Source organism: Paraburkholderia caballeronis, from assembly GCF_900104845.1.
GTDB classification, from domain to species: Bacteria; Pseudomonadota; Gammaproteobacteria; order Burkholderiales; family Burkholderiaceae; genus Paraburkholderia; species Paraburkholderia caballeronis.
Map to the genome: position 1 here is coordinate 2,114,692 of NZ_FNSR01000001.1, position 55,427 is coordinate 2,170,118.

Consider the following 55,427-nt stretch of genomic DNA (forward strand, 5'->3'; position numbering starts at 1 on the left):
CGCCGCTCACCCGCGTCTCGACCAGCCGCCGCCGGTTCGGCGCGAGAAAATACGCGTCGAACAGTTCGTCGAAACGCCGCCACTCCTCCGCGCGCGAGCACAGCAGCGCGCGCAGGCTCCAGCGCAGCACGTCGCTGTCCAGTTGCCCCATCCTTTGCGCGACCTCCATCGACGCGGCCACGTCCGCGCTCGTCACGCGAAACTCGTTCGCGCGCAGCCAGCCGGCGAAACCCGCATAACGCTGCGTGAGCGCGTCCGCGAGCGCCGAACGCGGCGGACGCGGCGGACGATGCGGCGCGCAGTCGATCGCGGTCAGCATGACGCCACCAGCTTTTCGACGACGGGGCGCGTGAGTTCCGCCTGGTCCTCGCGTGTCTTCACGAGCGCGGCGAGCGAATCCATCACGCGGTCCACGCCGTCTTCGTCGCCGCTGTCGAGCGCGCCGACGCCGAGCCGCAGCAGCGCGGCGACCCAGTCGAGCGTTTCCGCGAGCCCTGGCTTTCTGCGCAGATCCCGCTGCCGCACCGCCTGCACGAATTCGACGATCTGCCGCGCGAGTTTTTCCGGCACGTCCGGCGCATGGGTCTGCACGATCAGCAGTTCGCGCTCGAAGCTCGGGTAATCGACGTACTGATACAGGCAGCGGCGGCGCAGCGCGTCGGAGATCTCGCGCGTGCCGTTCGACGTGAGGATCACATACGGAATCTCGGTCGCGCGGATCACGCCGAGTTCCGGAATCGACAACTGGAAGTCCGACAGCAGTTCGAGCAGATACGCTTCGAACGCTTCGTCGGTGCGGTCGATCTCGTCGATCAGCAGCACCGGCGCGGGCGTCGTCGTGATCGCGTCGAGCAGCGGACGCTTCAGCAGATAACGCTCGGAAAAGATGTCCTGCTCCTTGTCCGCGAGCGGCCGCGCGTCCTGCTCGAACAGCTTGATCGCGAGAAGCTGGTGCGGATAGTTCCACTCGTACAGCGCGGTGTGCGCGTCGAGTCCCTCGTAGCATTGCAGCCGGATCAGCCGCGTGTCGAGCAGCCGCGCGAGCGCCTTCGCGACCTCGGTCTTGCCGACGCCCGCCTCGCCCTCGATCAGCAAGGGACGGCGCATGTCGAGCGTCAGCAGCAGCGCGGCCGCGAAGCTGCGCTCGGCGATGAAGCCGTGCGCCGCGAGCCGCTGCTGCAACGCGACGACGTCGGGCATCCGGTCGGTCGTCATGGCGGCTCCGTTAGTCGTCCGTCGCGATCGTCACGCGGTCTTGCGCGAGAACAGCCCGCGCAGCCAGTCGCGGAACACCGCCCACGCGAACGCGAAGCCGTTCAGCTCCGCGTTTTTCGGCGGGGCCTGCATCGGAACAAGCGCGGGGCCAGCGGTCGCGGTGGCCGGATCGTCGCCGCCTTCGGTCTGCGCGGATGCCGCGGGCGATGCGGCCGAAGCCGCCGCGCGCTGCGCGTTCACCGCGTCCAGTTGCGCGGAGAAGTTCGCGACGAACTGCTTCAGCATCTGCTCGGATACCGGTCCCATCAGCCGCCCGCCGAGCGCGGCGGCCTTGCCGCTCATCGTCACCTCGCTCTTGCCGGTCAGTTCGCACGCCCCTTCGCCCGCCGGCCGCACCGACGCGTTCAGGTCCATCGTCGCGGCCGAGCCGCCGGTCGCGTCGGTGCCTTTACCCGCGAGATGCAGGCTGCGCGACGCGGCGTCGAGCGCGAGCACTTCGATGTCGCCCTTGAACGACATCGTCGCCGGCCCGAGCCGCACGGTGATCGTGCCTTTGTAATGCGTGTCGTCGATGCGTTCGGTGACCTTCGCGCCCGGCATGCAGCCGGCGACGGCCTCGATGTCCTGCATCAGCCGCCATGCGTCGTCGGCGCTCGCCGTGAGCGGAAACAGCTTGTCGAGTACGACTTTCATGGTTTTGTCCTCGCCGCCTCAGGCCCGCGCGAGGCCCAGCTCGCGGCATTGCTGCCACACCCGATACGCGTTGTGCGGCATGTTCATGTGCGTGACGCCGAGGTGCGCGAACGCATCGACGACGGCGGACGTGAAGCACGGAATCGAGCCGACGTGCGGCGATTCCGCGACGCCCTTCGCGCCGATCGGATGATGCGGCGACGGCGTCACCGTGTAGTCGGTCTCCCAGTGCGGGGTTTCGACGGCGGTCGGCACGAAGTAGTCGAGCAGCGTTGCGCCGAGCAGGTTGCCTGATTCATCGTACGGCAGTTCCTGGCCGAGCGCGACCGCGAAACCCTCGGTCAGCCCGCCGTGAATCTGTCCCTCGATGATCATCGGGTTGATCCGCGTGCCGCAGTCGTCGAGCGCGTAGAAGCGGCGCACGCGGATCTCGCCGGTGTAGCGGTTCACGTCGAGCACGCACACATACGCGCCGAACGGGAACGTGAAGTTCGGCGGGTCGTAGTAGTCGACCGCTTCGAGGCCCATTTCAAGACCTTCGGGCACGTTGTTGTACGCGGCCCACGCCACTTCCTTCACGGTCTTGAACTGGTCCGGCGCGCCCTTCAGCACGAAGCGGTCCAGATCGAATTCGACGTCGTCGGGGCTCGCTTCGAGCAGATGCGCGGCGATCCTGCGCGCCTTCTCGCGGATCTTGCGCGACGCGCGCGCGACGGCCGCGCCGGCCACCGGCGTCGAGCGCGACCCGTAGGTGCCGAGCCCGTACGGCGCGGTGGACGTGTCGCCCTCCTCGACCGCGATCTGCGACGCGGGAATGCCGGCCTCCGACGCGATGATCTGCGCATAGGTGGTCTGGTGGCCTTGCCCCTGGGTGATCGTGCCCATCCGCGCGATCGCGGAGCCGTCCGGATGCACGCGGATCTCGCACGAATCGAACATGCCCACGCCGAGGATGTCGCACATCTTCGACGGCCCCGCGCCGACGATCTCGGTGAAGTTCACGACGCCGATCCCCATCAGCCATTCGGCGTCCGGGTCCATGCGGCGCTGCGCCTGCTCCGCGCGCAGCCCGTCGTAGTCGACCGCCGCGAGCACCTTGCGCAGCGCGGGTTCGTAGTCGCCGGAGTCGTATTCGAGGCCGAGCGGCGTCGTGTACGGGAACTGCTCCTTGCGGATGAAGTTGCGCAGCCGCAGTTCCGCCTTGTCGATGCCGAGCTTCTGCGCGAGCACGTCCATCATCCGCTCGATCAGATACACCGCCTCGGTCACGCGGAACGAGCAGCGGTACGCGACGCCGCCCGGAAACTTGTTCGTGTACACGCCGTCCACCGACACGAACGCGTTCGGGATCGCATACGAGCCGGTGCACACATGGAACATGCCGGCCGGCCACTTCGTCGGGTCCGCGCACGCGTCGAACGCGCCGTGGTCGGCGACCACGTTCACGCGCAGCGCCTTGATGCGGCCGTCGTTGTCGGCGGCGAGTTCGCCGGTCATGTGATAGTCGCGCGCGAACGCGGTGCTGGACAGGTTCTCGTTGCGCGACTCGATCCACTTGACCGGCCGCCCGAGCACGATCGACGCGACGATCGACGTCACGTAACCCGGATATACGCCGACCTTGTTGCCGAAACCGCCGCCGATGTCCGGCGAGATGATGCGGATCTTCGATTCGGGAATCGACGACAGCAGCCCGACCACGGTGCGCACGACGTGCGGCGCCTGCGACGTGATGTACACGGTCAGGTCGCCGCGCACCTTGTCGAACGACGCGACGCAGCCGCAGGTTTCGAGCGGACACGGATGCACGCGCGGATACAGCATGTCCTGCCTGACGGTCACGTCGGCCGTCTCGAACATCCGGTCGGTCTTGTCGCGGTCGCCCATCGTCCACGTGAAGATGTGGTTCGGATGGCGGCGCTTGCCATGCGCGCCGGTGTCCTTGTCGCGGATGTCGTCGCGGATCACCGGCGCATCCGGTTCGAGCGCGGCGAACGGATCGACGACGGCCGGCAGTTCCTCGTATTCGACCTCGACGAGTTCGGCCGCGTCGGCGGCCACGTAGCGGTCGTTCGCGACGACGAACGCGACTTCCTGGTTCTGGAAGCAGACCTTTTCGTCCGCGAGCACCGCCTGCACGTCGCCGGCGAGCGTCGGCATCCAGTGCAGCTTCAGCGGTTTCAGGTCGTCGGCGGTGAGCACCGCGTGCACGCCCGGAAACGCGAGCGCGCGCGACTTGTCGATGCGCCTGATCCGCGCGTGTGCATACGGGCTGCGCACCATCACGCCGAACAGCATGCCCGGCATTTTCACGTCGTCGACGTAGGTGCCCTTGCCCTGGATGAAACGCGGGTCCTCGCGGCGCTTGCGCGAGCAGCCCATGCCTTCGAGCGCGGCCAGGCGTTCGAGATTCGGTGCAAGATTGGCGTCGAGATTGCCCATGGCGTGTCTCCCGGCGTCAGTGCGCATCGGCCGTCGCGGCCGCTTCGATCAGCGGATGCGAGGTCTCGGGCGCTTCGCCGCGCAGCTTGCGCGACGCGTATTGCACGGCCTTCACGATGTTCTGGTAGCCGGTGCAGCGGCACAGGTTCCCCGCCATCCAGTAGCGGATTTCCTCTTCGGTCGGGTTGGGGTTTTCCTGTAGCAGCCGATATGCGCGCATCAGCATGCCCGGCGTACAGAAGCCGCACTGCAACCCGTGTTCCTGCATGAAGCCTTCCTGCAGCGCGTGCAGTTCGCCGCCCTGCGCGAGCCCTTCGACCGTCGTCACCTGCGCGCCTTCGGCCTGCACGGTCAGCAGCGTGCACGATTTCACCGACATGCCGTTGAAATCGACCGTGCACGCGCCGCAGTGCGACGTCTCGCAGCCGATGTGCGGGCCGGTGTGCTGGCACTTCTCGCGCAGCGTATGGATCAGCAGTTCGCGCGGCTCGACGACCACGTCGACCTGACCGCCGTTCAGCGTGAACGACACCATCGTCCTGTTGCTCATCTCGTGTTCTCCCGATCGGTGCTAGTGGGCCGCGCGGTCATACGCGGTGCGCAACGCGCGGCGCGTCATCTCGCCGGCCATCGCGCGCTTGTAGTCCGGGTCGCCGCGCAGGTCGGCGACCGGGTCGCAGGCGGCCATCGCGAGCCGCGCCGCTGCCGTGATCGCGGCGTCGTCGAGCGGCTTGCCGAGCAGCGCCTGTTCGGCGTCGGTCGCATGGATCGCGGCGTCGCCGACATTGGTCAGCGCAATCCGCGCGTGCGCGACGCTGCCCCGTTCGATTCGCAGCGTGACGGCCGCCGCCGCGGTCGCGAAGTCGCCGGTCTTGCGCTTGAGCTTCGCGTAGCAATAACCGGTGCCGGCGGGCGGCACCGGAATGCGGATGCCGGTCATGATCTCGCCCGGCTCCATCAGCGTCGCATAGGTGCCGACGAAAAAGCCGTCCGCCGGCAGCACGCGTTCGCCGTGCTCGCCTTGCAGCACGAACGACGCGTCGAGCGCGATCGCGAGCGCGGGATGGTCGTTGCCGGGGTCGCCGTGCGAGAGGTCGCCGCCGAGCGTGCCGCGATAGCGCACCTGCGGGTCGGAAATCTGCCGCGCGCCTTCGACCAGCAGCGGGCATTTTTCCTGCAGCAGCGTGGACCAGATCAGTTCGTTCTCGGTCGTCATCGCGCCGATCCACAGCGTTCCGCCGTCGTCGCGGATGCCTTTCAGTTCGGATAGCTTGCCGAGATCGATCAGGTGTTCGGGCTGCGCGAAACGCAGCTTCATCATCGGCAGCAGGCTGTGTCCGCCGGCGAGCAGCTTGGCGGCGTCGCCATGCGCGCCGAGCAGCGCGAGCGCCTCGGGCAGCGTGTTCGGCGCGTGATATTCGAATGGACGAGGGATCACACCGGTCTCCTTGTTGTCATCCTCCTGCGGTCGAGGATTTCACAATGCGTCGCAGCAATTCAACGTGTTTTCGCGAACGGCGGGCTGGTTGCGCCGGCACCCGGAAAACTTGCGCGAAACCGGGAAAAGCCGTACAACGGACGCACTGCCCTCGCCCGTTTCGCGCGCTGCCATGCCCGCCGCGCATCAGAGGAAACCCTGGATGAAGCCGTTCGCGCCCACCGTCCCGACGACTCCCGACGCCCGCCGCGCCGAGACTTTCCAGCATCGTCTGGAGCAGTTCAACCCAGGGGTCGTGTGGCTCGACGCGCAGGGGCGCGTGACCGCATTCAACGACGTCGCATTGCAGATTCTCGGGCCGGCCGGCGAGCAGTCGCTCGGCGTCGCGCAGGACAAGCTGTTCGGCATCGACGTCGTGCAACTGCATCCGGAAAAGAGCCGCGACAAGCTGCGTTTCCTGCTGCAGTCGCGCGACGCGGGCGGCTGCCCGGTGAAGTCGCCGCCGCCGGTCGCGATGATGATCAACATCCCGGACCGCATCCTGATGATCAAGGTGTCCGGCATGGCGGACATGCGCGGCGCGTGCGGCACCTGCATGATCTTCTACGACGTGACCGACCTGACGACCGAACCGGCCGCGCAGACGCCGGCCGGCGACGCGGCGACGCCGCGGCGGCTCTTCAAGATTCCGGTGTACCGCAAGAACCGCGTGATCCTGATCGACCTGAAGGACATCGTGCGTTTCCAGGGCGACGGCCACTACACGACGATCGTCACGCGCGACGACCGTTACCTCTCGAACCTGTCGCTTGCGGACCTCGAACTGCGGCTCGACAGCAGCATTTATCTGCGCGTGCATCGCAGCCACATCGTCAGCCTGCCGTATGCGGTCGAACTCGTGAAGTCGGAAGAAAGCGTGAATCTCGTGATGGACGACGCGGAGCGCACCGCGGTGCCGGTCAGCCGCGCGAAAGCCGCTCAACTGAAGGAACTGCTCGGCGTGATCTGACGCGCGGCGGCGGCCTCGCGGCGCGCGGGCGCGCATCGACGCTACAATCGCGGACACCGCTGCGCCGCAGCACCGCATGCGCGGCGGCGCCTCTCCCCGTTTCGCGCACCCGCTTCCGCCATGGCCCGCATCCACCTGCAGTTCCCCGAAGACCAGTATTGCTACTCGACGCACCTGACCGTGCGGATCACCGACATCAACTTCGCGAATCATCTGGGCAACGACTCGATGATCTCGATGATTTCGGAGGCGCGCGCCCGTTTCCTGTACGACTCGGGCGTCGAGGAGCAGCCGGATTCGCGCACCGGCATCATCGTCACCGATCTCGCGACGACCTATCGCGCGGAAGCGCATGCGCGCGACCAGTTGCTGTTCGAGGTCGGGCTGATGGACTTCAACCGCTACGGCGGCGACATCATCTTCCGCATCACGCGGCCGGCCGACGGCGTGCTCGTCGCGATGGCGAAGTCGGGTTTCGTGTTCTTCGACTACGGCGCGAAGAAGGTCGTGCCGATGCCCGAGACGTTCAGCAGCCGGTTTCCGCGCGTGAACTGGGTCGGTTGAAAAACCTCAGCACATCGGTCAGCGCGGCTGGAACGCGATCAGCGCCATGCCGGTCAGCGCGAACGCGATGCCGGCGAGATCCCAGCCGGTCGGCCGGATCGATTCGACCGCCCACAGCCAGAAGATCGCGACGCAGATGTACACGCCGCCATACGCGGCGTAGGTGCGCCCGGCGGCGCTCGGGTGCAGCGTGAGCAGCCACGCGAACAGCGCGAGCGATACGGCGGCCGGAACCAGCAGCCAGAAACTCGCGCCCTCGCGCAACCAGCGGTACGGCAGATAACAGCCGACGATCTCGGCAAGCGCGGTGGCGACGAACAGCAGCAAGGTCTTCATCGGGCGGCGGGGGGCACGGTTGGGCGCGGACGGGCGGCCATGTTACCGCAGCCGCCGCCGTGCGCAAAAACCCGCCGCGCGCCGTGAAGCGCGTGCGGGTCCGCCGCAAACCGGCACCCATCGAAACGAAGCGCCGCACGCACGCACGGGCCTGCGCCGCTTCGCTGCGTCGCGAGGCGAAGCGGACGCCGCTCCTCGCGACGGTTGCCGCGCCTAGCTGTTCGCGAACGCGAGCAGGTCCGCGTTCACCTTGTCGGCCTCGACGACGCACATCCCGTGCGCGCCGCCCGCATAGACCTTCAGCGTCGCGTCCTTGACGATCTTCGCGGACGCGCGGCCCGCCGCGTCGATCGGCACGATCTGGTCGTCGTCGCCGTGCAGGATCAGCGTCGGCACGTCGATCTTCTTCAGGTCGTCCGTGTAGTCGACCTCGGAGAACTCGCGGATGCACAGATAGTGGCCATGGATGCCGCCGGCCATCCCCTGCGCCCAGAACGCGTCGATCGTGCCTTGCGACACCTTCGCGCCCGGCCGGTTGAAGCCGAAGAACGGCATCGCGAGATCCTTGTAGAACTGCGAGCGGTTGTCCGCGACGCCCTTGCGGATGCCGTCGAACACGTCGAGCGGCAGGCCGCCGGGGTTCGCCTCGGTCTTCAGCATCAGCGGCGGCACCGCGCCGATCAGCACCGCCTTCGCCACGCGCTTCGAGCCGTGGCGGCCCAGATAATGCGCGACCTCGCCGCCGCCGGTCGAGTGGCCGACCAGCATCGCGTCCTTCACGTCGAGGTGGTCGAGCACCGCGGCGAGATCGTCCGCATAGGTGTCCATGTCGTTGCCGTTCGACGGCTGGCCCGAGCGGCCGTGTCCGCGCCGGTCGTGCGCGATCACGCGAAAGCCGTTCAGCAGCATGAACTGAAGTTGGGGATCCCAGGCATCTCCACTCAGCGGCCAGCCGTGCGAAAACACGACCGGGCGGCCGGCGCCCCAGTCGCGGTAGAAGATCGACGTGCCATCCTGGGTAGTGATCGTTGACATCGAATGCTCTCCTTGTTGACGCATGGAATACCGGCCAGTCGCGGCGGACCGGCCGGCGGCGGTGGAAACATCGGGACTTCGGGAGTGGGGGCGACGCGGGCGTCGCGTGCTGCGCTTTCGTTGCGTCGCTGCTGGGGTAACGACCTGCGCGACGTCCGCGCGGATGCGGTGCGGCTTGCGTTCGCGCGAACGCGGGTTGCGACCGGGACGGCGGATGCGATGCCGTCCGCATGGACCGTCCGCGAACGATGCATCGTTGCATCGGGCAGACTGGACGAATCGGCCACCGGTCGCGGCGGGCGGCGGTTTGCCGATGCGTCGCCGCCCGTGCTGCCCTCACCGCATTCTAGGCGACGCGCGCGCAGTGCGTGCGAAACTTTGACGACCGCTGCCGGCGCGAACGCGCCGCGAGGGTCGCCATCGCGGCGCGGCATCCGGATGCGATGCCGTTCGTTGCCCCGTCGTTGTGCCGCGCGCTGCAATGAATAGATCAATCGATCATTTAGCGGCGCGACGGCCCGTTGCTACGATAGCCCGCTGTCCGGCGAAGTCGGACGAAGTCGGACGAATTCCGTCGCAACCGTCGCAACGATAAAGGCCGATCGTGACGCTTTCATTGCCCGTTCCATTTCTGTGCGCCGCCGTTCTGCATCGCGATGCGGCCGGCCTTCGCGCGCAAGCCGCCGATGCCGGCGCCGCTGCATCCGCACGCACGATCGTGCCGCGCACGCGCGTTTCGTTGCACGCAGCGCGGATGTTCGTCCGCAGCGTGTTGCCGTTTGCAACGCGGGGGCGTTCATGAAGCGCGCGCCATCACGCGAACGGCATCGCGAACACGCCGCCGCGCCTTCGACTCCCGCTTCTGTTGCCGCGCCCACTCCCGCCTCGCCGCGCCGCCGCCGGATGCTCGGCGGCCTCGCGGGCGGCGCGCTGCTCGCGCCCGCGTTGAAACCCGCGCTCGCAGCGGCCGCCGATCCGCGCGCCACGCTGCTCTCCCCCGAACCGTGGACGCTGACGCCCGGCGAGCCGCTGCTCGCGTCGCCGTACGGCTTGCCCGCGCAGGCCGAGCACGACGTAATCCGCCGCGCCGCGCGTCCGCCCGCGCTGCCCGGCTCCGGCTCGTCGATGACGCCGCTCGCGGACCTCGTCGGCAGCATCACGCCGAACGGCCTCGTGTACGAGCGGCATCACGCGGGCGTGCCGAAGATCGACCCGGACCAGCACCGGCTCGCGGTTCACGGCCTCGTGAAGCAGCCGCTGCTGTTCACGATCGACGACTTGCTGCGGCTGCCGTCCGAATCGCGCGTGCATTTCCTCGAATGCTCGGGCAACACCGGCAGCGAATGGCGCGGGCCGAGCGGCCTGCCGATCCAGTACACGCACGGGCTGCTGTCGTGCTGCGAATGGACCGGCGTGCGGCTGTCGACGCTGCTCGACGAAACCGGCATCGCTCCGTCCGCGCAATGGCTGCTGGCCGAGGGCGCGGACGGCGCGGCGATGACGCGCAGCCTGCCGCTCGACCGCATCCTCGAACGCGCGCTCGTCGTCTATGCGCAGAACGGCGAGCGGCTGCGGCCCGAGAACGGTTATCCGCTGCGGCTCTTCGTGCCGGGCTTCGAAGGCAACACGCATGTGAAGTGGCTGCGGCGTCTGAAGCTGATCCGCGCGCCGGAGATGACGCGCGAGGAAACGTCGAAATACACGAGCCTGCTGCCCGACGGCTGCGCGCGGCAGTTCGTGTTCGAGATGGACGCGAAGTCGGTCATCACGCGGCCGTCGCCGGGCCACCGGCTGACGACGCGCGGTTATTACGCGATCAGCGGGCTCGCATGGTCCGGGCGTGGCAGGATCGAGCGCGTGGAGGTGTCCGCGGACGGCGGCCGCACGTGGCGCGCCGCGCGTCTCGCCGGCCCGGTCCACGACCGCGCGCTGACGCGCTTCGAAGCGGACTGGCAATGGGACGGCGGCCCGGCGCAACTGCAAAGCCGCGCGACCGACGAGACCGGCTACGTGCAGCCAACCCGCGAGGCGCTGGTCGCCGCGCGCGGCGTGAACACGATGTACCACTACAACGGCATCCAGAGCTGGCGTGTCGGCGCCGATGGCGAGGTGCGCAATGCGTAAACCGCTTATCCGCCTTATCCGCCAACGGGCGCGCTTCGCCGCCGTTGCCGCCCTGCTCCCGGCGCTGTATGCGACGCACGCATGGGCGGGTTACGGCATCGGCGCGCCGGTCACCGAGGCGGCGCTCGCCGGCTGGAACATCGACGTCGCGCCGGACGGCCACGGGCTGCCCGCCGGGGCCGGCGACGTCGCGCACGGCAAGGACGTGTTCGCCGCGAAGTGCGCGATGTGCCACGGCGCGATGGGCCAGGGCGGCGTCGGCGACCCGCTCGTCGGCGGGCGCGGCACGCTCGCCGCCGACAAGCCGCTGAAGACGGTCGGCAGCTACTGGCCGTATGCGACGACGCTGTTCGACTACATCCGCCGCGCGATGCCGTACAACGCGCCGCAGTCGCTGTCCGCCGACGACGTGTATGCGGTCAGCGCGTATCTGCTGTATCTGAACGGCGTGGTGCCGGACTCGACGCGGCTCGACGCGAAGTCGCTGCCGAAGGTGAAGATGCCGAACCGCGACGGCTTCGTGGCGGACCCGCGGCCGGGCGCGCTGTAGTGCTTCGAGCGCCGTCGCGCGATGCGGCGCGGATCGATGCGCTACGCGACGACGATATCGACGCCGACCTCGTGCAGCAGGTCGCGCAGCCTTTCGGCCTGTTCCATGCGCGCGCCGCTGCGCAGATGAATCCGCAGCGACTGCCCCGCGATGCCGTCGATCGGACGCGCCAGCCACAGTTCGATCGCGAGGCCGAGCCCGTCCGGCTGACGGTCGCTGACGGGTTCGATGACGCGCGGTTTGAAACAGGCGGATTCGGACATGATGAAGACCTGGTCGGGACTGGGGTCTTGCCATCGTAGTCACGCTCTCGCACGCGGCCAAGCGACAAATCCGCGTATGCAAATCACCGCGCGCTTAGCACGAACCGCGCTTTTCACCGGACGATTTATTGGTTCGTCGTGTCCGACCCGGCTGCTAAGTTGGCGCCTGTGCCGCGGCCGGGCCGCGGCGCCGATAACGACATTCGCAACACATCACGGATACCACAGGCTCGCCTCATGAAACTCAGGACTCTCGCTACGTGGCTCGTCGCATTGACGGCCGCGATCTCCGGCGTCGCGCACGCCGACCGCCTCGACGACATCCGGAAAGCCGGCGTGCTGCGCGTCGCGACGTTCGACAGCAACCCGCCGTTCGGTTTCGTCGATCCCGCGACGAACCACATCGTCGGCCTCGACGTCGATTATGCGAAGGCGCTCGCGGACAAGCTCGGCGTGAAGCTCGAACTGCAGCCGACGAACCCGGCGAACCGCATTCCGTTCCTCACGTCGAGGAAGGTCGATCTGGTGCTCGCGAACTTCACGATCACCGACGAACGCGCGAAGCAGGTCGATTTCAGCATCCCGTATTTCTCGTCGGGCCAGCAGTTCCTCGCGAAAAAAGGCGTGCTGAAGTCGCCGGACCAGATCAACGGGCTGCGCATCGGCGTCGACAAGGGCACGACGAACGAGATCGCGGTGCGCGACCAGTTCCCGCAGGCGACGCTCGTCGCGTACGACGACACCCCGTTCGCGTTCGCGGCGCTGCGCACGGGCAACGTGCAGGCGATCACCCAGGACGGCCCGAAGCTCGTCGGCCTGCTCGCGAACGTGCCGGATCGGCAGAACTACGAGATTCCGGCGTTCTCGATCACGAAGGACTACATGGGCGTCGGCATCCCGAAGGGCGAGCCGCGCCTGACCTCGTTCGTGAACGACACGCTGCGCGGCCTGGAAGCGGACGGCTCGGCGGTGACGATCTACAACCGCTGGTTCGGCCCGCAGACGAAAACGCCGCTGCCGCGCCTGTTCAGGATCGGCGACAAGGTCTGATGCGGATCCCCGCTTGAGCCGCTGGAGAGCCGCCGCGCGGCGCTCCGCCACGACGGGCACGCGACGCGTGCCCGTTGCCGTTTTCGCGCTTTCTTTAGCGTTCCCGATTCGACCGGAATTCAGACGATGCAGGATTGGCTCGCTCCCAGATATTTGCTGTGGCTGTGGCAGGGGTTCGGCGTCACGGTCGGCCTCGCGTCGTGCGCGGGGGTTGCCGCGACGTTCGGCGGCTTCGTGCTCGCGCTCGCCGGCGATGCGCGCTGGCGCGTCGCGCGCCATGCGGTCGCCGCGTATGTCGTCGCGTTTCGCAACACGCCGCTGCTCGTGCAACTGCTGTTCTGGTATTTCGGCGCGGCGACGCTGCTGCCCGAAACCGCGATGCAATGGCTCAACGCCGTGCACGTGATCCACGTCGGCGGCTGGTCGCTGCGCTGGCCGTCGTTCGAATTCGTCGCGGGGTTCATCGGCCTCGCGTGCTACACCGCCGCGTTCGTCGCGGAGGAGTTTCGCGCGGGGATCGCCGGGGTCCCGGCCGGGCAGCGGCACGCCGCGTTCGCGCTCGGGCTCACGCCGTTGCAGACGTTCCGCCACGTCGTGCTGCCGCAGGCGGTGCGCATCTCGCTGCCGCCGCTGTTCGGCCAGTACATGAACCTCGTGAAGAACTCGTCGCTGACGATGGCGATCGGGCTGGCGGAACTGTCGTATGCGTCGCGCCAGGTCGAGACCGAAACGTTCAAGACATTCGAGGCGTTCGGCGTCGCGACCGTGCTGTACATCGGCGCGGTCGCGGTGATCGAGGCCGTGTCGCACGTGCTCGCGCATGCGCGCGACCGTTCGCTCGCGAGGCGCTGACATGCCCTGGCAACTGTTCGTCAACAACCTGCCGTACCTGCTGGTCGGCCCGTTCCCCGAAGGGCCGCTCGGCGGCGCGGCGCTGACGCTGGTGCTGGCGTTGACGTCCGCGATCGTGTCCGGCGTGCTCGGGCTCGGACTCGGCGTCGCGCTCGCGCTGGCCGGCCCGTTCGCCCGCGTGCCGCTGCTGCTCGCGATCGGCTTCTTCCGCGCGATTCCGGTGATCATGCTGATCTTCTGGACGTACTTCCTGCTGCCGATGATCTTCCACATCGACGTGCCGGGGCTCGCGACGGTCGTCTGCGCGCTGTCGCTGATCGGCGGCGCGTATCTCGCGCATTCGGTCCACGCGGGGATTCGCGCGGTCGGCGACGCGCAGTGGCAGGCCGGGCTGTCGCTCGGCTTCACGCGCTTCGACGCGCTGCGCTACGTGGTGCTGCCGCAGGCGATCCGGATCATGGCGCCGTCGTTCGTGAACCAGTGGGTGTCGCTCGTGAAGGACACGTCGCTCGCGTACATCGTCGGCGTGGGCGAACTGTCGTTCGTCGCGACCCAGGTGAACAACCGGCTGATGATCTATCCGATCCCGATCTTCCTGTTCGTCGGGTTCCTGTACCTCGTGCTGTGCACCGCGCTCGACCGCACCGCGAAATACTGGCTCGGCCGCGCGCGGCGGCCTGCCGCGCGGACCGGCGCGCTCGCGCGAGCCGCGGGCGATTGAGCGCGATTGAGCGCGACACACGGCTCCGCGACATGGTGTGATCCCGTTCCGCCAGGCCACGCGATCCGGCGCGGCGCGTGGCACACTGGAATGCCTCGTTGGGCACCGGAGACGCGGATGGAACGCCTGTTCATCGATCGCCGCGACGCCGGCCGGCAGCTCGCGGAACGTCTGGGCGCATGGGCCGGCCGCGACGACGTCGTCGTGCTCGGACTGCCGAGAGGCGGCGTGCCGGTCGCGTTCGAGGTCGCCGCCGCGCTCGGCGCGCCGCTCGACGTGCTGCCGGTGTGCAAGGTCCGTATGCCGTGGCAGCCGGAACTGGCGCTCGGCGCGCTGTCGTCGAACGGCGCGCAATACATCGATCATCGGATGGTCCGCGAATCGGGCATCGCGCCTTCCCGGCTGGACGAGGAACTGGAGAAGGCGCGCGAAGAACTCGCGCGGCGCGAGGCGCTTTATCGCGGCGGGCGGGCGCTGGCGCCGGTCGCGGGAAGGATCGCGATCGTCGTCGACGACGGGATGGCGACCGGCGCGGCGCTAAAGGCGGCCGCGCTGGCGCTCGCGCCGCTGCGGCCCGCGCGGATCGTCGCGGCGTTGCCCGTGGCCCCTGCCGACGGGCCGCGCCGGGTCGGCGACGCGGTCGACGAACTCGTCTGCGTGCAGATGCCGCCGAACTTCATGAGCGTCGGACAGTTCTATCGCGACTTCGAGCAGACCAGCGACGGCGAGGTGAACGAACTGCTGGAGCGGGCCGCGGGCCGGCGCTGCGCGGGTTGAAACAGCGCATGCGGCGCATGCGTCGCGCGTCGCCATGCGGCGGCGCGGGCGACCGGACGCGCGCCGCCTGTGCGTGAGTTATCGCGCGCCATCGCAACTATCGCAATGGATTCGCCGCGTGCGGGCCGACGACCGTCCGCCACAACCGCACGCGCCAATGCGAGATCAGCCCGGCCTTCACGTACGGATCCTCGCGTGCGAATGCTTCCGCCGCCGCCGGCGAGCCGCCTTCGAACAGCAGCACCGCGCCGTCGACCGGATCGGCGAGCGCGCCCGCGAGCAGCAGTTCGCCGCGCTCCGCCGCCGCCCACGCATACGCGAGATGCTCGTCGCGGTAATCGCCGCGGCGCGCCAGGTAGTCGTCGGACACTTCGTACATCAACAGGTAGTGCATCAGGCCTCCTCGTCGCCGGGTCGGTTGGCGATCGTCACGATGATACCGCCGCGCGATTGGCGACATTCGCGGCAGCCCCGGGCAATCGCCCGATACGGCCTCGGGACAACCCCTGTCAACCGAAGCCGCTTCCGCCCCGTTTTGAATACGGCTTTGCCATAATGGTTGCGGCGATGGGCACGACAGACCGGTTCCGCCCGCGCACGACTACCGACAACATCGATATCCCATGGAGCAAACGATGAAGATTCAGTCCGTTCTCGCCGCAATCGTGCTCGGCGGCGTGCTGGCCGCGCCGGCGTTCGCGCAGACCGCCGCGCCGGCGAACAGCCAGCAGTCGAAGATGAAGACCTGCAACACGCAGGCCGCCGGCAAGAAAGGCGACGACCGCAAGGCGTTCATGAAGCAGTGCCTGTCGGCGGACGGCGGCGCGGCCGATACGGCCACGATGACCCCGCAGCAGCGCATGAAGGCGTGCAACACGCAGGCCGCCGACAAGAAGGGCGACGACCGCAAGGCGTTCATGAAGCAGTGCCTGTCCACCAAGAGCTGATCGCGGCGACGCGGCGCGCATCGCGCAGGCGCGCCGTTCGACGTTCGCCCGGCACGGCCGCTTTTGCGGCCGGCTCACCGCTTCCTTACGCGCGATCGCGCGGCATCCCTCCTCCCGTTTGTCCCCCCTGCAAAACCCGCCGCGGCCAGCCCGCCGTTTTTCTCCTATGATGGCGCAAGCGGCGGCCCTCGATTCGAACGACACAGACAACAGCCATCGGCCGCCGGCTTGACGTTGATGCCGCAGGCATCGAACGGAGGCGCAGATGGCATGGAGACACAAGAACCGCTGGTTTCGCCGCTGGCTGCTGGTGATCGTCTTCTGGCTGGTGCCGGTGATGATCGTCGCGGTACGCGAGATCCAGGAGGAAATGGCGTACAACCGCGCGGACCTTCAGGCGGCCCTGACCACGTGGACGTTCACCGACGCCGAGCGCGCCGCGGGTGCGCCCGCGCGCTGCCGCGGCCTGCCGGATGCCGCGCGCGCGGCCGGCTGCCCGCCGTCGGTGCTCGCGGCGAACGCGCCGCGCCATCAGACGGCGCTCGACGAATACGCGGTGCGGCGCGCGACGCTCGCGCGTTACCTGTGGCACGCGTTCGTCGGCTACTGGGTCGTGCCGGCGGCCGCGCTGCTCGCGATCGGCGTCGTGCTCGGCGGCGTGAAGCGCGCGCTGCGGCGGCCGCCGGCGACGGGTGCCGCGCACGAACATCACTGATCCGCCTGCCGCCCCGTCTGTCGTCCCATCTGTCGTCCGGCTCGCATGCCGTGCGGGCATTCGCCGCCCGCGCGACATTGCGGCCGTCCGCCCGCTTCGCGCGACACCGTCAGCGCACGCTTTCGCTGCGCCACCTCAAGCTGCCGCGACAACGCACCGTGCTATAACCGAAGCCCCGCCGCCCAGGCGCGAACCAGTCGGCTGCGCGAACGATCGCGCGGACGACGGTCGTGGCGACGGCTCTCGGCAAACCCACACGGAGAAGAAGATGCAAAGACGTAGCTTCCTTCTGAAGACCTCGGCCGCGCTCGCGGCGGCAGGCGTCGCGCTCGCCGGCTGCACGACGACGACCGATCAACCGGCCAGCGCGTCGACGAACGAATCGCGCCGCCGCTCGATCAATGCGGCCGTCGACGGCACGATGTCGCGTCTGTTCGAGACGGTACCCGGCTCGCGCGAACTGGTCGGCAAGTCGCGCGGCGTGCTCGTGTTCCCGCAGGTGATCCAGGCGGGTTTCGTGGTCGGCGGCCAGCACGGCGACGGCGCGCTGCGCGTCGGCGGCCGCACCGAAGGTTACTTCAGCACGACGTCCGCGTCGGTCGGCGCGCAGATCGGCGTGCAGTCGAAGTCGATCATCTATCTGTTCATGACGCAGGACGCGCTGGAACGCTTCCGCAAGTCCGACGGCTGGTCGGCGGGCGGCGATGCGTCGGTTGCGCTCGTGAAGGCCGGCGCGAACGGCGCGATCGACACGACCACCGCGACAAGCCCGGTCGAAGTGTTCGTGCTGACGAACACCGGGCTGATGGGCGACCTGTCGCTGTCCGGCACGAAGATCACGCGGCTGCCGATCTGAACGCGGGTTCGCCGCCGCGTTCGTCCGCGCGCCGGGGCGGCTCTGCGCCGCTCAGCTCGCGGACGTGTCGATCACCTTGAAGCGCGAGCGTTTCGCCGCGCGGATCACCGTCTGATACGCGTCCACGTATTCCCGCGCCATCCGGTGCGACGTGAAGCGTTCCTCGAAACGCCGCCGCACGCCCGCGCGCGGCACCCGGTCGAGCCGGTTCACCGCGGCGACCGCGCCGATCTCGTCCTCGACGATGAAGCCGGTCACGCCCTCCTCGACCACCTCCGGCACCGCGCCGCGATTGAACGCGATCACCGGCGTGCCGCACGCCATCGCCTCGATCAGCACGAGGCCGAACGGCTCCGGCCAGTCGATCGGAAACAGCAGCGCATGCGCGCCGGACAGGAATGCCGCTTTTTCGTCATCCGAAATCTCGCCGATGAACTCGACGTCCGGCAGCGCGAACAGCGGCTTGATCTTGCGTTCGAAATACTCGCGGTCGGCCTCGTCGACCTTCGCGGCGATCCGGATCGGCAGCCCGCAGCGCTGCGCGATGCGAATCGCGGTATCGACGCGTTTTTCCGGCGAGATGCGGCCGAGGAACGCCAGATAACGAGGCTCGACCGGCTGCGGCGTGTACAGGTGCTCGGGCAGCCCGTGATAGACGGTTTTCAGCCACTTCGCCTGCGGCATCGGCTGGCGTTGCGCGTTCGAGATCGAGATCACCGGCGCGGTATCGAACGTGTCGAACACCGGCTGCTGCTCGGGCAGATCGAGGCGGCCATGCAGCGTCGTCACGAACGGCGTTTCCTGGCGCTTGAACACCGAAAACGAGTAGTAGTCCATGTGGAAATGCAGCACGTCGAACTGGCGGGCCTGGCGGCGCACCAGTTCCATCAGCAGCATGTGCGGCGCGACGCGGTCGCGGATGCCCGGATCGAGCCGCAGCGCGCGCGGCCATACCGCTTCGAGCTTCGCGCTCGTGACCGAGTCGCCGCTCGCGAACAGCGTGACGTCGTGGCCCAGATCCACCAGCGCCTCGGTGATGTACGACACCGCGCGCTCGGTCCCGCCGTACAGCTTCGGCGGCACGGATTCGGTCAGCGGGGCGATCTGCGCAATTCTCATCGATGTCTCCAGGAAACGGGCCGGGTCCGCGCGGTCGATGCGGGGTGGTTTCCGGTCCGAGGTCGCGCCAGGGGGCGGGACCGCCATCCGGAAGCGTGATTCCGGGGCCGGATTCGCGCCCGGCCTGCCGCGCGGCGGCAAGCGTCCATTATTCGGGAACGCGGGCCGAAACGCCGCCGGTCTTTCAATTGCTATACGGAGTTACACGCGGAAACATGTTGCAGCGCAAGCTCAGCGCGCCGGCCACTTCCACGGCGGCAGGTCGAGCGAATCGGCGTTGGCGAGCGAGGTTGCGCCCAGCCGGCGTTCGAGCACGACCGGCTGGCTCGCCGCGTCGCGCTCCAGCGCCGCGACGAGCCGCGGCGCGTGCGACACCACCAGCACCTGCGACGCCTCGGCGGCCTGCGCGGTCAGCGCGAGCAGCCGCAGCGCGCGATACAGGTTCGACTTGCCGCTGCCGTTCGGGCCGGTGACGACGTTCAGCGGGCCGAGCGGCACGATCAGTTCGCGCAGCGAGCGGTAGTTGGCGATGGCGAGCGTGACGGGAAAAGCCGGCGCGGACGATGGGCGGATGCTACGCGAATCCACGCCGTACGGCGATGCGTTGCTCCCCTGCGTTTGCGCGGCGTGCCCGTGCGTCGCCGCTCACCGCTGCGGCTGCGACATCTGCCCCGGATGCGGCACGCTGCGCAGATCGTGCAGGAACGAGTCGCGCCACACGCCGAGATCGTTGCGCCTCAGCGCCTCCATGTTCGTCTCGTAACGCGCCTGGCGCTCGGCCAGCGGCATCGACAGCGCGCGCTGCAACGCCTCGCACATTCCGAGCGCGTCGTGCGGATTCACGAGCAGCGCGCCGCTCAGTTCGGCCGCCGCGCCCGCGAACACCGACAGCACCAGCACGCCCGGATCGGACGGATTCTGCGCGGCGACGTACTCCTTCGCGACGAGGTTCATCCCGTCGTGCAGCGGCGTGACGAAGCCGACCTGCGACTCGCGGAACAGCGACATCAGCTTCCAGCGGTCGTACTGCTGGCTCAGATAGCGGATCGGCGTGTAGTCGAGCCCGGAATAACGGCCGTTGATGCGCCCTGCCTCGCCCTCCAGTTCCTCGCGGATGTTGCGGTACGTCGCGACGTCCGAGCGCGTCGGCGGCGCGATCTGCACGAGCGTCACGTTGCCCCGCCATTCGGGCGAGCGTTCGAGCAACTGCTCGAACGCCTTGAAGCGTTCGACCAGCCCTTTCGAATAATCGAGCCGGTCGACGCTCATGATCAGCTTGCGCCCTTCGAGGCTCTGCTTCAGGTCGAGCACGTGCTGGCGGCTTTCGTAGCGTTTGGCCTGCTCGGCGATCTCGTCCGGGAACACGCCGATCCGGTACACGCCGGTGCGCAGCCTGCGCCCGAACGCTTCGACGTCGCCGTGCTCGCCCTCTTCGCCGACGGCGCCGCGCGCGCTGCGGACGATGTAGTCGTGGAACGCCTGCTGGTCGTTGCGGGTCTGGAAGCCGAGCAGGTCGTAACAGCACAGCGACTTCACCAGTTCCTCGTGCGGCGGGATCGTCTGCAACACCTGCGGCGACGGAAACGGAATGTGCAGGAAAAAGCCAATCCGGTTTGTCACGCCTTCCGAGCGCAAGGCTTCCGCGAACGGAATCAGGTGGTAGTCGTGGACCCACACGATGTCGTCCGGGTCGATCAGCTTCATGAGCTTGTGCGCGAGCCACGCGTTCACGCGCCGGTAACCCGCGTATTCGTCGCGCTCGTAACGCGCGAGGTCGTTGCGGTAGTGGAACACCGGCCACAGCGTCGCGTTCGAAAAACCCCGGTAGTATTGGTCGTAGTCCTTGCGCGTGAGGCCGACGGTCGCGAACGTGACCGGGCCGTCCTGTTCGAGCGTCGGCCCGGCGTTCGCGACCGTCTCGCTGACCACGTCGCCGCTCCAGCCGAACCACACGCCGCCGGTGTCCTTCAGCGCGCCGAACACGCCGACCGCGAGTCCGCCGGCCGAGCCCTTCGTTTCGGTCGGCGTCGCGACGCGGTTCGACACGACTATCAATCTGCCCATCTTGCTCCTCCGGTTGTCGGACGCGGCCGTCGCCGACGGCGAACGTGCCCGTCCGGGCGGGTCGCGCGCAGCCGCCGCTGTTGCGCCCGCGGCGGCCCGACCGCCGCGATGCCGCGCGCCCGCTTCGTTCGTTATGCGCCGCGCGGGCTGGCGCCGGCGGCGTCGACCGGCACGGCCTCGCGGTTGCTCTGGCTCGTGCCGCTCAACGGGTCCGCCTCGGTGTGCGCCGCGGTGCTCGACGCGGCCGGTCCCTCGCTGCGTCGCGCCCCGCCCGGCAATCCGCCCGCGCTGCTCTCCCGTTCCGCCGACACCTCCGCGCGGGCGCGCGGCAGGAACTGCGGATACTGCTCGTTCACGAAGGTCAGCAGCCCTTCGCGCACGCGGCAGCGCAGATCCCAGTTCAGCCCCGAGTTCTCCGAGCTGACCAGCACGCGCAACTGCATCGCGCGTTCGTTCGCGTCGGTGACCTGCAGCACCTGCACGCGCCGGTCCCATTCGGGCGCGCCCTCGACGATCCGCGCCAGTTCCTCGCGCAGCGGCGCGAGCGGCATCCGGTAGTCGAGCCACAGGAACACCGAGCCGATGATCTGCGAACTGCTGCGGGTCCAGTTCTGAAACGGGTTCTCGATGAACCACTGCAACGGCACGACGAGCCGCCGCTGGTCCCAGATCCGCACCGACACGTAGGTGCCGGTGATCTCCTCGATGCGCCCCCACTCGCCCTGGATCACGACCACGTCGTCGAGCCGGATCGGCTGCGACAGCGCGATCTGCAACCCCGCGATCAGGTTGCCCAGCACGGGCCGTGCCGCGATACCGGCGACCAGACCGGCGACCCCCGCCGACGCGAGCAGGCTCGCGCCGATCTGACGCACGTTCGGGAAGGTCATCAGCCCCGCGCCCAGCCCGACGATCACGATCACCACCATCACCGAGCGCGCGAGCACGCGCGCCTGCGTGTGGATGGCGCGGGCCTGGAGGTTGTCGGCAATGTCGAGCGGATGCGCGGCGATGATCGCGTCGCCGATCGCGGCCGCGCAGCGCACCGACAGCCACGTGATCGCGGCGATCAGCGCGAACGCGGCGACGTCGCGCAGCGTCGTCACGAAGTGCAGTTCGTCCGGCGCCTGCCACAGCACGAATTCGAGCGCGAGGACGATCATCACGCCGAGCGACGGCCGGTTGATATAGCGGACGAACAGGCTGATCTGCGGATACGGCCGCGCGACGCGCCGGATCACGCGGCCGCCGACCCAGTGCACGGCGATCGCGAACAGCACGCCGAGGGCGGCGACGAACGATGCGCCGAGCCACGTTTTCAGCGGCGCGTCCGCGATGCGGGCGAGGTCGTCGACGGTCAGAAGCATCGTGGCCTTTTCCTCCAGAGGCGGGACTCGTGGAAACGGCGCGGGCGCCTGGCCCGGCACGAAGCGGTTGGCTGGCGGCGCGGCGCGTCTGTCTCGCGTTCGCGGCCGCCGGCCGGTGCGCCGCGCGGTTCGCGGCGGATGATGCGGTGTGGCTGTTACGGTGAAGCTGGCGGGTCATGCGCTCCGCCGCGCGGCGGCCCGGAGCGTCAAGCGTCAGCTACCGGACTTGCACGGAAACGCCCTGCCGAGGCCCAGCGACACCGCGGTGCTCGCATTGTAGCCCGCGACGTTCGGATTCTCCGCGATGTACTTGCGGACCGCGTCGGTCAACTGCGCGGAACGGGCGTCCGGCGGCAGGCAGAAATACTGGCCGACGCGTGGGCCGGTCGTGCCGCCGATCGCGTCGATCGTGTTGAACACGCCGTCCGCCGCGCCTTCGACGTAGGCCGCGCACGCCGCGCGCGACGCGACGTCGGTTTTCATGCAAAGCCGGTTCAGGTCGGACGCCGTGAACGCGAACGCCGAAACCGGCAACGCGAATGCGGCCGCGCAAAGCAAAGCCCGTAGCATGAACTCTCCCCTTTCGATACGTATGGTCCGGAGCGGCGCGATCGTTCGATCGGCATCAAGCGGCCCGCCCCGGCGGCAATCTGGTTATTTTGCACCGTTTTGCGGCGCTGCCGCACCGGCGTCCGCCGGCACGCCCATCCGCGCGGACAGCCCCTTGATCACGTCCGGCGCGCGGTAGTGCTTCGCGAAGTCGAGCGCGTTCAGGCCGATCTGGTTCTTCACGTTCAGGTCCGCGCCGTTGTCCAGCAGGATCTTCACGGTCGTCACGTGGTTGCCGCGCGCGGCCATCATCAGCGGCGTCGTGCCGTTCGGCGAACCGGCATCGACGTAGGCCGAGTTGTCGAGCAGCAATTGCACGATGTCGTCGTTGCCGTTCGACGCCGCGTAGTGCAGCGGCGCCCAGCCCTTCTTGTTCACTTCGGCGTCCTTCGAGATCAGCAGCTTCACGAGGTCGATGTCGCCGTTCAGCGCGGCGAGCATCATCGCGTTCTCGCCCGCGCGGTCCTCGGCCTCGATGTTCGTCTTCGGGTTCGCGACCAGCAGCGCGGCGACCTTGTCCGATTTCTCGCGCGCGGCCAGCACGAGGAGCGGCATGCCCTGTTCGTCGGTCGCGTTCGGGTCCATTCCGCCCGCGAGGTCCTTCGACACGGCCCGGTCGTCGTCGAACTTGACCGCCTTCACGAGCGAGTCGAGCGACGCCGCGTGCGCGGGAGCCGCCGCGAACAGCGCGCCAGCGAGGCCGAGCGCGACCGACGCGGCGAGCGCGCGGCGCATGAAACCGGAGCGGGAAGCCGAAGCAGCGGCGGAATGCGGAATCATCTTCATATTTTGCCTTAACTCTATACCGTATTATGCTGAATTCAAAAGATTATTGGCAGCAGACGGTTACGCGCGCACCGGCGCCGGGATCCTGAACAGCCGGAAAAAGTTCTGCGTCGTCGCATCCGCGAGTTCGGCGTCGGTGAGGGCGCGCTGCTGCGCAATGAATCTTCCGACATAGCTGACGTACGCAGGTTCATTGGGCTTGCCGCGATACGGAACCGGCGCAAGGTACGGCGAATCGGTTTCGATCAGCAGCCGGTCGAGCGGCACGCGGCGCGCGACGTCCTGCACGTCGGTCGCGCTCTTGAACGTAACGATCCCGGACAGCGAAATGTAGAAGTTCTGCGCGAGCGCCCGTTCGGCGATCGGCCACGGCTCGGTGAAGCAGTGCATCACGCCGCCCGGCACGCCCGCGCGCTCCTCGTCCATGATCCGCAGCGTGTCGTCCGACGCCGCGCGCGTGTGGATGATGAGCGGCTTCGACGTCGCGTGCGCGGCGCGGATGTGGGTGCGAAAACGCTCGCGCTGCCACTCCATGTCCGCGATCGTGCGCTCGCCGAGCCGGTAATAGTCGAGCCCCGTCTCGCCGATCGCGACGACCTTCGGATGCGCGGCCAGTTCGACCAGCTCCGCGACGGACGGCTCCTGCGCGTCCTCGTGGTCCGGATGCACGCCGACCGACGCATACACGTTGTCGTAACGCGCGGCGATGTCGAGCACGGACGGCAGCGTCTCCAGATCGACCGACACACAGAGCGCGTGCGTGACCGAATGGCTGCGCATGTTGTCGAGCACCTGCGGCAGCCGGTCGGCGAGACCTTCGAAATTGATGTGGCAATGCGAATCGACGAACATGGGCGGACCTGCGATGGGGTTGCGGTTGACGACGTTACCAGCCGGCTCGGCCGGACTCACGCGGCGTCGAGCCGCTTGCCGAGGATCACGAGATCGCGCTCGACGCCGTCGAGCACCGCGACGCGCGGCAGCGTGCCCCACGCGTCGAAGCCGAAGCTGCGGAACAGGCGCACGCTCGGCTCATTGTGGCCGAACACGAAGCCGAGCACCGTATGGATGTCGAGCCCCGGCGCGGCGTCGAGCGCGGCGGCCAGCAATTGGCGGCCGAGCCCCTTGCCGCGCGCGGCCTCGTCCAGATAGATGCTGACTTCCGACGTGTGCCGGTACGCGGGCCGGCCATAGAAGTCCGAGAAGCTGAGCCACGCGATCACGCGGCCGCCGTCCTCGACGACCCACAGCGGCCGCTTCGCCGGCCCGTGCGCGTCGAACCACGCGCGCCGGCTGTCGACGCTGACCGGTTCGAGGTCGGCGGTGACCAGCCGGGACGGCACGGTCGAGTTGTAGATGGCGACGATCGCGGGCAGATCGTCGAGGGTGGCGTCGCGGTAGGCAAGCGTCATGGTGCAGTCGGGTTTGACGAGGGCGGCGTCACGCGAACAGCTCGCGGTAGCCGAGAAACAGTTCTTCGAACACGAGCCGCGCGTTCAGCGGATGGTTTTCGACCGCGCGCTGGCGCGTGATGGTCTTCGTGTAGCGCGCGAGCGCGGCCGGATCGAGTGCGCCGGCGCAGCGCGCAAGCGCGGCGCCGGCCTGCGGGAAATAACGCGGCCGGCCGGCGGTCCGCTCGGCCAGCAGATCGTACAGCCAGCGTTGCAGCCAGCCGAGCACGAGCGGCACCGGCAGCTTCTGCAAGGTTTCGCCGCACGCGAATGCGTCGCACGCGGCGCCGGACGCCAGTTGCGCGAGCGTCCAGTCGCGCAGCGCGCGGCTGTCGTCGTGCGCGAGCGCGAGCGCCGCGAGCGGCGCGCCGCCGGCCTCCGCGAGCAGCGTACCCGCGTCGCCGACGCCCTGTGCGGCGAGCCACGCCTGCGCGGCCTGCGGCGACGGCGTGCCCATCGGCCACTGGCGGCAGCGGCTGATGATCGTCGGCAGCAGCCGGTCGATCCGCGCGGACACCAGCAGGAACACGACGCCGGCCGGCGGTTCTTCGAGCGTTTTGAGCAGCGCGTTCGCGGCGGCGACGTTCAGCGCCTCGGCCGGATACAGCACGACGACCCGCATCCCGCCGCGGTGCGAGCCGACGCCGCTGAAGTCCAGCAGCGCGCGCACCTGCTCGATGCGGATTTCCTTGCTCGGCGCGCGGGTTTTTTTCGCGTCGTCGCCGTCGCCCTTGTCCGCTTTCTCGGCCTTGTCGTCGGCCGGCGCGGCGCCGGTCTCGGCGGCGAGCGCCTCCGGCACGACGATCCGGTAGTCCGGATGATTGCCCTGCGAGAACCAGCCGCACGCGGCGCAGCGGCCGCACGGCTCGCCGTTCGGCAACGGCGACTCGCACAGCAGCCCCTGCGCGAGATGCTTCGCGAAATGCAGCTTGCCGATGCCGGCCTGGCCGTGCAGCAGCAGCGCATGCGGCCAGTGGCTGCGTAGCTGCTGCAAGCGGGTCCAGTCATCGGTTTGCCATGGGTAAATCATGTCAGATCAGCAGGTTAGCAGCAAAATTTGAAGTTTCACGCGAACTGGAGCGGCCGCGAGAAAGAATCCATTAATCAATAAAATTCAAAGACTTGCAATCACTTCTTCGAGCTTCTTGCGAATTGCGTCGATGCTCTGCGTCGAATCGACGATCGCGAACCGGTACGGCGCTTCTTCCGCGCGGCGCAGGTACTCGGCGCGCGTGCGCGTGAAAAACGCGTCGGTCTCGCTTTCGAAGCGGTCCGGCTCGCGCGCCGCGCTGCGCCGCTCGCTCGCGGTGTCCGGCGGCACGTCGAACAGCACCGTCAGGTCCGGCTGAAAACCGCCCTGCACCCACCGCTCCAGCGTTTCGAGCTTGTCGCGCGGCAGCCCGCGGCCGCCGCCCTGATACGCGAACGTCGCATCGGTGAAACGGTCCGACAGCACCCAGTCGCCGTGCGCGAGCGCCGGCTCGATCACGCGCGCGAGATGTTCGCGGCGCGCGGCGAACATCAGCAGCGCCTCGGTTTCCAGATCCATCGGCTGGTGCAGCACGATCTCCCGCACCGCCTCGCCAAGCGGCGTGCCGCCCGGCTCGCGCGTCATCACGACCGTGCGGCCCGCGACGGCCGGCTTTGCCGCGAGCCGGTCGCGGAACCATTCGAGATGGGTGGTCTTGCCCGCGCCGTCGATGCCTTCGAACGTGATGAATTTGCCCCGCGCCATCATTGACCCCGGATGTATTTGTCGACGGCCTTGTTGTGGTCGCCAAGCGTGTTGGAAAAGACGCTGCTGCCGTCGCCTCGGGCGACGAAGTACAGCGCGGTCGTCGCCGCCGGGTTCAGCGCGGCTTCGAGCGCGGCCACGCCAGGCAGCGCGATCGGCGTCGGAGGCAGCCCCATCCGGAGGTACGTATTGTAAAGAGTGTCGGTCTGGAGGTCGCGCTTGTGCAGGCGCCCGTCGTAGTTGTCGCCGAGCCCGTAGATCACCGACGGGTCGGTTTGCAGCGGCATCCCCGCGCGCAGCCGGTTCGCGAACACCGCGGCGACGAGCGCGCGGTCGCTCGCGCGGCCGGTTTCCTTCTCGACGAGCGACGCGAGCTTCAGCGCGTCGTACGGCGTCTTCAGCGGCAGCCCCGGCGCGCGCGCCGCCCACGCTTCCGCGAGGCGCACCTGCATCAGCCGGTACGCGCGGCGGTACACGTCGAGGTCGCTCGTGCCCTTGTCGAACAGGTAGGTGTCGGGGAAAAACAGCCCCTCGCCGCTGTCGTGCGGCGCGGGCGGCGCGCCGATCGCGGTCAGCAGCTGCGCGTCGGTCAGCCCGGCCGCGTCGTGGCGCAGCGCCGGATTCGTGTCCAGTTCCGCGCGCATCCGCCTGAAGGTCCAGCCCTCGATGACCGTCGCGACGTACTCGTTCACGTCGCCGCGCGCCATCTTCTGCAACACCTGGTACGGCGTCACGCCCCGCTTGAACTCGTAGTTGCCCGACTTGAGCTGGCTTTGCAGCCCGAGCACGCGCGTCATCGCGACGAACAACCGGGTTTCCACCGGCACGCCGCCGCGCCGCAACTGGATCGTCACGCTGCGCACGCTGCTGTGCGGCTTGATCGTGACGTCGAGCTGGTCGGAGGCGAGATCGATCGGGGTGGACGCCCAGTACCAGACGCCGCCGATGGCGGCCGCGGCCGCCACGACGAGCGCGGTGCCGGCGACAAGGCATTTCTTCAACAGGGACATGCGAAACACGACTCAGGGGGACCCCATATAATACTTGTTCGCCCCCGCTAAAGTCAGGATTGACTGTTCCCCGAATCCATGAATTCCCCGCTCGATTCCGCCTCCGCCGCTCCTGCCGCCCCGTCGCCCGCCGCCGCGCGGCCGTCGTCCGCCGATTTCGACGCGGTGCTGACCGGCGGCGCCTACGCGGTGCTGCCGCAGTTCGGCGTGATCGACGCGAACGGCGACGACGCGGCGGCATTCCTGCACGGCCAGTTGACGAACGACATCCAGCACCTCGACGTGACCGGCGCGCGCCTCGCCGGCTACTGCTCGCCGAAGGGCCGGCTGCTCGCGTCGTTCCTCACGTGGAAAACCGGCGAGACGATCCGCCTGCTGGTGTCGAAGGACGTGCAGGCGGCCGTGCAGAAGCGGCTGTCGATGTTCGTGCTGCGCGCGAAGGCGAAGCTCGTCGATGCGAGCGACGCGCTGCTCGTCGTCGGTTTCGCCGGCGACGTGCGCGGTGCGCTCGCCGGCCAGTTCGACGCGCTGCCGGACGGCGTGCACGTGACGGTCGACGATCCGACCGGCACGCTGATCCGCGTGCCGGATGCGGCCGGCCGGCTGCGTTATCTGTGGATCGGCCCGAAGGAAGCGGTCGAGGCGCGGCTCGCGGCGCTCGGCGGCGCGCTCACGCGCGTGCCGCCCGCCGTGTGGGACTGGCTCGACATCCGCGCGGGCGAACCGCGCATCACGCAGCCGGCATCCGAGCAGTTCGTGCCGCAGATGGTCAACTACGACGTGCTCGGCGGCGTGAACTTCCGCAAGGGCTGCTACCCGGGCCAGGAAGTGGTCGCGCGCAGCCAGTATCGAGGCACGATCAAACGGCGCACGTCGCTCGCGAGCGTCGCCGCCGAGCCGGCGAACGCGCACGCGGGCGTCGAGCTGTTCCATTCGGACGACCCCGGCCAGCCGTGCGGGATGGTCGTCAACGCGGCGGCCGCGCCGGACGGCGGCGTCGATCTGCTCGCGGAAATCAAACTCGCTGCGCTCGAAGCGGGCACTGTGCATCTCGGTTCGGCCGACGGTCCCGCGCTGCGTTTCCTGCCGCTGCCGTACGCGCTGCCGACCGAGGCCTGACGCGTTGGCCCCGCTGGCGGTGAACGGGCGTCGCACGGCGCGGCGCATCGGTCGTTCGAAGCGCGTTTGCCGTTGCGTTGACGCCTGTCGCGGAGTTCGCGCGCGATGTGCCTGATCGTCTTCGACTGGCGTCCCGCCGCAACTCGCGGCGCGCTCTTCACGCTCGCCGCGAATCGCGACGAATTCTTCCGCCGCACCGCCGAGCCGCTGCACTGGTGGGACGACGCGCCGAACGTGCTCGCGGGCCGCGATCTCGTCGGCGGCGGCACGTGGCTCGGCACGACGCGCGACGGCCGTTTCGCCGCGCTGACCAACTACCGCGCGCCGCACGACATGCGGCCCGACGCGCCGACGCGCGGCACGCTGGTGTCGCGCTGGCTGACCGGCGCGCCGGACCTGCCGGCGACGCCGCTCGGTTATCTGCAGCAGGTCGCGCGCGATGGCGGCCTGTACAACGGCTTCAATCTGCTGGTAGGCGACTGGAAGCGGCGCGAACTCGCGTGGTACTGCAACCGCGCGGACCTCGCGCCCGCGCTGCTGCCCGCAGGCACGCACGGCATTTCAAACGCGGTACTCGACACGCCGTGGCCGAAGCTCGTGCACAAGCGCGAGGAACTGGCGCAACTGACCGCGAACGGGTCGGACGTGGCGCTCGAACGGCTGGTGGCGATGATGCGCGACCCGCAGCAGGCGCGCGACGCCGAACTGCCGGCGACCGGCATTTCGCTGGAACGCGAACGGGCGCTGTCGGCCGCGTTCATCGAGACGCCGGATTACGGCACGCGCGGCACGACCGCGATGCGGGTGGTCGTCGAGCGCAGCGGAACGTTCGACGTCGATGCGATCGAGCGCAGCGACGACAACGGCTCGCACCGGATCGTGCGGCCCGGGGACTTCGAGCGGCACGAACGGTTCGACGTGATTTGACGGCGCGGCGGCGATCCGCCCCTGCCCGCCTGTTGCCCGACCGGGGAATGCTGCGCACGACACGGGCCGCCGCGCAGGCGCTGCCACGACCCACTTGCGGATCACGGCGGGCACAAGACTCCGCGATGCGCGAGCCAGCCATCGCGGCCCCCATCCCGAAACAATGGCGCAAGCGTCCGGCCGCATCCCGGCCAGACAGCTTCGCGAATACGGCTACCTGAACGCGCCGCCCCGCGTCACCCGGTCCCGAACGCTTCCCGCAACGCCGCCGCCGCATCCGCGTGCGCGGCCACCGCTTCGCGCACGAACGCGCCGAGCTTGAAAAACTCGTGGACCATTCCCGGATACTCGACCAGCGTCACGCGGTTGCCGGCCGCGCGCAGCTTGTCCGCATACGCGATGCCTTCATCGACGAGCGGATCGTATTCGGCCACCGCGATCCACGCGGGCGCGACGCCCGCGAAGTCCGGCGCGCCGCGCGTGCCGTCGAGCGGCGCGAAACGCCAGTCGTCGCGGTCGGCATCGGTACGCAGATACTGCGAGAAGAACCACTGGATCGTCTTCGCGGACAACAGATAACCTTCCGCGAGCCGCCGGTGCGATGCGGTTTGCTGATGCCCGCCCGCGCCCGGATAGATCAATAGCTGCAACACCGGCGCGATGCCCGCGTCGCGCGCGAGCACCGCGCAGACGGTCGCAAGCGTGCCGCCCGCGCTATCGCCGCCGACCGCGATCCGCGCCGCGTCGATCGCATGTTCGGCCGCGTGGTCGTGCAGCCAGCGCCACGCGTCGAATGCGTCCTCGACCGCCGTCGGAAAACGATGCGCGGGCGCGAGCCGGTAATCGACCGACAGCACCGCGCAATGCGCGTCGCGCGCGTACATCCGGCACAGCGCGTCGTGCGTCTCGACGCTGCCGACCGTGAAGCCGCCGCCGTGGAAATAGACGAGCGCCGGCAGCGGATCGGCCCAGTGCGGCTCGACCGGCAGGTAGAGCCGCGCGCGGATCGACGCGCCGTCGCGCGTCGGCACGTCGAGGTCTTCGACCGCGTGCATCGGCGCGGCCGGAATCTCCAGCACCGACGCACTTGCATCGTATGCGGCCCGCGCTTCATCAGGCGTCAGCGTGTGATACGGCGGGCGGCCGGCGCGCGCGATCATCGCGAGCACCAGTTCGACGTTCGGGTTCAGCGGCATCGGTCGTTATGGCGGCGGTTCGAATGCGCGGATCACGACGCGCGCTTGATCCCGGGTTTCAGCGACATCGGATCGGTCGGCGCGCGTTGCGCCTCGATGTCGTCGTGGCGCAGCTTCACGGTCGCGAGAATGGCCGGATGCGTGAGGATATAGAAACGCCGCTCGCGCACCGCGTCGAACGTCAGCGCCGCGACGTCGTCCGCCGACAGTCTGCCGGAGCGCACCGCGCGTTGCAGTTGCAGGTCGGCCGCCTGCTGCGAGCGGGTCGGCGGCGCGTCGTTGCGCAGCGTAGCGGGCCGCGCGCGCTCCGCGTTCGCGATGCCGGTCGGCACGAACGCCGGGCACAGCAGCGAACAGCCGACGTTCGCGTTCACGCTTTGCAGGTCGTGATAGAGCGTCTCGGTCAACGACACGACCGCGTGTTTCGACGCGTTATAGACGCCCATCGCGGGCGGCGACAGCAGCCCCGCGACCGACGCGGTGTTCACGATATGCGAGCGTTCCTGCTGCTTCAGCATGATCGGCGCGAACGCGCGCACGCCGTTCGCGACGCCGATCACGTTCACGCCGAACACCCACTCCCAGTCCTTCGCGCTGCTCTCCCACACGAAACCGCCGGTGCCGACGCCCGCGTTGTTGAACAGCAGATGCGCGCCGCCGTATGCGTCGAGCGCGGCCTGCGCGAGTCCATCGACCTGCGCGGCGTCGCGCACGTCGGTCGGCACGCCGATCGCGTCCGCACCCTTCGCGCGCAGCGTGTCGACGGTCTGCGCGAGCGCGGCGGGATCGACGTCCGCGAGCACGAGTTTCATGCCGAGCGAAGCGCCCTGCTGCGCGAAGGCGCGGCCGAAGCCGCTCGCGGCGCCGGTGATGACGGCCACGCGGCCGTCGAACTGGAACGGGTCGGACATTGCGGTGCGTATCCTGCGATGAGTGGTTCGAGCCCGAACGGCGGCGTTCGGGTCGGTCAGATCAGCTTCACGAGCTGCTTGCCGAAGTTGCGCCCTTTCAGCAGGCCGAGGAACGCTTCGGGCGCGTTTTCGAGCCCCTGCGCGATCGTCTCGCGATAGATCAGCTTCTTCTGCGCGACGAGGCCGCCGAGTTCCGCGAGCGCCTGCGGCCACAGGTCCAGATGCTCGGTCACGATGAAACCCTGCACCAGCAGCCGCTGCCGCAGGATCAGCGCGGGCTGCTTCAGCGGCACCGGCTCGCCGTCGTAACCGGCGATCATCCCGCACAGCGCGATGCGGCCGAACTCGTTCATCCGGTCGAGCGTCGCGTCGAGCATGTCGCCGCCGACGTTCTCGAAGTAGCCGTCCACGCCGTCCGGCGTCGCGGCCTTCAGGTCGCGCCACAGGTTGCCCGCCTTGTAGTCGACGCACGCGTCGAAGCCGAGCGTGTCGGTCACGTAGCGGCACTTCTCGTCGCCGCCCGCGATGCCGACCGCGCGGCAGCCGGCGAGCTTCGCAAGTTGGCCGACCACGCCGCCGACCGCGCCGCTCGCCGCGCTGACGACGACCGTCTGCCCGGCCTGCGGCGCGATGATGCGGTTCAGCCCGTACCACGCGGTGACGCCCGGCATCCCGACCGCGCCGAGATACGCGGACAGCGGCACGTTCGCCGCATCGACCTTGCGCAGCCCGACGCCGTCCGACGTGCCGAACTCCTGCCAGCCGAGCGTGCCGACCACGTGGTCGCCGACCGCGAACGACGCGTTGCGCGACTCGACCACTTCGCCGACGGTGCCGCCGATCATCACTTCGTTCAGCGGCTGCGGGACCGCATACGACTTCGCGTCGTTCATCCGGCCGCGCATGTACGGATCGAGCGACAGGTAGTGGTTGCGCACCCGCACCTCGCCGTCGGCGAGCGGCGCGAGCGGTGTTTCGACGAGCCGGAAGTTGTCGACGCTCGCCGGCCCCTTCGGGCGCGACACGAGCAGGATCTGGCGATTGAGTTGCGGCATCGGGATCACCTTCGCGTTGGGTTTATCGCAGTCGACAGACTGCGCGATGGAGTCGGCGCGCGCGGCGCGAGGCAGCCGGCGCCGCGCGCGCCAATGAGAGCGTGCGCGGGTCAGCCGTCGCTCGGACCCGGCTTCGCGGCCGGGTCGCTGCGCAGCCGCTGGCTCGTCACGTCGCGGCCGACCGCGAGCCGCCGCATGTACTTGAACGTGCCGAGCGCCTTCGCGACGAAGTGGCCTTCGCTGTCGCGGATCTCGCCTTCGCAGTACGCCATCGTCGTCGAGCGGTGCAGCACGCGGCCGGTCGCGCGCAACTCGCCGCGTCCCGGCTGCATGAAGTTCACCTTCATCTCGACGGTGACGACGCCGATGCCGTCGCCCGCGAGACTGCGCGCGGCCATCGCGAGCGCGATGTCGGCGAGCGTCATCGTCACGCCGCCGTGCGCGACGTCCCACGTGTTCAGATGGCGCGTGGCGAGCGACAGCACGACTTCGCTCGCGCCGTCCGCCGCGCTGACGAGCTGCGCGCCGAGATGATCGACGAACGGGCTTTCGATCAGCGGCTGGGCGCTGGAAGTGGAACCGGTCATCGCCGCGCTCAAGCGAGATAGTCCACGCACTGCCGCGTTTCGACGACGGCCTGCGCGAACTTCTTCACGACGAGGTGATCGGGATGATCCTGGTATGCGTCGAGCGCGGCCTTGTCCGCGAAGTCGGAGACCAGCGCGATGTCGTAGGTGGACAGCAGGCCCGGCTCCGCGAGACCGACTTCGAGATGCAGCATGCCCGGCACGAGATCGCGGCAGCCTTCGAGCAGGCCCTTCAGCTTCACCACGTTGGCGGCGCGCGACGCGCCCTCTGCCGTTTCCTTCAGCTTCCACATCACGATATGACGGATCAACGTGTTCACCTTTTTCGAGTGCATTGAACGGGGCGGCGCGTTTCGCGTCCGCGGGTATCGCAATCATAACCGCACCGCCCGCCGCGCGAACGCGGCTCCGCACGCGCCCAGGTTCATGCGCGAAGCGCGTTTCGACGGAGCGACGCCGGCCGCGCAAGGTGCGAATACCGGCGTCGTTCGAAACACCAGGCCGAAACACCAGGCGCGAAGCACGAGACCCGCGTTCAGGCCACCTCGAACAGACCGGCCGCGCCCTGCCCGCCGCCGATGCACATCGTGACGACGACGAACTTCGCGCCGCGCCGCTTGCCTTCGATCAGCGCATGGCCGGTCAGCCGCGCGCCGGACACGCCATACGGATGCCCGACCGCGATCGCGCCGCCGTTCACGTTGAGCCGTTCGTTCGGGATGCCCAGCTTGTCGCGGCAATACAGCACCTGCACCGCGAACGCCTCGTTCAGCTCCCACAGGTCGATGTCCTGGACCTTCAGCCCGGCCTGCTTCAGCAGCTTCGGCACCGCGAATACCGGGCCAATGCCCATCTCGTCCGGCTCGCAGCCGGCCACCGCGAAACCGCGGAAGATCCCGAGCGGCGTCAGCCCCTCGCGCTCGGCCACCTTCGCGTTCATCACCACGCATGCGCTCGCGCCGTCCGAGAACTGGCTCGCGTTGCCGGCCGTAATGACGCCGCCCGGCAGCGCGGTGCGGATCTTCGTGACGCCGTCGAGCGTCGTGTCCGCGCGGATGCCTTCGTCGGCGGCAACCGTCACTTCCTTCGTCAACAGGCGGCCGGTCGCCTTGTCCGCGACGCCGGCGAGCACCGTCAGCGGCACGATTTCCGCGTCGAACAAGCCCGCCGCCTGCGCGGCCGCCGCGCGCTGCTGCGACTGCACGCCGTATTCGTCCTGACGCGCCTTCGAAATTTCGTAGCGTTTCGCGACGTTCTCGGCCGTCTGCAACATCGACCAGTAGATTTCGGGCTTGTTCTGCTGGAGCCAGCCTTCGAACGCCAGATGGCGGTTCATCTCGTTCTGCACGCACGAGATCGACTCGACGCCGCCCGCGACGAACACGTCGCCTTCACCGGCGATCACGCGTTGCGCGGCGAGCGCGATCGTCTGCAGGCCCGACGAGCAGAAACGGTTCACCGTCATGCCCGGCACGCTGACCGGCAGGCCGGCGCGCAGCGCGATCTGCCGCGCGATGTTGCCGCCCGTCGCGCCCTCGGGGTTCGCGCAGCCCATGACGACGTCCTCGACGCGCGCCGGGTCGAGCTTCGCGCGCTCCACCGCGGCTTTCGTCACGTGGCCGCCGAGCGTCGCGCCGTGGGTCAGGTTGAATCCGCCGCGCCACGACTTCGCGAGGCCCGTGCGTGCGGTCGATACGATTACGGCATCAGTCATGCTGTCTCCTGCCTTCAATGGATGTTTTGCTTTGAATACGTGTTACCGCGCGTGGCCCGCGAACACCTCGGCGGACTGCACGCGCGCGACGCCCGCGGTGGTCAGTTGCTGCCATGCGAGCGCGAGCGAATCGTTCAGATCGATCGCGCGCGACGCGTCCTCGATCAGCGCGACGTCGAAGCCGGCCGCGCGCGCGTCGAGCGCGGTCCACGCGACGCAGTAGTCGGTCGCCAGCCCGCAGCACCACACGCGCGTGACGCCGGTGTCGCGCAGATAACCGGCGAGGCCGGTCGGCGTCGTGCGGTCCGCTTCGAGGAACGCCGAGTAGCTGTCGACGTCCGCGTGATGACCCTTGCGGATGATCGCGCGCGCATGCGGCACGTCGAGCCCGCCGTGCAGCGCCGCGCCGTCCGTGCCCTGCACGCAGTGCGTCGGCCACAGCACCTGCTCGCCGTACGGCAGCGTGAAGGTCTCGAACGGCTGACGGCCCGGGTGGTTCGCGGCAAACGAAACGTGCTCGGGCGGATGCCAGTCCTGGGTGAGCACCACATGGCTGAAGGTGCGCGCGAGCCGGTTCACGAGCGGGACGATCTCGTCTCCGCGCGCGACCGCCAGCGCGCCGCCCGGCATGAAGTCGTTTTGCAGGTCCACCAGCAGCAATACTTCGTCTGCGCTTCGCATGGCTTCAGGTCCGCTTTAAATCCGTTGTCAGTTGAACGTGCCGCCCTTCGCGGCGAGTTCGACGATCGACGGCGCGATCTGCCACGCGTCGCCGTTCGGCTGCGCGGCGAGACGGCGCATCGCGCGCTCGACGTTGTAGAGCCCGACCGTGTCCGCGTACAGCATCGGGCCGCCGCGATACAGCGGGAAACCGTAGCCTGTCAGGTACACCATGTCGATGTCGGACGCCTTCGACGCAATCCCCTCTTCGAGGATCTTCGCGCCTTCGTTGACGAGCGCGTACACGAGCCGCTCGACGATCTCGTCGTCGCCGATCCTGCGCCGCGTCGCGCCGGTTTCCTGCGAGTACGAAACGATCATGTCGTCGACGAGTTTCGACGGCAGCGCGTTGCGCTCGCCCGGTTTGTAGTCGTACCAGCCCGCGCCGGTCTTCTGCCCGAAGCGGCCGGTCTCGCACAGGCGGTCCGCGATCTTCGAATACCTGATTTCGGGGCGTTCCTGATACCGGCGCTTGCGGATCGCCCAGCCGATGTCGTTGCCCGCGAGGTCGCTCATCCGGAACGGCCCCATCGCGAAGCCGAATTTCTCGATCGCGCGATCCACCTGCGCGGGCAGCGCGCCTTCTTCGAGCAGATACAGCGCCTGGCGCACGTACTGCTCGATCATCCGGTTGCCGATGAAGCCGTCGCAGACGCCGGACACCACCGCCGTCTTGCGGATCTTCTTCGCGACCTGCATCACCGTGGCGAGCACGTCCTTCGCGGTGTCGCGGCCGCGCACGACTTCGAGCAGCTTCATCACGTTCGCGGGGCTGAAGAAGTGCGTGCCGACGACGTCCTGCGGCCGCTTCGTGAACGACGCGATTTTGTCCACGTCGAGCGTCGACGTGTTCGACGCGAGGATCGCGCCGGGTTTCGCGACTGCGTCGAGGCGCTTGAACACCTGTTCCTTTACGCCGATTTCCTCGAACACCGCTTCGACGATCAGGTCCGCGTCCTTCAGGTCGTCGTGCGACAGCGTCGGGCGGATCAGCGCCATACGCTGCGCAAGGGCTTCTTCGGTCAGCTTGCCCTTCTTCACGTTCGCTTCGTAGTTTTTGCGGATCGTCGCAAGGCCGCGGTCGAGCGCGTCCTGCTTCGTCTCCAGCAGCGTGACCGGCAGCCCCGCGTTCACGAAATTCATCGCGATGCCGCCGCCCATCGTGCCCGCGCCGATCACCCCGACCTGGCGGATTTCGCGCACCGGCGTGTTCGACGGCACGTCCGGAATCTTCGCGGCCGCGCGCTCGCCGAAGAACGCATGCCGCAGCGCGCGGCTCTCCGGCGTCTGCACCAGCGCGACGAAACACTCGCGCTCGAACGCGAGGCCCTTGTCGAAACCGTCGGTGACGCCGGCCGCGATCGCATCGACGCACTTCAGCGGCGCGGGATACGGTTTCGTCGCGGCGGCGACCGTCGTGCGCGCGAACGCGACGAAACCTTCCGCGTTCGGATGGTCGATCTTGCGGTGGCGCACCAGCGGATGCGGCGCGGGTTTTTTCGCGGCCTCGCGCGCAAACGCGGCGGCTTCCGCGAGCAGGTCGCCTTCGGCGATCGCATCGAACAGACCCGTGTTCGCGAGTTTGTCGGACAGCACCGGCGCGCCGCCGACGATTATGTTCAGCGCGGTTTCGAGACCGACTGCGCGCGGCAGGCGCTGCGTGCCGCCCGCGCCCGGCAGCAGCCCGAGCTTCACTTCGGGCAGCGCGATCTGCGCGCCGCGCGCGGCGACGCGATAATGCGCGCCGAGCGCGAGTTCGAGGCCGCCGCCCATCGCGACGCTGTGAATGGCGGCGACCACCGGCTTCGCGCTCTGCTCGACCTCGGCGATCACGGTCGCGAGCGTCGGCTCCTGGGTCGCTTTCGGCGTGTTGAATTCGGTGATGTCCGCGCCGCCGGAAAACGCCTTGCCGGCGCCGGTGATGACCACCGCGACGACATCGGGATCGTGCTGCGCGCGGGCGAGCCCTTCGACGATGCCGCTGCGCGTCGAATGCCCGAGCCCGTTGACGGGCGGATTGTCCAGCGTGATGACGGCGATGCCGTCGCGGGTCGTGTAGTCCACTGCCATGTGCCTGCCTCCATGCATGCGGCTTGCGTTATGCGGCGCCGGCTCATTGTCCGACATCCTGTATCAGCACGCAGAATACACAAAAAAGAACGTTCGTTCCATTTTTAACGTGACGGGGAGCGCCAGGGTTTTCACTGGGTCGATCGTCAACGGAACGTTCGGTGAGCGCGACATGAAGCACATGAAGCGTGTCGCAGCGTAACGGCAACCAGGCCGGCAATACGATTGCCGGCCTGGCCGTGTTTATACAGAGGATGAATGGGTCGCGCGTTAACCGTGCGCGCCGGAATCACGCGGCACGTCGGCGGTCAGCGGGCAGTCCGGCCCCGCGTCGAGCGCGGTCGGCAGTACGTGATGGCGGAACTGCTCGCGCAGCTTCAGCTTCTGGAGCTTGCCGGTCGCGGTGTGCGGCAGCGCGTCCACGAACGCGACGTCGTCCGGCATCCACCACTTGACCACCTTCCCTTCGTAGAACGCGAGCAGTTCCTCGCGCGTGAGCGTCGCGCCCGGCCGCAGCACCACGACGATCAACGGCCGCTCGGTCCAGCGCGGATGCGCGCACGCGATGCACGCGGCCTCCGCGACGGCCGGATGCGCGACCGCGATGTTCTCCAGGTCGATCGAGCTGATCCACTCGCCGCCGGACTTGATGACGTCCTTGCTGCGGTCCGTGATGTGCAGGAAGCCGTCGGGGTCGATCGTCGCGACGTCGCCGGTCGGGAACCAGCCGTCGACGAGCGGCGTGCCGTCCTGGCGGAAATACCGGTCGATCACCCACGGCCCGCGCACGTGCAGGTCGCCGAACGCGACGCCGTCCCACGGCAGGTCGCGGCCGTCGTCGCCGACGATCTTCATGTCCACGCCGCAGATCGCGCGCCCCTGCTTTTCGAGCAGCGCGCGCCGCGCGTCCGGCGGCCGCTGCGACTGCTCCCAGTTCAGCTTCGCGAGCGTGCCGAGCGGCGACATCTCGGTCATCCCCCATGCGTGGATCACCTGCACGCCGTATTCGTCCTCGAACGTGCGCTGCATCGCGGGCGGACACGCGGAACCGCCGATCACCGTCCGCTGCAACGACGAGAAGCGCGCGCCGGCGTCGCGCATGTACGCGAGCAGCCCGAGCCACACGGTCGGCACGCCGGCCGAATAGGTGACGCGCTCGGCCTCCATCAACTCGTACAGCGAGCGGCCGTCGAGATCCTTGCCGGGGAACACGAGCTTCGCGCCGGTCAGCGGCGCCGCGTGTGGAATGCCCCATGCGTTCACATGGAACATCGGCACGACGGGCAGCACCGAGTCGCGCGCGGACAGCGCCATCGAGTCGGGCAGCGACGCCGCATACGCATGCAGCACCTGCGACCGGTGCGTGTACAGCGCGCCTTTGGGATGCCCGGTCGTGCCGGACGTATAACAGAGGTTCGACGCGCTGCGCTCGTCGAGCACCGGCCAGTCGAATTCGCCGCGTTGCGCGCCGAGCAGCGTTTCATAGCTCAGCACCGGCGTGCGCATGTCCGGCAGATGGCCGTCGTCCGCCAGCGCAATCCAGCCGAGCACGTTCGGGCATTGCGGCGCGAGCGCATCGACGAGCGCCGCGAACGTCGTGTCGAACAACACGTAGCGGTCGTCCGCGTGATTGACGATGAACGCGATCTGCTCGGGAAACAGCCGCGGATTGATCGTGTGGCAGACCGCGCCGAAGCCGGTCACGCCAAAATACGCCTCCAGATGCCGGTAGCCGTTCCACGCGAGCGTGCCGACGCGCTCGCCCGGCGCGACGCGGAGCGCGATCAACGCCTCGGCCAGTTGTTTCGCGCGCCGCTCGCAGTCTTTATACGTATAACGATGGATGTCGCCTTCGATGCGGCGCGACACGATCTCGGTATCGCCGTGATGCCGCGCCGCGTGCGCGAGCAGCGACGACAGGTTCAGTGGCACGTCCATCATCTGACCTGATAGCGGCGGCGTCATCGGCATGGGTCTCCTCGCGCTCGTTCTGGTGTCCGGTGGGCGGCCTGCGGCGGGCCGCGGCGCCGCCAGCAGGCCGGCGGGCGTGGACTTACAATATCGGCTAACCCAAAGGCGCTCAACATGTCGTTTTCACCAGGCATTTCAGAAACAACGCGAGAAACCGCACCGGTTTCGCCCGCAGCGGGCGGTCCGCTCGACGCGGTCGCCCGCGCGCTCGCCGAACCGCGCGACGACGCGTTCGCGGCGCTCGGTCCGGCGTTCGTCACGCGGCTGCCGGCCGCGCCGCTGCCCGCGCCGTATCTGGTCGGCTTCTCCGGCGAGACGGCCGCCGCACTGGGACTCGATCCGCAGATCGCGAACGACCCCGCGTTCGCCGGTTATTTCAGCGGCAACTTCACGCGCGAACTGCCGCCGTCCGCGATGTCGTATGCATCGGTGTACTCGGGACACCAGTTCGGCGTGTGGGCCGGCCAGCTCGGCGACGGCCGCGCGCTGGGCTTAGGCGAGATCGCGCATCCGCACGGCCGCCACGAACTGCAACTGAAGGGCGCGGGCCGCACGCCATATTCGCGGATGGGCGACGGCCGCGCGGTGCTGCGCTCGTCGATCCGCGAGTTCCTGTGCTCGGAGGCGATGCATCATCTCGGCATTCCGACGACGCGCGCGCTGTGCGTGACCGGCTCGGATCAGCCCGTGCGGCGCGAAGAGATCGAGACGGCGGCGGTCGTCACGCGCGTGTCGCCGGGTTTCGTGCGCTTCGGCCACTTCGAGCACTTCTATGCGAACGACCGCATCGACGACCTGCGCAAGCTCGCGGACCACGTGATCGCGCGGTTCTATCCGCACTGCCGCGACGCAGACGACCCGTATCTCGCGCTGCTCGACGAAGCCGTGCGCTCGACCGCCGCGCTGATGGTCGAATGGCAGGCGGTCGGTTTCTGCCACGGCGTGATGAACACCGACAACATGTCGATCCTCGGGCTGACGATCGACTATGGTCCGTTCGGGTTCATCGACGGCTTCGACGCGAACCACATCTGCAATCACTCGGACTCGCAGGGCCGCTACGCGTACCGGATGCAGCCGCAGATCGCGTACTGGAACCTGTTCTGTCTCGCGCAGGCGCTGCTGCCGCTGTTCGGCCCGCAGCGCGACGAGCCCGACGACAAGGTCCGCACCGAACAGGCGATCGCCGATGCGCAGGGCGTGCTCGAACGTTTCAAGGAACGCTTCGCGCCGGCGCTGGAAGCGCGGATGCGCGCGAAGCTCGGCCTCGAACTCGCGCGCGACGGCGACGACGCGCTCGCGAACCGGCTGCTTGAAGTGATGCACGCGAACCGCGCGGACTTCACGCTGACGTTCCGCCATCTCGCGAAACTGTCGAAGCACGACGCGAGCGGCGATGCGCCGGTGCGCGACCTGTTCCTCGACCGCGCGGCGTTCGACGCGTGGGCGAACGACTATCGCGCGCGGCTGTCCGAAGAAACACGCGGCGACGACGCGCGCGCGGCAGCGATGAACCGCGTGAATCCGAAATACGTGCTGCGCAACCATCTCGCGCAGACCGCGATCGAGCGCGCGGCGCAGAAGGACTTCAGCGAAGTGGAGCGGCTCGCGCGCGTGCTGCGCCGGCCGTTCGACGAGCAGCCGGAATACGAAGCGTATGCGGGCCTGCCGCCGGACTGGGCGAATTCGCTCGAAGTCAGCTGCTCTTCGTGACGCGTTTTTTTCACCCCCCCCTTTTTCACCGCATTCACCCGCAAGCCAGGAACCCCGACCATGAGCCAGGACGACCACAACGCCGACGCGTATCCCGAGCACAAGGACGACGCCGAATGGCGCAAGCAGCTTTCCGACGTCGAATATCAGGTGACGCGCCACGCGGCCACCGAGCGGCCGTTCACCGGCCGCTACTGGGACCACTGGGATCGCGGCGTCTACGACTGCGTGTGCTGCGGCACGCCGCTTTTCGAGTCGGACACGAAGTTCGACGCGGGCTGCGGCTGGCCGAGCTACTTCCGCCCGATCAACGGCGAGGTGATCGAGGAAAAGACCGACCGCACGCACGGGATGCTGCGCATCGAGGTCCGCTGCAAGCACTGCGGCGCGCACCTCGGCCACGTGTTCGAGGACGGCCCGGCGCCGACCGGGCTGCGGTATTGCATCAACTCGGCTGCGCTACAATTCGACCCGAAGTAAGCGCGCAGCATCGCGCAGGCCGGGCATCTCCGCCCGGTCCGCGCAGCCAGCCGGCCTCGCGCCACTCTTTACCGGACATTCCCGGCCGACAATGAAATTCCTGTTTGATCTGTTTCCGATCATCCTCTTTTTCGTCGCCTTCAAGCTGTGGGGCATCTTCACCGCGACGGCCGTCGCGATCGCCGCGACGCTCGTGCAGATCGCCTGGGTCGCGTTCCGCCATCGCAAGGTCGACCCGATGCTGTGGCTGAGCCTCGGCATCGTCACCGTGTTCGGCGGCGCGACGCTGATGCTGCACGACGAGACCTTCATCAAGTGGAAGCCGACGGTGCTGTACTGGGCGTTCGCGGTCGTGCTGATGGTGTCGCAACTCGGCTTCGGCAAGAACCTGATCGAAGCGATGATGGGCAAGCAGATCACGCTGCCGCCGCGCGTGTGGACGCAGCTCAACCTGGTGTGGTCGGTGTTCTTCGCGCTGCTCGGCGTGCTGAACCTGTTCGTCGCGTATCACTTCTCGACCGACACGTGGGTCAACTTCAAGCTGTTCGGCGCGACCGGCATCCTCGTCGTGTTCATCGTCGGGCAGAGCCTGTGGCTGTCGCGTTACATGAAGGAAGAAGAATGAGCGACGCGTTCCTGAACGCCGGCCCCGCCGAACGTCTCGCGTTGATCGACACGCGGCTGCGCGCGGCGCTCGCGCCGGTCGCGGCGCTCGATGTGCGCGACGACAGCGCGCAGCACGCGGGCCATGCGGGCGCGGCCGCGGGCGGCCATTACAGCGTGACGATCGTGTCGCCGGCATTCGCGGGCAAGCCGCGCGTGGCGCGGCATCGCATGGTGTATGATGCGCTGGCCGAGGCAATGCAGCGCGGCATTCACGCTCTAGCGATCACGGCTTTGACGCCCGACGAAGCCAGCGCGCCGCCCCGGTAGTCCACCGAATATTTCCTTTTTTTGTCGCCCCGTCAGGATTTTTCATGACCTTGAAGAAAACCCGTCTTTGGGTACTGCTGGCTGCGTGCGCGGCCGCTCCCGCATTCGCGCAGAACATCGCCGTCGTGAACGGCACGCCGATCCCGAAAGCGCGCGCCGACGCGATGATCCAGCAGCTCGTGCAGCAAGGCCAGCAGGACACGCCGCAACTGCAACAGGCCGTCCGTGAAGAACTCGTGAATCGCGAGATCCTGATGCAGGAAGCGGCCCGTCGCGGCATTCCGAACCAGCCGGACGTGAAGGCGCAGATCGCGGTCGCGCAGCAAACCGTCGTGCTGCGCGCGCTGATCCAGGACTTCGTGAAGAACAACCAGCCGAGCGACGCCGACGTGAAGGCGCGTTACGACCAGCTGGTGAAGCAGCAAGGCGGCAGCGAATACCATCTGCACCACATTCTCGTCGCGGACGAGCAGCAGGCGAAGGACCTGATCGCGAAGATCAAGGGCGGCGCGAGCTTCGAAGACCTCGCGAAGCAATACTCGAAGGACCCGGGCTCCGCGAAGAACGGCGGCGACCTCGACTGGTCGGACCCGAAGGCCTACGTGCCGGAATTCGCGGCCGCCGCGACGCATCTGCAGAAAGGCCAGATCACCCCGACGCCGGTGCATACGCAGTTCGGCTGGCACATCATCCGCGTGGACGACATCCGCCCGATCACGCCGCCGCCGCTCGAACAGGTGCGCGCGCAGATCGTCCAGCAGATCCAGCAGGAAAAGCTGCAGGCGTTCGAAGAAAACCTGCGCCAGCACGCGAAGATTCAGTAACGCGAACTTCGCGAGCGCGACCCGTAACACGCGTTGCTGCAATAAAAATGCCGCCCAGTAGGGCGGCATTTTTGTTTGCGCTTCTCGGTTGAACTCGCTTGAACTCGTTTGAACCGCTCGCTCGACGCGCCGGCCGCATCCTCGATGCGGCCGGCTTCGCGCTGTCGCGATCAGCCGAGCCAGCGGCGCGCGTTCTGGAACACGCGCATCCACGGGCTCGCTTCGCCCCAGCCTTCCGGATGCCAGCTCATCTGCACGGTGCGATGCACGCGCTCCATGTGCGGCATCAGCACCGTGAAGCGGCCGTCCGGCGTCGTCACCGACGTGATGCCGGCGGGCGAGCCGTTCGGGTTGAACGGATAACGCTCGGTCGCTTCGCCGCGATGATCGACGTAACGCATCGCGATCGCGACGCGCGACGCGTCGCCCTGCTGCGAGAAGTCCGCGAACCCTTCGCCGTGCGCGACCGCGACCGGAATCCGCGAGCCTTCCATCCCCGCGAAGAAGATCGACGGCGACGCCTGCACTTCGACCAGCGAAAAACGCGCCTCGAACTGCTCGGACTTGTTGCGCGTGAACTTCGGCCACGCGTCCGCGCCGGGGATCATCGACGCGAGGCTCGACAGCATCTGGCAGCCGTTGCAGATGCCGAGCGCGAACGTGTCGCCGCGCGCGAAGAACGCCGCGAACATGTCCGCGAGTTGCGCGTTGAAGCGGATCGTCTTCGCCCAGCCCTCGCCCGCGCCGAGCACGTCGCCATACGAGAAGCCGCCGCAGGCCACCGCGCCTGCGAAGTCCGCGAGCGACGCGCGGCCTTCGAGCAGGTCGCTCATGTGGACGTCGTGCGCGTCGAAACCCGCGCGGTCGAACGCATACGCGGTTTCGAGGTGCGAGTTCACGCCCTGCTCGCGCAGGATCGCGACGCGCGGCCGCGCGCCCTTCGCGATGAACGGCGCGGCAACGTCTTCCGCCGCGTCGAACGTCAGGTGCGGCTGCATGCCCGGATCGGCCGCGTCGAGCAGCGCGTCGTATTCGGCGTCCGCGCACGCGGGGTTATCGCGCAGCCGCGCGATGCGCCAGCTCACGTCGCTCCACGCGCGATGCAGTTCGACGCGCGGCGCTTCGTACACCTTCTTCGCGTCGCGATAGATTTCGATCGTGTCGCGCGCGTTCAACTGGCCGATCACGTGCGAGCACGCGGACAGCCCGAACTCGCGCAGCACCGCGAACACCGCATCGCGCTGGGCGGCGCTCACCTGGATCACCGCGCCGAGTTCTTCCGAGAACAGCGCGCGCAGCGTGCGGTCTTCACGGCGGCCGCTGGTCTGCTTCGCCCAGTCCTTCGCGTCGCCGTAGTCGGACTCGTGGTCCGCGTCGAGCGTCAGCATGTCCACGTTCAGCGACACGCCGACGTGGCCCGCGAACGCCATCTCGCAGACCGTCGCCCACAGGCCGCCGTCCGAGCGGTCGTGATACGCGAGCAGCTGGCCGTTCGCGTTCAGCTTCTGGATCGCGGCGAAGAACTGCTTCAGGTCCTCGGGGCTGTCGACGTCCGGCACCGAATCGCCGACCTGCTGCGTGACCTGCGCGAAGATGCTGCCGCCGAGGCGGTTCTTGCCGCGGCCGAGGTCGATCGCGATCAGCACGGAGTCAACCGGTTGGCCCGCTTCGTCCGCGCGGCGCAGTTGCGGCGTCAGGTGCGAGCGCACGTCGTCGACCGGCGCGAACGCGGAGATGATGAGCGACACCGGCGCGACCACTTCCTTCGCGACGCCGCCGTCGCTCCACTTGGTGCGCATCGACAGCGAATCCTTGCCGACCGGAATGCCGATGCCGAGCGCCGGGCACAGTTCCATGCCGATCGCCTTCACGGTGTCGAACAGCGCGGCGTCCTCGCCCGGCGCGCCGCACGCGGCCATCCAGTTCGCGGACAGCTTCAGGCTGCCGAGCGAGCGGATCGGCGCGGCCGCGATGTTGGTGACCGCCTCGCCGACCGCCATGCGGCCCGACGCGGGCGCGTCGATCACCGCGAGCGGCGTGCGCTCGGCCATCGTCATCGCCTCGCCGTGGAAGCCCGCGTAGTCCATCGTCGTGATCGCGCAGTCCGCGACCGGCACCTGCCACGGGCCGACCATCTGGTCGCGCACGCTGGTGCCGCCGACCGAACGGTCGCCGATCGTAATCAGGAACGACTTGCTGCCGACCGTCGGATGGCGCAGCACGCTCGTCGCGACGTCGTCGAAGGCGATGCCGGTCACGTCGACCGGCACGAGCGGCGTGCTCGTATGTGCGACGTCGCGATGCATGCGCGGCGGCTTGCCGAGCAGGATGTCCATCGGCATGTCCACCGGCTGGTGATGGCCGTTCGCGGCGAGCGCCTTTTCGTCGGTGTCGATCAGTTTCAGGTCGCGTTCCTCGGTCGCCGTGCCGACGACCGCGAACGGGCAGCGCTCGCGCGCGCAGATCGCTTCGAACATCGCGAGGTCGGCCGGCGCGATGGCCAGCACGTAGCGCTCCTGCGCCTCGTTCGACCAGATTTCGCGCGGCGACAGCCCCGACTCTTCGAGCTGGATCTGGCGCAGTTCGAAGCGCGCGCCCTTGTTGGCGCCATCGACGAGTTCCGGGAACGCGTTCGACAACCCGCCCGCGCCGACGTCGTGAATGCTGAGGATCGGGTTCGCGTCGCCCAGTTGCCAGCACGCGTTGATGACTTCCTGCGCGCGCCGCTCGATTTCCGGGTTGCCGCGCTGGACCGAGTCGAAGTCGAGTTCGGCGGTGTTCGTGCCGGTCGCCATCGAGCTTGCCGCGCCGCCGCCCATGCCGATCCGCATGCCGGGGCCGCCGATCTGGATCAAGAGCGAACCGGGCGGCAGGTCGTGCTTGTGCGTGTGCTGCGCGCTGATGTTGCCGATGCCGCCCGCGATCATGATCGGCTTGTGATAACCGCGCACGGTGCCGGCGACGTTCTGCTCGTACACGCGGAAGTAGCCGCCGAGGTTCGGACGGCCGAATTCGTTGTTGAACGCCGCGCCGCCGAGCGGGCCGTCGGTCATGATCTGCAGCGGCGACGCGATGCGGTCCGGACGGCCGTAAGCCGCGGTTTCGTCGGCCGGGTTGCGGTGCGCGAGCGGCTGCGCGGCGTCCCGCGCGTTTTCCCAGGCTTCGCGCGCGTCCGGCAGTTCGAGGTTCGACACGGTGAAGCCGGCGAGGCCCGCCTTCGGCCGCGCGCCGCGGCCCGTCGCGCCTTCGTCGCGGATTTCGCCGCCCGCGCCGGTCGCGGCGCCCGGGAACGGCGAGATCGCGGTCGGGTGGTTGTGCGTCTCCACCTTCATCAGCGTGTGCGTGAGTTCGGTGTGGCGGCCGTACTTCTCGGCCGGCTCGCCGTTACCGGCGGCCTTGCGCGGGAACCAGCGTTCGGCCGGCGCGCCTTCCATGATCGCGGAGTTGTCCGAATACGCGACGATCGTGTGCTGCGGGTTCAGCTTCTCGGTGTTGCGGATCATCGCGAACAGCGACAGGTCCTGATCGACGCCGTCGATCGTCCACTGCGCGTTGAAGATCTTGTGCCGGCAGTGCTCGCTGTTCGCCTGCGCGAACATCATCAGCTCGACGTCGGTCGGGTTGCGTTCGAGCTTCGTGAACGCGTCGACGAGGTAGTCGATCTCGTCGTCCGCGAGCGCGAGGCCGAGTTCGCCGTTCGCCGTTTCCAGCGCAGCCCGGCCGTGACCTAGCACGTCGACGGTCTGCATCGGCTTCGCCGGCAGTTCGTCGAACAGATGCAGCGCCTCGTCGCGCGAGGCCGCGATGCTTTCGGTCATCCGGTCGTGCAGCGCGGCGGCAACGGCGGCGCGCGCGTCGTCGGACAGCGTCTTTTTCCCGCCGAGCAGGCCGGTCTTCAGCACGACGGTGTATTCGATCCCGCGCTCGATCCGGCGCACCTGTTCGAGACCGCAGTGATGCGCGATGTCGGTCGCCTTGCTCGCCCACGGCGACACCGTGCCGAAACGCGGCACCACGAGGAACGTGAGCGTCGCGCCGCGTTCGTCGCGCGCGTCGAACGGCGCGCCGTAGTGCATCAGCGCGTCGATCTTCGCGCTGTCATCGGCCGTGAGCGGCGTCGCGGAATTGACGAAGTGCAGATACTGGCCGCGCACGCCGACGACGTGGGCGTCGATGCGCGCGAGCGTGTCGAGCAGGCGGGTCTGCCGGAAGTCGGAAAGGGCCGAAGCGCCGGGAAAACACGAGAAGTGGGCCATGGACAGGACGTTACGTTTGCTTCGCGCAAGGGCGTCGCGGGTTGCGTCGCGGGTTTGCGCTGCCGAAGGGCGTCGATGAAGCCCGCATGAAGCCCGCAACGCCGCGACGTGAGGCGAAAAGGGAGACCGCGATTATAACCCGGAAGCCCCGCCCCGGCCCCCGCTGGCGGTGCGCGCGGCGCTCCCGGAAGCCGTGCTGCGCGGCGCGGCCGGCCATCGTGCTGACCATCGTGCTGACCATCGTGCTGACCATCGTGCTGACCATCGTGCTGACCATCGTGCTGACCAGCGTGCTAACCAGCGCGCCGGACGGTCCCGCCCGGCGCGGCCGCGCGAACGGCGGCCCCCGCGCAGCGCATGGCGGGTCCGGCCGTTTGGCTGCTATCATTCGGCGTTTCGCCCGATCGGCGCGCCCCGTCGCGCCGCACGCCCCACCTACGGCGGACGCCCGCCCCTCGCGGCGCGCCGTCTGCCTGCAGATCGTATCGTCATGGATGTCATCGTCATTGGCGGCGGAATGGCCGGCGTCGCCACCGCCTATCAGTTGCGCGCGGCGGGCCATCGCGTCTGCGTGGTCGAGCGCCATGCGACCGTTGCGCAGGGCGCGACCTACGGCCATAGCGGCCTCGTGCTGCCCACCCCGCTCGACGTCTGGTTCGGCCCGACGTTCATGCGCGGCGGCCGCCAGGCCGCGAGCGGCGTGATCTCCAAGACCGGCTTTGGCGGCGACGCGCGCAACTTCGTGAAGCGGCTGGCCGCGCTGCACGCGTCGGACGCGTTCGCCGCGCAATATGCGCTGCTGCGGCCGCTGGTCGAATCCGCGCGCAATGCGCTCGACGACGTGACCGGCCGCTTCCAGATCGAGTTCGAGGCGCGCGAAGGACTGCTGTACGTCGTGCGCAGCAACGACGAGTGGTCGCTGACGCAGCCGGCGCTCGAACTGCTGCGCCGCTTCGAGACGCCCCATCACGTGCTGTCCGCCGCCGCGTGCGTCGCCGACGAGCACACGATTCCATCCGATCCGCCGTTCGCCGGTGCCGTGCGTTTCGACGACGGCCAGATCGCGAACTGCCCGCTGTTCGTCAAGCAGCTGAAGCAGGTGCTCGATACGCTCGGCGGCGTGCAGTTCCTGACCGGTCGCACGGTCGGCGCAATCCGCGTCGAAACGCAGCGCGCGGCGGTCGAGTTGACGCCGCGCGATCCGGGCCGCGCGAGCGGCAACGAAGTGGACGTGATTTCCGCCGACGCGGTCGTCGTCGCGGCCGGCGCGCAGACGCCGGGGCTGCTCGCGCCGCTCGGCGCGCGGCTGCCGCTCTATCCGGTGCGGCTGCACGCGCTGACCGCGCCGGTCGCGCACGAGGAATGCGTGCCGCGCTCGACGATCGTCGACGCGGTGAAGCGGATTGCGATCACGCAGATGAACCATCGGCTGCGGATCGCGGGCGGTGCGGTGCTGCAGCGCGCGAACCAGCTGGACAAGCCGCTGCCGCCGCCGCTGACCGAGGAGGCGCTCGCGCTGCTCGGCGAGGCGGCGCGCGACTGGACGCCGGGCGCGGCGAAGATTTCGGCCGCGCTGCCGTGGGAAGGGATGAAGCTGCTATCGGCGGACGGACTGCCTGTGGTCGGCAACGCGGTCCATCCGCGGCTTTTCGTGAACGCCGGCCATGGGCCGGCCGGCTGGGCGCTCGCGCTCGGCTCCGCACGGCTGGTCGCGCAACTGGTGTCCGGCGCGCAGCCGGATCTGCCCGACGACACGCTGAAGGCGCTGCGGCCGGAACGGGGGTGAGTCGGGCCGCGCGGGCGCGGCTTCGCCGCCCCGCCGGAACGACGCTGCCCACGCCGCCGCACGCGTAACCACCCCACCCTTTCCCCGCCGACACAACGGCGGCAAATTGCGCCGGCCGATCCGGATCGCAACGCGCTCGGGTATCGTTCCGGTATCGATACCGATCGCGCATCGACCGCGCTGCCTGCCATGACCGCTGCTTCGCCCCCTGCTTCCCACCCGCTCCCCGCGCTGCTGAATCCGCATGACCGCCCGGTGCCGCTCCTGACCGTCGCCGGGCTGCGCCGGTGCGAGACCCACGCGCAGGCGGCGCTGCCCGAACGGACGCTGATGGCGCGCGCCGGCGCGGCCGCCGCGCATTTCCTGCGCGAGCAGCTCGCGCATGCGCCGTCGCCGGCCGCGAACCTGCCGGTGTGGATCATCGCCGGCCCCGGCAACAACGGCGGCGACGCGCTCGTCGTCGCGACCGAACTGCATCGCGCGGGCGTCGAGGTCGAAATCTGCATGCCGGTCGAAGTGAAACCCGACGACGCGCGCTGGGCGCTCTCCGGCGCGCGCGCGGAAGGCGTCGCGATCTCGGCGACGCCGCCCGCGTCGTTCGACGGCTATGGCTGGCTCGTCGACGGGATGTTCGGCATCGGCCTCGCGCGCGGCCTCGACGGCGTGTTCGCGACGCTCGCGCAGCGGCTGTCCGCGCGTGCGCGCAGCGACGGCCACGTACTCGCGCTCGACGTGCCGAGCGGGCTCGACAGCGACACCGGCAACGTGGTCGGCGACGGCCCGGCGGTGCGCGCGACGCATACCGTCACGTTCATCGCCGCGAAGCCGGGCCTCTTCACCGCGGTCGGCCGCGACTATGCGGGCGCGGTGACGGTCGCGCCGATCGGCATCGACGCGGACGACCCGGCCGCCGCGCACCTGAACGCGCCCGCGCTGTTCGGCCCATGGATGCCCGCGCGCGATTTTTCGACCCACAAGGGGACGTTCGGCACGCTCGCGGTGGTCGGCGGCGACACGGGCATGTGCGGCGCGCCGATCCTCGCCGCGCGCGCCGCGCTGCTGGCCGGCGCGGGCAAGGTCCACGTCGCGTTCGTCGGCAGCGGCGCGCCGCCCTACGATCCGCCGCATCCGGAACTGATGCTCGACGCCGCCGACCGGCTTGCGCTCGACGCGATGGACGCGCTGTCGATCGGCTGCGGGATGGGCGGCAGCGACCGCGCGCGCGACGTACTCGATCGCGCGCTGCAAGTCGCGGCGCCGACGCTGCTCGACGCAGACGCGCTCAATCTGCTCGCCCGCGACGCCGCGCTCGCCGCGCGGGTCGCCGCGCACGGCACGCCTTGCGTGCTGACACCGCATCCGCTCGAAGCGGCGCGGCTGCTCGGCGCCGACACGCAGGCGGTGCAGCGCGACCGCCCGGCGGCCGCACGCGCGCTTGCCGCGCGCTTCGCGGCAGTCGCGGTGCTGAAAGGCAGCGGCACGGTGATCGCGGCGCCGGACGGCCGGCTCGCGATCAACCCGACCGGCAACGCGGGGCTCGCGACCGGCGGCACCGGCGACGTACTCGGCGGGATGATCGGCGCGCTGCTCGCGCAGAAACTGCCGCCTTACGAAGCGGCGCTGGCCGGCGTCTATCTGCACGGCCTCGCGGCCGACACGTTGTGCGCGCAGGGCGACGGCCCGGCCGGACTGACGGCCGGTGAACTCGCGCCGATGGTCCGCCGGCTGATGAACCGGCTGTTCTATCCGCAGCGGGATTGATGGGCTTACGCGATGACGCAACGACAAACCCCGGGCCACTTTTTGCATGACGCCATAGTGTCAACGAAGCAATCCGCATGATGGCGACATACGCGACTTGCGCAGCGGATTGGCCGAAGCGAAAGACGCCGGCACGTCCTCTATAAAGACACTCGACCCGCAGCCGCCAGCACCCATCGTTCACCGAACGACACTGCGCGCGTTCGCCCTACCCCGCTATACTGATCCATCGCGCCGAGCGCGCCCCGACCGGGCGCGCCGGCATTCGCGCGGCGCGTCGGCCGGCGGCCCGCCTCACCGGCGGCAGGCCCGCGCCGCTTACCTTCGAGCTTCCTCGCCAGACGAACCATGACCACGACACATCCGCTCCCTGCCTGGTCCGCGCTACAGGCGCATTACGAACAGATCCGCGATGCACGACTGCGCGACTGGTTTGCTCCCGAAAACGATCCCGCGCCGACGCGCGCCGAACGCTACACGTTCTCCGCTGTGCCCGGACTCGCCGCCGACTTCTCGAAGAACCGCATTACCGACGCGACGCTGCAACTGCTGATCGCGCTCGCGCGCGAAGCCGGCGTCGAGGCGCGCCGCGACGCGATGTTCGCGGGTGAAGTCGTGAACCCGACCGAAGGCCGCGCGGCGCTGCACACCGCGCTGCGCGCGACCGACGCGAACGCGCCGTTCCACGCGCAGATCGCGACCGAGCGCGCGAAGATGGCGCGCTTCGCGGACGCCGTCCGCAGCGGCGCATGGACCGGCTACACCGGCAAGCGCATCCGCCACGTCGTGAACATCGGCATCGGCGGTTCGGACCTTGGGCCGAAGATGGTCGTCCACGCGTTGCAGCACCTCGCGACACCGGAAATAAAAACGCACTTCGTATCGAACGTCGACGGCGCGGACCTGTACCGCGTGATCTCGCAGATCGATCCGGAAGAGACGCTCGCGATCATCGTGTCGAAGACGTTCACGACGCTCGAAACGATGACGAACGCGCGCTCGCTGCGCGACTGGTTCGTGCAGAACGGCTGCCCGGAAGCGGGACTCGCGAAGCATTTCGTCGGCGTGTCCGCGAATCCCGCCGAGGTCGTGAAGTTCGGCATCGATCAGGACAACGTGTTCGAGATGTGGGACTGGGTCGGCGGTCGTTATTCGCTGTGGTCGGCGGTGGGTCTATCGATCATGATCGCGGTCGGCCCGGCGCAGTTCGACGAACTGCTCGCCGGCGCGCACGAGATGGACGAGCATTTCCGCACGACGCCGCTCGAACGCAACCTGCCGGTGCTGCTCGGGATGATCGGCATCTGGTATCGCAACTTCTTCGGCTCGCAGAGCTACCTCGTCGCGCCGTATTCGGAGGCGCTGCATTACCTGCCGTCGTATCTGCAGCAACTGGAGATGGAGAGCAACGGCAAGTCCGCGCGGCTCGACGGCGCGTTCGTCGATTACGCGACGTCGGCGGTCACGTGGGGCGAGCCCGGCACGAACGGCCAGCACGCGTTTTTCCAGATGCTGCACCAGGGGCCGACGATCGTGCCGATCGACTTCGTCGCGGTGCTGACGCCCGAGCACCCGCTCGCGGGCCATCATGCGAAGCTGCTCGCGAACTGCTTCGCGCAGAGCGAGGCGCTGATGCTCGGCCGCACCGAAGAGGAAGCCCGCAAGGTCGCCGGTCCGGACAAGCCCGAACTCGCGCCGCACCTCGTGTTCCCCGGCAACCGCCCGACCACGACGCTGCTCGTCGATGCGCTGACCGCGCGTTCGCTCGGCGCGCTGATCGCGCTGTACGAGCATAAGGTGCTGGTGCAGGCGTCGGTGTGGAACATCAACCCGTTCGACCAGTGGGGCGTGGAACTCGGCAAGATTCTCGGCAAGGTCGTCGAGGCCGACCTCGGCGCGGCGCCGGCCGACGTGAAGCCGCACGATTCGTCGACGGCCGCGTTGATCGCGCGGGCGCGCACGGCGCTGAAGGGCTGACGCGAGGATTGGCGATGCCGGACCCGGCATGCGGCATCCGCGCGACTCGCGCCGCGCCGTTCGTGCCGTATGCCGTGCGCCGTTCAGCGGCCGATCGCGACGGTCGGCGCGGGCGTCGCCACGATGCGCCCGGCTTCGATCGTCACGGTCGTGTCGCAGCGGTGCGCGAGATCGATATCGTGCGTGACGAGCACGAGCGTCGCGCCGTTCGCGCGGTTCATCTCGAACATCAGATCGATCACTGCGTGGCCGGTCGCCGCATCGAGGCTGCCGGTCGGCTCGTCCGCGAACAGCACGGCCGGATGCGTGACGAACGCGCGCGCAAGCGCGACGCGCTGCTGCTCGCCGCCCGACAACAGCTTCGGATAATGGCGCATGCGCTGCGCAAGGCCGACGCGTTCGAGCAGTTCACGCGCGCGCGCATATGCGTCGCGCGTGGACAGGCCGCCGTGCAGTTCGAGCGGCAGCGCGACGTTCTCCAGCGCGGTCAGGTGCGGCATCAACTGGAACGACTGGAACACGAAACCGACCGAGCCGTTGCGCAGCGCCGCGCGCTGGTCCTCGCCGAGTTCGGTCAACTCGTGGCCGAGCAGCCGAACCGAGCCCGCGCTCGCGCTGTCCAACCCGGCCAGCAGCCCGAGCAGCGTCGATTTGCCGGACCCCGATGCGCCGATGATCGCGACGCTGCTGCCGGCGTCGACCGTCAGGTCGATGCCGTCGAGGATCGTCAGTTCGCCGGTCGCATCGGTTACTTTCTTCGACAAGCCCCGTACTTCGATGACAGGATCGCTATTCGTTCGCATGATGACGCACAGATCAGGAGTGAAAGCCGCCGTGTTCGCGGCGCTCAACGCAGTGGGCGGCATCGCTGCCGTGTTTGCTGCCGTGTTCGCGATGGGCATCGGCGTCGCATGCGCGGCGAATGCGCCCGCCGCGGCCAGCGGCGATTCGAAGCCGGTGATCGTCGTGCTCGGCGACAGCCTGTCCGCCGAATACGGCCTGCCGCGCGACACCGGCTGGGTCGCATTGATGCGCCAGCGGCTCGCCAGCGAGCGGATCGATTATAGCGTCGCGAATGCGAGCATCAGCGGCGATACGACGAGCGGCGGTCTCGCGCGGCTGCCAATCGTGATGCAGCGGCTCAAACCGTCGATCGTGATCGTCGAGCTGGGCGCGAACGATGCGCTGCGCGGCGTGCCGCTTGCGACCACCAACGACAACCTGCGTGCGATCGTCGCGCAGATCCGCAAGGGCAATGCGAAGCCGGTGCTCGTCGGCATGTACGTGCCGCCCAACTACGGGCCGGACTATACGCAGAAGTTCCATGGCCTTTACGAGCAGATGTCGAAGGAACTGCACGTGCCGCTCGTGCCGTTCCTGCTCGCCGGCATCGGCGATCGCCCCGATCTGTTCCAGTCCGACCAGATGCATCCCACCCAGCAGGCACAGCCATTGCTGCTCGACAACGTGTGGCCGACGCTGAAGCCGCTGCTCGGCAACGCGTCGCCACACTGAGCAACAGGGTTTCCCGCCACCGGAACCTTGATGTAGCGGGCGTCGTCGGCGCGATGCGCGGGCGGCGCGCCGGCGTCGCATGCCGGATCGCCGGCGCCGGAATCCACCTGACTGGAGGGAGAAAAGCGTGAAATATTTACCTCTTATCGCGATCACGGCGGCACTTGCCGCGTGCGCAAACCAA

Annotated in this window: 54 protein-coding genes and 1 pseudogene (2 of these 55 only partly in view); 23 read left to right on the plus strand and 32 right to left on the minus strand. The window is 68.7% G+C overall.

Annotation, left to right across the window (positions count from 1 at the left end):
- The 6 genes in view from BLV92_RS09430 to BLV92_RS09455 are tightly spaced (at most 30 nt apart) and all read right to left on the minus strand, a layout consistent with a single transcriptional unit that may run on beyond the window.
- Nucleotides 1-319 carry the 5' portion of a vWA domain-containing protein gene (locus tag BLV92_RS09430; RefSeq protein WP_090544341.1) on the minus strand. 911 nt of this gene lie to the left of the window's left edge, so only the first 319 of its 1,230 coding nucleotides appear in the window; its start codon is at nucleotides 317-319; its stop codon lies off the left edge, out of view.
- Nucleotides 313-1,215 carry an AAA family ATPase gene (locus BLV92_RS09435; protein WP_090544343.1) on the minus strand — a complete coding sequence of 301 codons (903 nt, stop codon included), beginning with the start codon at nucleotides 1,213-1,215 and terminating at the stop codon, nucleotides 313-315. The genes BLV92_RS09430 and BLV92_RS09435 overlap by 7 nt, the downstream gene beginning before the upstream one ends.
- Nucleotides 1,216-1,245: 30 nt before the next feature.
- A complete protein-coding gene (locus BLV92_RS09440) occupies nucleotides 1,246-1,908 on the minus strand; it encodes an SRPBCC family protein (protein WP_090544345.1) in 663 nt (220 codons plus the stop codon).
- A gap of 18 nt (nucleotides 1,909-1,926) precedes the next feature.
- On the minus strand, nucleotides 1,927-4,350 hold the full coding sequence (locus BLV92_RS09445) for an aerobic carbon-monoxide dehydrogenase large subunit (protein ID WP_090544347.1): 2,424 nt from the start codon (nucleotides 4,348-4,350) through the stop codon (nucleotides 1,927-1,929).
- A gap of 16 nt (nucleotides 4,351-4,366) precedes the next feature.
- Nucleotides 4,367-4,900 carry a (2Fe-2S)-binding protein gene (locus tag BLV92_RS09450; RefSeq protein ID WP_090544349.1) on the minus strand — a complete coding sequence of 178 codons (534 nt, stop codon included), beginning with the start codon at nucleotides 4,898-4,900 and terminating at the stop codon, nucleotides 4,367-4,369.
- A 21-nt stretch (nucleotides 4,901-4,921) separates the two neighbouring features.
- On the minus strand, nucleotides 4,922-5,788 hold the full coding sequence (locus tag BLV92_RS09455) for an FAD binding domain-containing protein (protein ID WP_090544351.1): 867 nt from the start codon (nucleotides 5,786-5,788) through the stop codon (nucleotides 4,922-4,924).
- Between the two features lie 202 nt (nucleotides 5,789-5,990).
- Between BLV92_RS09455 and BLV92_RS09460 the strand changes: the two genes are divergently transcribed.
- Nucleotides 5,991-6,797, plus strand: coding sequence for a PAS domain-containing transcriptional regulator (locus BLV92_RS09460; RefSeq protein ID WP_090544353.1), 807 nt, complete (start codon nucleotides 5,991-5,993; stop codon nucleotides 6,795-6,797).
- Between the two features lie 120 nt (nucleotides 6,798-6,917).
- A complete protein-coding gene (locus tag BLV92_RS09465) occupies nucleotides 6,918-7,361 on the plus strand; it encodes a thioesterase family protein (protein WP_090544356.1) in 444 nt (147 codons plus the stop codon).
- Between the two features lie 18 nt (nucleotides 7,362-7,379).
- Here BLV92_RS09465 and BLV92_RS09470 read toward each other — a convergent pair whose 3' ends face one another.
- Both BLV92_RS09470 and BLV92_RS09475 read right to left on the minus strand, forming a co-directional pair.
- A complete protein-coding gene (locus BLV92_RS09470; RefSeq protein ID WP_090544357.1) occupies nucleotides 7,380-7,697 on the minus strand; it encodes a YnfA family protein in 318 nt (105 codons plus the stop codon).
- A 213-nt stretch (nucleotides 7,698-7,910) separates the two neighbouring features.
- Nucleotides 7,911-8,897: an alpha/beta fold hydrolase gene (locus BLV92_RS09475; protein ID WP_373681824.1), complete on the minus strand. Its 987-nt coding sequence runs from the start codon at nucleotides 8,895-8,897 to the stop codon at nucleotides 7,911-7,913.
- A 738-nt stretch (nucleotides 8,898-9,635) separates the two neighbouring features.
- Between BLV92_RS09475 and soxC the strand changes: the two genes are divergently transcribed.
- On the plus strand, nucleotides 9,636-10,856 hold the full coding sequence (gene soxC / locus BLV92_RS09480) for a sulfite dehydrogenase (RefSeq protein WP_090544361.1): 1,221 nt from the start codon (nucleotides 9,636-9,638) through the stop codon (nucleotides 10,854-10,856).
- The gene (locus tag BLV92_RS09485) at nucleotides 10,849-11,406 is read left to right on the plus strand and encodes a c-type cytochrome (protein WP_090544363.1); all 558 of its coding nucleotides are present in this window, start codon (nucleotides 10,849-10,851) and stop codon (nucleotides 11,404-11,406) included. The genes soxC and BLV92_RS09485 overlap by 8 nt, the downstream gene beginning before the upstream one ends.
- A 41-nt stretch (nucleotides 11,407-11,447) precedes the next feature.
- Here the strand turns inward: BLV92_RS09485 and BLV92_RS09490 are convergent, their stop codons facing one another.
- A complete protein-coding gene (locus BLV92_RS09490; RefSeq protein WP_090544365.1) occupies nucleotides 11,448-11,669 on the minus strand; it encodes a hypothetical protein in 222 nt (73 codons plus the stop codon).
- A 237-nt stretch (nucleotides 11,670-11,906) separates the two neighbouring features.
- Between BLV92_RS09490 and BLV92_RS09495 the strand changes: the two genes are divergently transcribed.
- The 4 genes from BLV92_RS09495 (at nucleotide 11,907) to BLV92_RS09510 (ending at nucleotide 15,069) form a co-directional block, all read left to right on the plus strand.
- Nucleotides 11,907-12,719, plus strand: coding sequence for an ABC transporter substrate-binding protein (locus BLV92_RS09495; protein ID WP_090544367.1), 813 nt, complete (start codon nucleotides 11,907-11,909; stop codon nucleotides 12,717-12,719).
- A 126-nt stretch (nucleotides 12,720-12,845) separates the two neighbouring features.
- Nucleotides 12,846-13,571, plus strand: coding sequence for an amino acid ABC transporter permease (locus BLV92_RS09500; RefSeq protein ID WP_090544369.1), 726 nt, complete (start codon nucleotides 12,846-12,848; stop codon nucleotides 13,569-13,571).
- A gap of 1 nt (nucleotide 13,572) precedes the next feature.
- The gene (locus BLV92_RS09505) at nucleotides 13,573-14,292 is read left to right on the plus strand and encodes an amino acid ABC transporter permease (protein WP_090546959.1); all 720 of its coding nucleotides are present in this window, start codon (nucleotides 13,573-13,575) and stop codon (nucleotides 14,290-14,292) included.
- Nucleotides 14,293-14,409: 117 nt separating this feature from the next.
- Complete coding sequence (locus BLV92_RS09510; protein ID WP_090544371.1) at nucleotides 14,410-15,069, plus strand: phosphoribosyltransferase; 660 nt, start codon at nucleotides 14,410-14,412, stop codon at nucleotides 15,067-15,069.
- Between the two features lie 97 nt (nucleotides 15,070-15,166).
- Here BLV92_RS09510 and BLV92_RS09515 read toward each other — a convergent pair whose 3' ends face one another.
- Nucleotides 15,167-15,463 (minus strand): YciI-like protein, encoded by a 297-nt coding sequence (locus BLV92_RS09515; protein ID WP_090544373.1) that lies wholly within the window; start codon nucleotides 15,461-15,463, stop codon nucleotides 15,167-15,169.
- 241 nt (nucleotides 15,464-15,704) lie between these two features.
- Between BLV92_RS09515 and BLV92_RS09520 the strand changes: the two genes are divergently transcribed.
- The 3 genes from BLV92_RS09520 (at nucleotide 15,705) to BLV92_RS09530 (ending at nucleotide 17,587) form a co-directional block, all read left to right on the plus strand.
- Entirely contained in the window at nucleotides 15,705-16,016 is a 312-nt protein-coding gene (locus tag BLV92_RS09520; RefSeq protein ID WP_090546961.1) for a PsiF family protein, read from the plus strand.
- A gap of 265 nt (nucleotides 16,017-16,281) precedes the next feature.
- A complete protein-coding gene (locus tag BLV92_RS09525; protein WP_090544375.1) occupies nucleotides 16,282-16,731 on the plus strand; it encodes a hypothetical protein in 450 nt (149 codons plus the stop codon).
- Nucleotides 16,732-16,999: 268 nt separating this feature from the next.
- Complete coding sequence (locus BLV92_RS09530; RefSeq protein ID WP_090544377.1) at nucleotides 17,000-17,587, plus strand: BPSL1445 family SYLF domain-containing lipoprotein; 588 nt, start codon at nucleotides 17,000-17,002, stop codon at nucleotides 17,585-17,587.
- A 51-nt stretch (nucleotides 17,588-17,638) separates the two neighbouring features.
- On the opposite strand, the gene BLV92_RS09535 is transcribed toward BLV92_RS09530, so the two are convergent.
- The 11 genes and pseudogenes from BLV92_RS09535 to mltG form a co-directional block, all read right to left on the minus strand.
- Nucleotides 17,639-18,706: a glycosyltransferase family 4 protein gene (locus BLV92_RS09535; RefSeq protein ID WP_090544379.1), complete on the minus strand. Its 1,068-nt coding sequence runs from the start codon at nucleotides 18,704-18,706 to the stop codon at nucleotides 17,639-17,641.
- A gap of 402 nt (nucleotides 18,707-19,108) precedes the next feature.
- Nucleotides 19,109-19,279: pseudogene (locus BLV92_RS33070) on the minus strand (AAA family ATPase); the annotation flags it as partial.
- 72 nt (nucleotides 19,280-19,351) lie between these two features.
- On the minus strand, nucleotides 19,352-20,770 hold the full coding sequence (gene otsA, locus BLV92_RS09545) for an alpha,alpha-trehalose-phosphate synthase (UDP-forming) (protein ID WP_090544383.1): 1,419 nt from the start codon (nucleotides 20,768-20,770) through the stop codon (nucleotides 19,352-19,354).
- A 131-nt stretch (nucleotides 20,771-20,901) separates the two neighbouring features.
- Nucleotides 20,902-22,137 carry a mechanosensitive ion channel family protein gene (locus BLV92_RS09550; protein ID WP_090544385.1) on the minus strand — a complete coding sequence of 412 codons (1,236 nt, stop codon included), beginning with the start codon at nucleotides 22,135-22,137 and terminating at the stop codon, nucleotides 20,902-20,904.
- 213 nt (nucleotides 22,138-22,350) lie between these two features.
- Entirely contained in the window at nucleotides 22,351-22,707 is a 357-nt protein-coding gene (locus tag BLV92_RS09555) for a Rap1a/Tai family immunity protein (RefSeq protein ID WP_090544387.1), read from the minus strand.
- Between the two features lie 84 nt (nucleotides 22,708-22,791).
- Nucleotides 22,792-23,526: an ankyrin repeat domain-containing protein gene (locus tag BLV92_RS09560; protein ID WP_243842723.1), complete on the minus strand. Its 735-nt coding sequence runs from the start codon at nucleotides 23,524-23,526 to the stop codon at nucleotides 22,792-22,794.
- 66 nt (nucleotides 23,527-23,592) lie between these two features.
- On the minus strand, nucleotides 23,593-24,384 hold the full coding sequence (locus BLV92_RS09565; protein WP_090544391.1) for a TatD family hydrolase: 792 nt from the start codon (nucleotides 24,382-24,384) through the stop codon (nucleotides 23,593-23,595).
- Nucleotides 24,385-24,440: 56 nt separating this feature from the next.
- Entirely contained in the window at nucleotides 24,441-24,944 is a 504-nt protein-coding gene (locus BLV92_RS09570; RefSeq protein WP_090544393.1) for a GNAT family N-acetyltransferase, read from the minus strand.
- A 28-nt stretch (nucleotides 24,945-24,972) separates the two neighbouring features.
- A complete protein-coding gene (locus tag BLV92_RS09575) occupies nucleotides 24,973-26,013 on the minus strand; it encodes a DNA polymerase III subunit delta' (protein WP_090544396.1) in 1,041 nt (346 codons plus the stop codon).
- Between the two features lie 84 nt (nucleotides 26,014-26,097).
- Nucleotides 26,098-26,718, minus strand: a complete 621-nt coding sequence (gene tmk / locus BLV92_RS09580) for a dTMP kinase (protein WP_090544398.1) — start codon at nucleotides 26,716-26,718, stop codon at nucleotides 26,098-26,100.
- Nucleotides 26,718-27,728, minus strand: coding sequence for an endolytic transglycosylase MltG (mltG, locus tag BLV92_RS09585; RefSeq protein WP_090544400.1), 1,011 nt, complete (start codon nucleotides 27,726-27,728; stop codon nucleotides 26,718-26,720). The genes tmk and mltG overlap by 1 nt, the downstream gene beginning before the upstream one ends.
- Nucleotides 27,729-27,806: 78 nt before the next feature.
- On the opposite strand from mltG, the gene ygfZ reads away from it, so the two are divergent.
- Nucleotides 27,807-28,847, plus strand: a complete 1,041-nt coding sequence (gene ygfZ / locus BLV92_RS09590) for a CAF17-like 4Fe-4S cluster assembly/insertion protein YgfZ (RefSeq protein ID WP_090544402.1) — start codon at nucleotides 27,807-27,809, stop codon at nucleotides 28,845-28,847.
- A 105-nt stretch (nucleotides 28,848-28,952) separates the two neighbouring features.
- Nucleotides 28,953-29,774 (plus strand): NRDE family protein, encoded by an 822-nt coding sequence (locus BLV92_RS09595; RefSeq protein ID WP_090544404.1) that lies wholly within the window; start codon nucleotides 28,953-28,955, stop codon nucleotides 29,772-29,774.
- 236 nt (nucleotides 29,775-30,010) lie between these two features.
- On the opposite strand, the gene BLV92_RS09600 is transcribed toward BLV92_RS09595, so the two are convergent.
- From BLV92_RS09600 to BLV92_RS09640, 9 genes are all read right to left on the minus strand, one after another.
- Nucleotides 30,011-30,970, minus strand: a complete 960-nt coding sequence (locus BLV92_RS09600) for an alpha/beta hydrolase (RefSeq protein ID WP_090544406.1) — start codon at nucleotides 30,968-30,970, stop codon at nucleotides 30,011-30,013.
- 32 nt (nucleotides 30,971-31,002) lie between these two features.
- Entirely contained in the window at nucleotides 31,003-31,881 is an 879-nt protein-coding gene (locus BLV92_RS09605) for an SDR family oxidoreductase (RefSeq protein ID WP_090544408.1), read from the minus strand.
- Nucleotides 31,882-31,937: 56 nt separating this feature from the next.
- Nucleotides 31,938-32,936, minus strand: a complete 999-nt coding sequence (locus tag BLV92_RS09610) for an NADP-dependent oxidoreductase (protein ID WP_090544410.1) — start codon at nucleotides 32,934-32,936, stop codon at nucleotides 31,938-31,940.
- Nucleotides 32,937-33,046: 110 nt separating this feature from the next.
- On the minus strand, nucleotides 33,047-33,523 hold the full coding sequence (locus BLV92_RS09615; protein WP_090546963.1) for a PaaI family thioesterase: 477 nt from the start codon (nucleotides 33,521-33,523) through the stop codon (nucleotides 33,047-33,049).
- 8 nt (nucleotides 33,524-33,531) lie between these two features.
- On the minus strand, nucleotides 33,532-33,834 hold the full coding sequence (locus BLV92_RS09620; RefSeq protein ID WP_244283771.1) for a Dabb family protein: 303 nt from the start codon (nucleotides 33,832-33,834) through the stop codon (nucleotides 33,532-33,534).
- Between the two features lie 224 nt (nucleotides 33,835-34,058).
- Entirely contained in the window at nucleotides 34,059-35,237 is a 1,179-nt protein-coding gene (locus BLV92_RS09625) for an acetyl-CoA C-acyltransferase (protein WP_090544412.1), read from the minus strand.
- Between the two features lie 42 nt (nucleotides 35,238-35,279).
- Nucleotides 35,280-35,918: a bifunctional nicotinamidase/pyrazinamidase gene (gene pncA / locus BLV92_RS09630; protein ID WP_090544414.1), complete on the minus strand. Its 639-nt coding sequence runs from the start codon at nucleotides 35,916-35,918 to the stop codon at nucleotides 35,280-35,282.
- A gap of 27 nt (nucleotides 35,919-35,945) precedes the next feature.
- Nucleotides 35,946-38,027, minus strand: coding sequence for a 3-hydroxyacyl-CoA dehydrogenase NAD-binding domain-containing protein (locus tag BLV92_RS09635; protein WP_090544416.1), 2,082 nt, complete (start codon nucleotides 38,025-38,027; stop codon nucleotides 35,946-35,948).
- 270 nt (nucleotides 38,028-38,297) lie between these two features.
- Complete coding sequence (locus tag BLV92_RS09640) at nucleotides 38,298-39,992, minus strand: 3-(methylthio)propionyl-CoA ligase (RefSeq protein ID WP_090546965.1); 1,695 nt, start codon at nucleotides 39,990-39,992, stop codon at nucleotides 38,298-38,300.
- A 120-nt stretch (nucleotides 39,993-40,112) separates the two neighbouring features.
- Between BLV92_RS09640 and BLV92_RS09645 the strand changes: the two genes are divergently transcribed.
- The 5 genes from BLV92_RS09645 to BLV92_RS09665 all read left to right on the plus strand — a co-directional run bounded on the left by BLV92_RS09645 (nucleotide 40,113) and on the right by BLV92_RS09665 (nucleotide 43,948).
- Entirely contained in the window at nucleotides 40,113-41,711 is a 1,599-nt protein-coding gene (locus BLV92_RS09645) for a protein adenylyltransferase SelO (RefSeq protein ID WP_090544418.1), read from the plus strand.
- Nucleotides 41,712-41,771: 60 nt separating this feature from the next.
- Nucleotides 41,772-42,191 carry a peptide-methionine (R)-S-oxide reductase MsrB gene (msrB, locus tag BLV92_RS09650; RefSeq protein ID WP_090544420.1) on the plus strand — a complete coding sequence of 140 codons (420 nt, stop codon included), beginning with the start codon at nucleotides 41,772-41,774 and terminating at the stop codon, nucleotides 42,189-42,191.
- Nucleotides 42,192-42,282: 91 nt separating this feature from the next.
- The gene (locus BLV92_RS09655) at nucleotides 42,283-42,816 is read left to right on the plus strand and encodes a septation protein A (RefSeq protein ID WP_090544422.1); all 534 of its coding nucleotides are present in this window, start codon (nucleotides 42,283-42,285) and stop codon (nucleotides 42,814-42,816) included.
- Nucleotides 42,813-43,124, plus strand: a complete 312-nt coding sequence (locus BLV92_RS09660; RefSeq protein ID WP_090544424.1) for a BolA family protein — start codon at nucleotides 42,813-42,815, stop codon at nucleotides 43,122-43,124. Before BLV92_RS09655 ends, BLV92_RS09660 begins: the two co-directional genes overlap by 4 nt.
- Nucleotides 43,125-43,168: 44 nt before the next feature.
- Nucleotides 43,169-43,948 carry a peptidylprolyl isomerase gene (locus BLV92_RS09665; RefSeq protein ID WP_090544426.1) on the plus strand — a complete coding sequence of 260 codons (780 nt, stop codon included), beginning with the start codon at nucleotides 43,169-43,171 and terminating at the stop codon, nucleotides 43,946-43,948.
- A 170-nt stretch (nucleotides 43,949-44,118) separates the two neighbouring features.
- On the opposite strand, the gene purL is transcribed toward BLV92_RS09665, so the two are convergent.
- On the minus strand, nucleotides 44,119-48,204 hold the full coding sequence (purL, locus tag BLV92_RS09670; RefSeq protein ID WP_090544428.1) for a phosphoribosylformylglycinamidine synthase: 4,086 nt from the start codon (nucleotides 48,202-48,204) through the stop codon (nucleotides 44,119-44,121).
- A gap of 490 nt (nucleotides 48,205-48,694) precedes the next feature.
- On the opposite strand from purL, the gene BLV92_RS09680 reads away from it, so the two are divergent.
- The 3 genes from BLV92_RS09680 (at nucleotide 48,695) to pgi (ending at nucleotide 53,728) form a co-directional block, all read left to right on the plus strand.
- The gene (locus tag BLV92_RS09680; protein ID WP_090544433.1) at nucleotides 48,695-49,990 is read left to right on the plus strand and encodes an FAD-dependent oxidoreductase; all 1,296 of its coding nucleotides are present in this window, start codon (nucleotides 48,695-48,697) and stop codon (nucleotides 49,988-49,990) included.
- Nucleotides 49,991-50,179: 189 nt separating this feature from the next.
- Nucleotides 50,180-51,751: an NAD(P)H-hydrate dehydratase gene (locus tag BLV92_RS09685; RefSeq protein ID WP_090544434.1), complete on the plus strand. Its 1,572-nt coding sequence runs from the start codon at nucleotides 50,180-50,182 to the stop codon at nucleotides 51,749-51,751.
- 348 nt (nucleotides 51,752-52,099) lie between these two features.
- Nucleotides 52,100-53,728 carry a glucose-6-phosphate isomerase gene (gene pgi, locus BLV92_RS09690; protein WP_090544436.1) on the plus strand — a complete coding sequence of 543 codons (1,629 nt, stop codon included), beginning with the start codon at nucleotides 52,100-52,102 and terminating at the stop codon, nucleotides 53,726-53,728.
- An 83-nt stretch (nucleotides 53,729-53,811) separates the two neighbouring features.
- Here pgi and BLV92_RS09695 read toward each other — a convergent pair whose 3' ends face one another.
- On the minus strand, nucleotides 53,812-54,531 hold the full coding sequence (locus tag BLV92_RS09695) for an ABC transporter ATP-binding protein (RefSeq protein WP_090544438.1): 720 nt from the start codon (nucleotides 54,529-54,531) through the stop codon (nucleotides 53,812-53,814).
- On the opposite strand from BLV92_RS09695, the gene BLV92_RS09700 reads away from it, so the two are divergent.
- On the plus strand, nucleotides 54,530-55,243 hold the full coding sequence (locus tag BLV92_RS09700; protein ID WP_090544440.1) for an arylesterase: 714 nt from the start codon (nucleotides 54,530-54,532) through the stop codon (nucleotides 55,241-55,243). The two genes, BLV92_RS09695 and BLV92_RS09700, sit on opposite strands and share 2 nt — an antisense overlap.
- 127 nt (nucleotides 55,244-55,370) lie before the next feature.
- Nucleotides 55,371-55,427 carry the 5' portion of a hypothetical protein gene (locus BLV92_RS09705; RefSeq protein ID WP_090544442.1) on the plus strand. Its footprint extends 291 nt past the window's final position, so the window shows 57 of its 348 coding nt (coding positions 1-57); the start codon lies at nucleotides 55,371-55,373; its stop codon lies beyond the right edge, outside the window.

Coding starts and splice junctions, on each gene's coding strand:
- BLV92_RS09525 (WP_090544375.1), top strand. CDS start 16,282: ATGGCATGGAGACACAAGAACCGCTGGTTTCGCCGCTGGCTGCTGGTG.
- BLV92_RS09465 (WP_090544356.1), top strand. CDS start 6,918: ATGGCCCGCATCCACCTGCAGTTCCCCGAAGACCAGTATTGCTACTCG.
- BLV92_RS09700 (WP_090544440.1), top strand. CDS start 54,530: ATGATGACGCACAGATCAGGAGTGAAAGCCGCCGTGTTCGCGGCGCTC.
- otsA (WP_090544383.1), bottom strand. CDS start 20,770: ATGGGCAGATTGATAGTCGTGTCGAACCGCGTCGCGACGCCGACCGAA.
- pncA (WP_090544414.1), bottom strand. CDS start 35,918: ATGCGAAGCGCAGACGAAGTATTGCTGCTGGTGGACCTGCAAAACGAC.
- BLV92_RS09695 (WP_090544438.1), bottom strand. CDS start 54,531: ATGCGAACGAATAGCGATCCTGTCATCGAAGTACGGGGCTTGTCGAAG.
- BLV92_RS09560 (WP_243842723.1), bottom strand. CDS start 23,526: ATGATTCCGCATTCCGCCGCTGCTTCGGCTTCCCGCTCCGGTTTCATG.
- BLV92_RS09610 (WP_090544410.1), bottom strand. CDS start 32,936: ATGCCGCAACTCAATCGCCAGATCCTGCTCGTGTCGCGCCCGAAGGGG.
- BLV92_RS09645 (WP_090544418.1), top strand. CDS start 40,113: ATGTCGTTTTCACCAGGCATTTCAGAAACAACGCGAGAAACCGCACCG.
- BLV92_RS09665 (WP_090544426.1), top strand. CDS start 43,169: ATGACCTTGAAGAAAACCCGTCTTTGGGTACTGCTGGCTGCGTGCGCG.
- pgi (WP_090544436.1), top strand. CDS start 52,100: ATGACCACGACACATCCGCTCCCTGCCTGGTCCGCGCTACAGGCGCAT.
- BLV92_RS09640 (WP_090546965.1), bottom strand. CDS start 39,992: ATGACGCCGCCGCTATCAGGTCAGATGATGGACGTGCCACTGAACCTG.
- BLV92_RS09575 (WP_090544396.1), bottom strand. CDS start 26,013: ATGATTTACCCATGGCAAACCGATGACTGGACCCGCTTGCAGCAGCTA.
- BLV92_RS09625 (WP_090544412.1), bottom strand. CDS start 35,237: ATGACTGATGCCGTAATCGTATCGACCGCACGCACGGGCCTCGCGAAG.
- BLV92_RS09635 (WP_090544416.1), bottom strand. CDS start 38,027: ATGGCAGTGGACTACACGACCCGCGACGGCATCGCCGTCATCACGCTG.
- BLV92_RS09600 (WP_090544406.1), bottom strand. CDS start 30,970: ATGCCGCTGAACCCGAACGTCGAACTGGTGCTCGCGATGATCGCGCGC.
- BLV92_RS09570 (WP_090544393.1), bottom strand. CDS start 24,944: ATGACGCTTGCCTACCGCGACGCCACCCTCGACGATCTGCCCGCGATC.
- BLV92_RS09605 (WP_090544408.1), bottom strand. CDS start 31,881: ATGTCCGACCCGTTCCAGTTCGACGGCCGCGTGGCCGTCATCACCGGC.
- BLV92_RS09500 (WP_090544369.1), top strand. CDS start 12,846: ATGCAGGATTGGCTCGCTCCCAGATATTTGCTGTGGCTGTGGCAGGGG.
- BLV92_RS09440 (WP_090544345.1), bottom strand. CDS start 1,908: ATGAAAGTCGTACTCGACAAGCTGTTTCCGCTCACGGCGAGCGCCGAC.
- BLV92_RS09515 (WP_090544373.1), bottom strand. CDS start 15,463: ATGCACTACCTGTTGATGTACGAAGTGTCCGACGACTACCTGGCGCGC.
- BLV92_RS09565 (WP_090544391.1), bottom strand. CDS start 24,384: ATGTTCGTCGATTCGCATTGCCACATCAATTTCGAAGGTCTCGCCGAC.
- BLV92_RS09490 (WP_090544365.1), bottom strand. CDS start 11,669: ATGTCCGAATCCGCCTGTTTCAAACCGCGCGTCATCGAACCCGTCAGC.
- BLV92_RS09595 (WP_090544404.1), top strand. CDS start 28,953: ATGTGCCTGATCGTCTTCGACTGGCGTCCCGCCGCAACTCGCGGCGCG.
- BLV92_RS09495 (WP_090544367.1), top strand. CDS start 11,907: ATGAAACTCAGGACTCTCGCTACGTGGCTCGTCGCATTGACGGCCGCG.
- BLV92_RS09680 (WP_090544433.1), top strand. CDS start 48,695: ATGGATGTCATCGTCATTGGCGGCGGAATGGCCGGCGTCGCCACCGCC.
- BLV92_RS09510 (WP_090544371.1), top strand. CDS start 14,410: ATGGAACGCCTGTTCATCGATCGCCGCGACGCCGGCCGGCAGCTCGCG.
- BLV92_RS09505 (WP_090546959.1), top strand. CDS start 13,573: ATGCCCTGGCAACTGTTCGTCAACAACCTGCCGTACCTGCTGGTCGGC.
- BLV92_RS09435 (WP_090544343.1), bottom strand. CDS start 1,215: ATGACGACCGACCGGATGCCCGACGTCGTCGCGTTGCAGCAGCGGCTC.
- ygfZ (WP_090544402.1), top strand. CDS start 27,807: ATGAATTCCCCGCTCGATTCCGCCTCCGCCGCTCCTGCCGCCCCGTCG.
- BLV92_RS09550 (WP_090544385.1), bottom strand. CDS start 22,137: ATGCTTCTGACCGTCGACGACCTCGCCCGCATCGCGGACGCGCCGCTG.
- BLV92_RS09655 (WP_090544422.1), top strand. CDS start 42,283: ATGAAATTCCTGTTTGATCTGTTTCCGATCATCCTCTTTTTCGTCGCC.
- BLV92_RS09470 (WP_090544357.1), bottom strand. CDS start 7,697: ATGAAGACCTTGCTGCTGTTCGTCGCCACCGCGCTTGCCGAGATCGTC.
- BLV92_RS09685 (WP_090544434.1), top strand. CDS start 50,180: ATGACCGCTGCTTCGCCCCCTGCTTCCCACCCGCTCCCCGCGCTGCTG.
- BLV92_RS09530 (WP_090544377.1), top strand. CDS start 17,000: ATGCAAAGACGTAGCTTCCTTCTGAAGACCTCGGCCGCGCTCGCGGCG.
- soxC (WP_090544361.1), top strand. CDS start 9,636: ATGCTCGGCGGCCTCGCGGGCGGCGCGCTGCTCGCGCCCGCGTTGAAA.
- BLV92_RS09485 (WP_090544363.1), top strand. CDS start 10,849: ATGCGTAAACCGCTTATCCGCCTTATCCGCCAACGGGCGCGCTTCGCC.
- mltG (WP_090544400.1), bottom strand. CDS start 27,728: ATGTCCCTGTTGAAGAAATGCCTTGTCGCCGGCACCGCGCTCGTCGTG.
- BLV92_RS09660 (WP_090544424.1), top strand. CDS start 42,813: ATGAGCGACGCGTTCCTGAACGCCGGCCCCGCCGAACGTCTCGCGTTG.
- tmk (WP_090544398.1), bottom strand. CDS start 26,718: ATGGCGCGGGGCAAATTCATCACGTTCGAAGGCATCGACGGCGCGGGC.
- BLV92_RS09535 (WP_090544379.1), bottom strand. CDS start 18,706: ATGAGAATTGCGCAGATCGCCCCGCTGACCGAATCCGTGCCGCCGAAG.
- BLV92_RS09615 (WP_090546963.1), bottom strand. CDS start 33,523: ATGACCGGTTCCACTTCCAGCGCCCAGCCGCTGATCGAAAGCCCGTTC.
- BLV92_RS09460 (WP_090544353.1), top strand. CDS start 5,991: ATGAAGCCGTTCGCGCCCACCGTCCCGACGACTCCCGACGCCCGCCGC.
- msrB (WP_090544420.1), top strand. CDS start 41,772: ATGAGCCAGGACGACCACAACGCCGACGCGTATCCCGAGCACAAGGAC.
- BLV92_RS09450 (WP_090544349.1), bottom strand. CDS start 4,900: ATGAGCAACAGGACGATGGTGTCGTTCACGCTGAACGGCGGTCAGGTC.
- BLV92_RS09445 (WP_090544347.1), bottom strand. CDS start 4,350: ATGGGCAATCTCGACGCCAATCTTGCACCGAATCTCGAACGCCTGGCC.
- BLV92_RS09520 (WP_090546961.1), top strand. CDS start 15,705: ATGAAGATTCAGTCCGTTCTCGCCGCAATCGTGCTCGGCGGCGTGCTG.
- purL (WP_090544428.1), bottom strand. CDS start 48,204: ATGGCCCACTTCTCGTGTTTTCCCGGCGCTTCGGCCCTTTCCGACTTC.
- BLV92_RS09555 (WP_090544387.1), bottom strand. CDS start 22,707: ATGCTACGGGCTTTGCTTTGCGCGGCCGCATTCGCGTTGCCGGTTTCG.